Source organism: Kitasatospora sp. NBC_00315, from assembly GCF_041435095.1.
In the GTDB taxonomy this organism is placed as follows: Bacteria; Actinomycetota; Actinomycetes; order Streptomycetales; family Streptomycetaceae; genus Kitasatospora.
In genome coordinates, this window is sequence record NZ_CP108025.1 from 3,043,235 (window position 1) to 3,100,546 (window position 57,312).

51 protein-coding genes (2 of these 51 only partly in view) are annotated in these 57,312 nt (G+C 72.8%); 16 read left to right on the top strand and 35 right to left on the bottom strand.

Annotated features, from left to right (window positions below):
• From OG823_RS12105 to OG823_RS12125, 5 genes are all read left to right on the top strand, one after another.
• Positions 1 to 168 carry the 3' portion of a DUF2127 domain-containing protein gene (locus OG823_RS12105; RefSeq protein WP_371479489.1) on the top strand. It extends 627 nt beyond the left edge of the window, so only the last 168 of its 795 coding nucleotides appear in the window; its start codon lies beyond the left edge, outside the window; the stop codon is at positions 166 to 168.
• Between the two features lie 82 nt (positions 169 to 250).
• Positions 251 to 889, top strand: a complete 639-nt coding sequence (locus tag OG823_RS12110; protein WP_371479490.1) for an AIM24 family protein — start codon at positions 251 to 253, stop codon at positions 887 to 889.
• Complete coding sequence (locus tag OG823_RS12115; protein ID WP_371479491.1) at positions 889 to 1,539, top strand: AIM24 family protein; 651 nt, start codon at positions 889 to 891, stop codon at positions 1,537 to 1,539. The genes OG823_RS12110 and OG823_RS12115 overlap by 1 nt, the downstream gene beginning before the upstream one ends.
• Before the next feature lie 263 nt (positions 1,540 to 1,802).
• A complete protein-coding gene (locus tag OG823_RS12120; protein WP_371484440.1) occupies positions 1,803 to 2,615 on the top strand; it encodes an AIM24 family protein in 813 nt (270 codons plus the stop codon).
• A gap of 39 nt (positions 2,616 to 2,654) precedes the next feature.
• Positions 2,655 to 3,179: a MarR family winged helix-turn-helix transcriptional regulator gene (locus tag OG823_RS12125; RefSeq protein ID WP_371479492.1), complete on the top strand. Its 525-nt coding sequence runs from the start codon at positions 2,655 to 2,657 to the stop codon at positions 3,177 to 3,179.
• Positions 3,180 to 3,245: 66 nt separating this feature from the next.
• Here the strand turns inward: OG823_RS12125 and meaB are convergent, their stop codons facing one another.
• Positions 3,246 to 4,202, bottom strand: a complete 957-nt coding sequence (meaB, locus tag OG823_RS12130) for a methylmalonyl Co-A mutase-associated GTPase MeaB (protein WP_371479493.1) — start codon at positions 4,200 to 4,202, stop codon at positions 3,246 to 3,248.
• Between the two features lie 110 nt (positions 4,203 to 4,312).
• Positions 4,313 to 5,524 carry an acetyl-CoA C-acetyltransferase gene (locus OG823_RS12135; RefSeq protein ID WP_371479494.1) on the bottom strand — a complete coding sequence of 404 codons (1,212 nt, stop codon included), beginning with the start codon at positions 5,522 to 5,524 and terminating at the stop codon, positions 4,313 to 4,315.
• Between the two features lie 302 nt (positions 5,525 to 5,826).
• On the opposite strand from OG823_RS12135, the gene mce reads away from it, so the two are divergent.
• The 4 genes from mce to OG823_RS12155 all read left to right on the top strand — a co-directional run bounded on the left by mce (position 5,827) and on the right by OG823_RS12155 (position 13,770).
• Positions 5,827 to 6,258: a methylmalonyl-CoA epimerase gene (mce, locus tag OG823_RS12140; protein ID WP_371479495.1), complete on the top strand. Its 432-nt coding sequence runs from the start codon at positions 5,827 to 5,829 to the stop codon at positions 6,256 to 6,258.
• 504 nt (positions 6,259 to 6,762) lie between these two features.
• A complete protein-coding gene (locus OG823_RS12145) occupies positions 6,763 to 11,196 on the top strand; it encodes a hypothetical protein (protein WP_371479496.1) in 4,434 nt (1,477 codons plus the stop codon).
• Between the two features lie 107 nt (positions 11,197 to 11,303).
• Complete coding sequence (locus tag OG823_RS12150; RefSeq protein WP_371479497.1) at positions 11,304 to 12,233, top strand: cellulose-binding protein; 930 nt, start codon at positions 11,304 to 11,306, stop codon at positions 12,231 to 12,233.
• A gap of 235 nt (positions 12,234 to 12,468) precedes the next feature.
• Positions 12,469 to 13,770, top strand: coding sequence for an esterase-like activity of phytase family protein (locus OG823_RS12155; RefSeq protein WP_371479498.1), 1,302 nt, complete (start codon positions 12,469 to 12,471; stop codon positions 13,768 to 13,770).
• A gap of 80 nt (positions 13,771 to 13,850) precedes the next feature.
• On the opposite strand, the gene OG823_RS12160 is transcribed toward OG823_RS12155, so the two are convergent.
• Positions 13,851 to 14,246 (bottom strand): hypothetical protein, encoded by a 396-nt coding sequence (locus OG823_RS12160; protein ID WP_371479500.1) that lies wholly within the window; start codon positions 14,244 to 14,246, stop codon positions 13,851 to 13,853.
• A complete protein-coding gene (locus OG823_RS12165) occupies positions 14,243 to 15,046 on the bottom strand; it encodes an alpha/beta fold hydrolase (RefSeq protein ID WP_371479501.1) in 804 nt (267 codons plus the stop codon). Before OG823_RS12165 ends, OG823_RS12160 begins: the two co-directional genes overlap by 4 nt.
• 91 nt (positions 15,047 to 15,137) lie before the next feature.
• On the opposite strand from OG823_RS12165, the gene OG823_RS12170 reads away from it, so the two are divergent.
• Both OG823_RS12170 and OG823_RS12175 read left to right on the top strand, forming a co-directional pair.
• Positions 15,138 to 16,178 (top strand): ABC transporter ATP-binding protein, encoded by a 1,041-nt coding sequence (locus OG823_RS12170; RefSeq protein ID WP_371479502.1) that lies wholly within the window; start codon positions 15,138 to 15,140, stop codon positions 16,176 to 16,178.
• 1 nt (position 16,179) lies between these two features.
• On the top strand, positions 16,180 to 16,947 hold the full coding sequence (locus OG823_RS12175) for an ABC transporter permease subunit (protein WP_371479503.1): 768 nt from the start codon (positions 16,180 to 16,182) through the stop codon (positions 16,945 to 16,947).
• 28 nt (positions 16,948 to 16,975) lie between these two features.
• Here the strand turns inward: OG823_RS12175 and OG823_RS12180 are convergent, their stop codons facing one another.
• A complete protein-coding gene (locus OG823_RS12180) occupies positions 16,976 to 17,293 on the bottom strand; it encodes an ATP/GTP-binding protein (RefSeq protein WP_371479504.1) in 318 nt (105 codons plus the stop codon).
• A 393-nt stretch (positions 17,294 to 17,686) separates the two neighbouring features.
• Here OG823_RS12180 and OG823_RS12185 point away from each other — a divergent pair, with 393 nt between their 5' ends.
• Positions 17,687 to 18,817 carry an LLM class flavin-dependent oxidoreductase gene (locus OG823_RS12185; protein WP_371484441.1) on the top strand — a complete coding sequence of 377 codons (1,131 nt, stop codon included), beginning with the start codon at positions 17,687 to 17,689 and terminating at the stop codon, positions 18,815 to 18,817.
• A 126-nt stretch (positions 18,818 to 18,943) separates the two neighbouring features.
• Here OG823_RS12185 and OG823_RS12190 read toward each other — a convergent pair whose 3' ends face one another.
• A complete protein-coding gene (locus OG823_RS12190) occupies positions 18,944 to 19,336 on the bottom strand; it encodes an SCO5389 family protein (RefSeq protein ID WP_371479505.1) in 393 nt (130 codons plus the stop codon).
• Between the two features lie 984 nt (positions 19,337 to 20,320).
• On the opposite strand from OG823_RS12190, the gene OG823_RS12195 reads away from it, so the two are divergent.
• The 3 genes from OG823_RS12195 (at position 20,321) to nucS (ending at position 23,884) form a co-directional block, all read left to right on the top strand.
• The gene (locus OG823_RS12195; protein ID WP_371479506.1) at positions 20,321 to 21,520 is read left to right on the top strand and encodes a glycosyltransferase 87 family protein; all 1,200 of its coding nucleotides are present in this window, start codon (positions 20,321 to 20,323) and stop codon (positions 21,518 to 21,520) included.
• A 1-nt stretch (position 21,521) separates the two neighbouring features.
• Positions 21,522 to 23,141 (top strand): DUF2079 domain-containing protein, encoded by a 1,620-nt coding sequence (locus tag OG823_RS12200; RefSeq protein ID WP_371479507.1) that lies wholly within the window; start codon positions 21,522 to 21,524, stop codon positions 23,139 to 23,141.
• Between the two features lie 83 nt (positions 23,142 to 23,224).
• Positions 23,225 to 23,884 carry an endonuclease NucS gene (gene nucS / locus OG823_RS12205; RefSeq protein ID WP_371479508.1) on the top strand — a complete coding sequence of 220 codons (660 nt, stop codon included), beginning with the start codon at positions 23,225 to 23,227 and terminating at the stop codon, positions 23,882 to 23,884.
• A gap of 66 nt (positions 23,885 to 23,950) precedes the next feature.
• On the opposite strand, the gene OG823_RS12210 is transcribed toward nucS, so the two are convergent.
• From OG823_RS12210 to OG823_RS12220, 3 genes are all read right to left on the bottom strand, one after another.
• Entirely contained in the window at positions 23,951 to 26,176 is a 2,226-nt protein-coding gene (locus tag OG823_RS12210; RefSeq protein WP_371479509.1) for an ATP-binding protein, read from the bottom strand.
• A gap of 385 nt (positions 26,177 to 26,561) precedes the next feature.
• Complete coding sequence (locus OG823_RS12215; RefSeq protein WP_371479510.1) at positions 26,562 to 26,933, bottom strand: STAS domain-containing protein; 372 nt, start codon at positions 26,931 to 26,933, stop codon at positions 26,562 to 26,564.
• A gap of 443 nt (positions 26,934 to 27,376) precedes the next feature.
• Entirely contained in the window at positions 27,377 to 28,246 is an 870-nt protein-coding gene (locus OG823_RS12220; RefSeq protein ID WP_371479511.1) for a 3-hydroxyacyl-CoA dehydrogenase family protein, read from the bottom strand.
• A gap of 213 nt (positions 28,247 to 28,459) precedes the next feature.
• Here OG823_RS12220 and OG823_RS12225 point away from each other — a divergent pair, with 213 nt between their 5' ends.
• Positions 28,460 to 28,777, top strand: a complete 318-nt coding sequence (locus OG823_RS12225; protein WP_371479512.1) for a hypothetical protein — start codon at positions 28,460 to 28,462, stop codon at positions 28,775 to 28,777.
• Positions 28,778 to 28,947: 170 nt separating this feature from the next.
• On the opposite strand, the gene OG823_RS12230 is transcribed toward OG823_RS12225, so the two are convergent.
• From OG823_RS12230 to lysA, 26 genes are all read right to left on the bottom strand, one after another.
• On the bottom strand, positions 28,948 to 29,601 hold the full coding sequence (locus OG823_RS12230; protein ID WP_371479513.1) for a response regulator: 654 nt from the start codon (positions 29,599 to 29,601) through the stop codon (positions 28,948 to 28,950).
• Positions 29,598 to 30,821 carry a sensor histidine kinase gene (locus tag OG823_RS12235; protein ID WP_371479514.1) on the bottom strand — a complete coding sequence of 408 codons (1,224 nt, stop codon included), beginning with the start codon at positions 30,819 to 30,821 and terminating at the stop codon, positions 29,598 to 29,600. Before OG823_RS12235 ends, OG823_RS12230 begins: the two co-directional genes overlap by 4 nt.
• 214 nt (positions 30,822 to 31,035) lie before the next feature.
• Entirely contained in the window at positions 31,036 to 31,608 is a 573-nt protein-coding gene (locus OG823_RS12240; RefSeq protein ID WP_371479515.1) for a cob(I)yrinic acid a,c-diamide adenosyltransferase, read from the bottom strand.
• 191 nt (positions 31,609 to 31,799) lie between these two features.
• Positions 31,800 to 32,300 (bottom strand): DUF2550 domain-containing protein, encoded by a 501-nt coding sequence (locus OG823_RS12245; protein ID WP_371479516.1) that lies wholly within the window; start codon positions 32,298 to 32,300, stop codon positions 31,800 to 31,802.
• A gap of 131 nt (positions 32,301 to 32,431) precedes the next feature.
• Positions 32,432 to 32,812: a F0F1 ATP synthase subunit epsilon gene (locus tag OG823_RS12250; protein WP_371479517.1), complete on the bottom strand. Its 381-nt coding sequence runs from the start codon at positions 32,810 to 32,812 to the stop codon at positions 32,432 to 32,434.
• Positions 32,813 to 33,001: 189 nt separating this feature from the next.
• Positions 33,002 to 34,444 (bottom strand): F0F1 ATP synthase subunit beta, encoded by a 1,443-nt coding sequence (gene atpD, locus OG823_RS12255; RefSeq protein WP_371479518.1) that lies wholly within the window; start codon positions 34,442 to 34,444, stop codon positions 33,002 to 33,004.
• 3 nt (positions 34,445 to 34,447) lie between these two features.
• Entirely contained in the window at positions 34,448 to 35,362 is a 915-nt protein-coding gene (locus OG823_RS12260; protein ID WP_371479519.1) for a F0F1 ATP synthase subunit gamma, read from the bottom strand.
• A 32-nt stretch (positions 35,363 to 35,394) separates the two neighbouring features.
• On the bottom strand, positions 35,395 to 36,972 hold the full coding sequence (atpA, locus tag OG823_RS12265; protein WP_371479520.1) for a F0F1 ATP synthase subunit alpha: 1,578 nt from the start codon (positions 36,970 to 36,972) through the stop codon (positions 35,395 to 35,397).
• A gap of 224 nt (positions 36,973 to 37,196) precedes the next feature.
• Positions 37,197 to 38,012, bottom strand: a complete 816-nt coding sequence (locus tag OG823_RS12270; protein WP_371479521.1) for a F0F1 ATP synthase subunit delta — start codon at positions 38,010 to 38,012, stop codon at positions 37,197 to 37,199.
• Positions 38,009 to 38,566: a F0F1 ATP synthase subunit B gene (locus tag OG823_RS12275; RefSeq protein WP_371479522.1), complete on the bottom strand. Its 558-nt coding sequence runs from the start codon at positions 38,564 to 38,566 to the stop codon at positions 38,009 to 38,011. The genes OG823_RS12270 and OG823_RS12275 overlap by 4 nt, the downstream gene beginning before the upstream one ends.
• Positions 38,567 to 38,603: 37 nt before the next feature.
• Positions 38,604 to 38,840 (bottom strand): ATP synthase F0 subunit C, encoded by a 237-nt coding sequence (atpE, locus tag OG823_RS12280; protein ID WP_371479523.1) that lies wholly within the window; start codon positions 38,838 to 38,840, stop codon positions 38,604 to 38,606.
• A gap of 85 nt (positions 38,841 to 38,925) precedes the next feature.
• Positions 38,926 to 39,753, bottom strand: a complete 828-nt coding sequence (gene atpB, locus OG823_RS12285) for a F0F1 ATP synthase subunit A (RefSeq protein WP_371479524.1) — start codon at positions 39,751 to 39,753, stop codon at positions 38,926 to 38,928.
• A gap of 267 nt (positions 39,754 to 40,020) precedes the next feature.
• Positions 40,021 to 40,464, bottom strand: a complete 444-nt coding sequence (locus tag OG823_RS12290; RefSeq protein ID WP_371479525.1) for a hypothetical protein — start codon at positions 40,462 to 40,464, stop codon at positions 40,021 to 40,023.
• 319 nt (positions 40,465 to 40,783) lie between these two features.
• Complete coding sequence (locus OG823_RS12295) at positions 40,784 to 42,112, bottom strand: glycosyltransferase family 4 protein (protein ID WP_371484442.1); 1,329 nt, start codon at positions 42,110 to 42,112, stop codon at positions 40,784 to 40,786.
• A gap of 298 nt (positions 42,113 to 42,410) precedes the next feature.
• Entirely contained in the window at positions 42,411 to 43,700 is a 1,290-nt protein-coding gene (glyA, locus tag OG823_RS12300; protein ID WP_371479526.1) for a serine hydroxymethyltransferase, read from the bottom strand.
• Positions 43,701 to 43,842: 142 nt separating this feature from the next.
• Positions 43,843 to 44,484, bottom strand: a complete 642-nt coding sequence (locus tag OG823_RS12305; protein WP_371484443.1) for a protein-tyrosine-phosphatase — start codon at positions 44,482 to 44,484, stop codon at positions 43,843 to 43,845.
• A gap of 29 nt (positions 44,485 to 44,513) precedes the next feature.
• The gene (locus OG823_RS12310) at positions 44,514 to 45,161 is read right to left on the bottom strand and encodes an L-threonylcarbamoyladenylate synthase (RefSeq protein WP_371479527.1); all 648 of its coding nucleotides are present in this window, start codon (positions 45,159 to 45,161) and stop codon (positions 44,514 to 44,516) included.
• A gap of 165 nt (positions 45,162 to 45,326) precedes the next feature.
• Positions 45,327 to 46,193: a peptide chain release factor N(5)-glutamine methyltransferase gene (gene prmC / locus OG823_RS12315; RefSeq protein WP_371479528.1), complete on the bottom strand. Its 867-nt coding sequence runs from the start codon at positions 46,191 to 46,193 to the stop codon at positions 45,327 to 45,329.
• Positions 46,194 to 46,244: 51 nt separating this feature from the next.
• A complete protein-coding gene (prfA, locus tag OG823_RS12320) occupies positions 46,245 to 47,321 on the bottom strand; it encodes a peptide chain release factor 1 (protein ID WP_371479529.1) in 1,077 nt (358 codons plus the stop codon).
• 183 nt (positions 47,322 to 47,504) lie between these two features.
• Positions 47,505 to 47,741, bottom strand: a complete 237-nt coding sequence (gene rpmE / locus OG823_RS12325; protein ID WP_371479530.1) for a 50S ribosomal protein L31 — start codon at positions 47,739 to 47,741, stop codon at positions 47,505 to 47,507.
• 137 nt (positions 47,742 to 47,878) lie between these two features.
• Positions 47,879 to 49,000: an LCP family protein gene (locus tag OG823_RS12330; protein WP_371479531.1), complete on the bottom strand. Its 1,122-nt coding sequence runs from the start codon at positions 48,998 to 49,000 to the stop codon at positions 47,879 to 47,881.
• A gap of 319 nt (positions 49,001 to 49,319) precedes the next feature.
• A complete protein-coding gene (gene rho, locus OG823_RS12335) occupies positions 49,320 to 51,485 on the bottom strand; it encodes a transcription termination factor Rho (RefSeq protein WP_371479532.1) in 2,166 nt (721 codons plus the stop codon).
• Positions 51,486 to 52,059: 574 nt separating this feature from the next.
• Positions 52,060 to 52,977 carry a homoserine kinase gene (gene thrB / locus OG823_RS12340; protein WP_371479533.1) on the bottom strand — a complete coding sequence of 306 codons (918 nt, stop codon included), beginning with the start codon at positions 52,975 to 52,977 and terminating at the stop codon, positions 52,060 to 52,062.
• 462 nt (positions 52,978 to 53,439) lie between these two features.
• Positions 53,440 to 54,528 (bottom strand): threonine synthase, encoded by a 1,089-nt coding sequence (thrC, locus tag OG823_RS12345; RefSeq protein ID WP_371479534.1) that lies wholly within the window; start codon positions 54,526 to 54,528, stop codon positions 53,440 to 53,442.
• 8 nt (positions 54,529 to 54,536) lie between these two features.
• Positions 54,537 to 55,829: a homoserine dehydrogenase gene (locus OG823_RS12350; protein WP_371479535.1), complete on the bottom strand. Its 1,293-nt coding sequence runs from the start codon at positions 55,827 to 55,829 to the stop codon at positions 54,537 to 54,539.
• A 131-nt stretch (positions 55,830 to 55,960) separates the two neighbouring features.
• Positions 55,961 to 57,312, bottom strand: the 3' portion of a protein-coding gene (lysA, locus tag OG823_RS12355; RefSeq protein WP_371479536.1) for a diaminopimelate decarboxylase. The gene runs 40 nt beyond the window's last position; only the last 1,352 of its 1,392 coding nucleotides appear in the window; its start codon lies off the right edge, out of view; its stop codon occupies positions 55,961 to 55,963.

The following is a 57,312-nucleotide window of genomic DNA, read 5'->3' on the forward strand; positions in this document are numbered from 1 at the left end:
CTGCTGAACGTCGTCGCGGTGCTGTGGATCCTGCTCTCCAAGCGACTGTTCGGCCTGCGCGGCGGCGTGGTGGCCTTCGAGGCGGAGCGGCACTCGGCCTCCCTGCTGGAGGTGGAGCAGGCGGCCGGCACCGCGACGCGTCCGGCGCACACCCCGGCGTCCGCCTGACGCCCCGTCGTTTGTCCCATCTGGGTACCAGAAACGTCCGGCCCTCTCCCGCGAAGTCACCCGGGCCCGCTACATTCAGCCGGTGGCACAGTTTCGACTTCAAGGATCCAAGGTGCTCGCCGTCGACATGACGGGCGACGCCGTCAAGGCCAAGAACGGCTCGATGGTCGCTTACACCGGCCAGATCGCCTTCAAAAAACTGTCCGGTGGCGGTGACGGCCTACGCGGCATGGTCACCCGCAGGCTGACCGGTGAGCAGATGGTGGTCATGGAGGCGAAGGGGCAGGGCACCTGCTACTTCGCCGACCGTGCCACCGAGATAAACCTGGTGCGGTTGAACGGCGAGACGCTCTACGTCGAGTCGGACAACCTGCTCTGCACCGAGGCGACGCTGCACACCGGCACCAGCTTCACCGGCCTCAACGGCATCTCGTCCGGCAACGGCCTGTTCACCACCAAGGTCGAGGGGCACGGCTGGGCCGCGCTCACCTCCAAGGGCCCGGCGATCATCCTGCGGGTCTCCCAGGGGATGCCGCTACGGGTCGACCCGGGTGCGTACGTCGCGCACACCGGCAATCTCAACCGCAGCCTCAAGTCGGGCGCGGGCTGGACCACGCTGATGGGCGAGGGCGGTGGTGAGGCCGTCCAGGTGGAGTTCGCCGGTGAGGGCCTGGTCTACGTCCAGCCTTCGGAGAAGCTGACGCTCGGGGGTGACGTCTGATGCCGTTCGCGAAGATCAACAACAAGATGATCGAGGCCCAGGTCGTTCCCGGCCAGCGGGTCTTCAGCCAGCGCGGCGCGATGCTGGCCTACCGGGGCGAGGTCACCTTCACCCCGAACCTCACGGGCGGCCAGGGCGGCGTCATGTCGATGATCGGCCGGCGGGTGGCCAACGAGGACACCCCGCTGATGACGGTCGAGGGCCACGGCAGCGTGATGTTCGGCCACGGCGGCCACCACGTCCAGGTGATCGACATGACCGGCGACTCGCTCTACGTCGAGGCGGACCGCCTGCTCGCCTTCGAGGGCTCGCTCCAGCAGTCCACCATGTTCATGGGCCAGCAGGGCGGGGTGATGGGCATGGTCCGCGGCCAGGTCACCGGCCAGGGCCTGTTCACCACCAAGCTGGACGGCCACGGCTCCGTCGCGGTGATGGCGCACGGCGGAGTGATCGAACTGCCGATCACCCCGAACCAGCCGGTCCACGTCGACCCGCAGGCGTACGTGGCGCACCGCGGCGACGTCCGCAACAAGCTTTCCACCGCGCTGGGCTGGCGCGACATGATCGGGCGCGGCTCGGGCGAGGCGTTCCAGCTGGAGCTGTCCGGGCACGGCGTGGTGTACGTGCAGGCGAGCGAGGAGAAGCTCTGATGTCCTACCCGCCGCAGCAGCCGCCGTACGGCCAGCCCGACCCGTACGGGCAGCAGTCCCCGTACGGCCAGCCCACCCAGCCGGGGTACCCGGCGCCGCCCGGCGGCTACGGCCAGCCGCAGCAGGGCTACCCGCCGCCGCCCCCGCAGGGCTACCCCCCGCCGCCGCCCCAGGGCTACCCGCAGCAGCAGCCGCAGCAGGGCTACCCGCCCCAGCAGCAGCAGCAGTACGCGCAGGAGCAGTTCGGCGGTGCGCAGGCCCCGCTGCCGAAGGCGCAGGACGGCTCGGGCCCGGTGGTGCACGACGTGCACAGCCTGCCCGTCAACGACAACGTCAACCCGTACACCTTCTCGGTCGACCTCAACGGGTCGTACTTCCTGCAGAAGGGCAAGATGATCGCCTACTACGGCGACGTCTCCTTCAAGGGCGTCGGCGCGGGCGCGCTCGACCGGATGCTCGGACGGCACTTCAACTCACCGCTGCACGCCTCGGACTGGGTGGTGGCCGAGGGCCGCGGCAAGATGCTGCTGGCCGACCGGGCCTTCGACCTCAACTCCTACGACCTGGAGGCCGGCAACCTGACGGTGCGCTCCGGCAACCTGCTGGCGTTCGAGCCGACCCTGCAGCTGAAGCAGTCGATCATCCCGGGGTTCCTGACCCTGATCGGCACCGGCAAGTTCGTGGCGGCCTCCAACGGCCCGGTGCACTTCGTCGAGCCGCCGATCCGGGTCGACCCGCAGGCGCTGGTCGGCTGGGCGGACTGCCCCGCACCCTGCCACCACTACGACGAGGCGTACATGCACGGCCTGATCGGCGGCCTGCGCAGGCTGACCGGCGTGGGCGGCGCCTCCGGCGAGGAGCACCAGTTCGAGTTCATCGGCGCCGGCCAGGTGCTGCTGCAGTCGACCGAGGTGCTGATGGCGGACCGCTCGGTGGGCCAGGTGCACGCCGAGGCGGGCGTGCCCGGCTCCGGTGTGCCGCACCAGCAGGCCGCCGGCGGGGCGCAGCAGCTTCCGAACGTGAACATCCCGGGTCTGGGTAATCTGGGTGATCTCGGACGGCGGTTCGGCCTCTAGCTTTGTACAACATTTAACAATGGGGGATATGCTGTCCGCATGGACACGCACACTCCCCCTGCCGCAGACGTCTCCTCCTCCCAGCCCGCCCGGCCGGAGGAGGAGACGCCCTGGCTCACCGCCCGGGAGCAGCAGCTCTGGCGTGCCCACCTCGAGGTCAGCAAGCTGCTCGACTACCAGCTCGGGCGCGAGCTCCAGCCGCACGGCCTGGCCATCAACGACTACGAGATCCTGGTCGTGCTCTCCGAGGCTCCCGAACGGCGGATGCGGATGACCGACCTCGCCACCGCCACCCTGCAGTCCAAGAGCCGCCTCTCGCACCAGATCACCCGGATGGAGAGCGCCGGCCTGGTCCTGCGCCAGGACTGTCCGGGCGACCGCCGCGGCCTCTACGCCCACCTCACCGACCAGGGCTGGGAGACCATGCAGAAGGTCGCCCCCGACCACGTCCGCAGCGTCCGCTCCCACTTCATCGACCGCCTCACCCCGGACCAGATCGACGCCCTGTACGCGGCGCTGGGCCCTGTCGCGGAACACCTGCGCGACCTGCGCGGACGCGCCTGAGCCCCCGGCCGACCGGGCTGCGGGCACCGACGGGGGCGACGTTCCCCGACGAACCGCGAGCCCCCGTCAGGCGCCGGTGAGCCCGGTGACCAGCTGGTCGGCGGCGCCGTACGGGTCGAGCTCGCCTGCCACCACCCGCTGGGCCAGCGCGTCCAGCCGGCTGTCGCCGTGCAGGTCGCCGATCCGGGCCCGCAGCGCGGCCAGGGCGATGGCCTCGATCTCGTCGGCGGCCCGGCGGCGGCGGCGGACGGCGAGTTCGCCGTGTTCGGCCAGCCAGGCGCGGTGCTTCTCCAGGGTCTCGACCAGTTCGTCGATCCCCTCGCCGCGGGCCGCGACGGTCTTGACGATCGGCGGGCGCCAGGCACCGGCGTCCCGGGCCTCGCCGAGACCCAGCATGTGGTTGAGCTCCCGGGCGGTCGCGTCGGCGCCGTCCCGGTCGGCCTTGTTGACCACGAAGACGTCGCCGATCTCCAGGATCCCGGCCTTCGCCGCCTGGATGCCGTCGCCCATGCCGGGGGCCAGCAGGACGACGGTGGTGTCCGCCTGCGCCGCGATCTCCACCTCGGACTGCCCGACCCCGACCGTCTCGACCAGGATCACCTCGCACCCGGCCGCGTCCAGCACGCGCAGCGCCTGCGGGGCGGTCCAGGAGAGCCCGCCGAGGTGGCCGCGGGTGGCCATCGAGCGGATGAAGACCTCCGGGTCGGTGGCGTGCTCCTGCATCCGGACCCGGTCGCCGAGCAGCGCGCCGCCCGAGAACGGCGAGGACGGGTCCACGGCCAGCACCCCGACCCGCCTGCCGAGCCGGCGGTAGGCCGAGACGAGCGCCGAGGTCGAGGTGGACTTGCCGACACCGGGCGAACCCGTCAGCCCCACGGTGTACGCCTGCCCGGTGTACGGGGCGAGCGCGGCCATCGCCTCGCGCAGCTGCGGGGCGGCGTTCTCGACCAGCGAGATCAGCCGGGCCACCGCGCGCGGGCGGCCTGCCCGGGCCTGCTCGACCAGCGTCGGGACATCGACCATCAGGGCACTCCTCGATCGGGCTGCGGGTCTCGCCGCCGAAGACGGGTGGGCTGCGGACCGGTGGGTGTCCGGTCCGCAGCCCAGAGGCTACGTCAGGCTCTCGCGCCCGGTCAGGCGCCGCCGGAGCCCTGCTCGCGGGGGACTCGGACGATCAGCGCGTCGCCCTGCCCGCCGCCGCCGCACAGCGCGGCCGCGCCGGTGCCGCCGCCGCGCCGCTGCAGCTCCAGCGCGAGGTGCAGCACCACGCGGGCGCCGGACATCCCGATCGGGTGGCCGAGCGCGATGGCGCCGCCGTTGACGTTGACCTTCTCCTCGGTGACCCCGAGGTCCTTCATCGACTGGTACGCGACGGCGGCGAAGGCCTCGTTGATCTCGATCAGGTCGAGGTCGCCGACGGCGATGCCCTCCTTGGCGACCGCGTGCAGGATCGCGTTGGACGGCTGCGACTGCAGCGAGTTGTCCGGGCCCGCCACGTTGCCGTGGGCGCCGATCTCGGCGATCCAGCTCAGGCCCAGCTCCTCGGCCTTGGCCCGGCTCATCACGACCACCGCGGCGGCGCCGTCGGAGATCTGCGAGGAGGTGCCGGCGGTGATCGTGCCGTCGCGGGTGAAGGCGGGGCGCAGCTTGCCCAGGGTCTCGGCGGTGGTCTCGGCCCGGATGCCCTCGTCCTGGCTGAGAACGACCGGCTCGCCCCTGCGCTGGGGGATCTCGACCGGGACGATCTCGGCGTCGAAGACGCCGTTCTTCTGGGCGGCGGCGGCCCGCTGGTGGGACCGGGCCGCGATCTCGTCCTGGACGTCGCGCGGGATGCCGAGGCGGGTGTTGTGCTTCTCGGTCGACTCGCCCATCGGGATGTTCTCGAAGGCGTCGGTGAGGCCGTCGTACGCCATCGCGTCGAGCATCTCGATCGCGCCGTACTTGTACCCCTCGCGGGACTTGGGCAGCAGGTGCGGGGCGTTGGTCATCGACTCCTGGCCGCCGGCCACCACGATGTCGAACTCGCCGGCGCGGATCAGCTGGTCGGCGAGCGCGATGGCGTCCAGACCGGAGAGACAGACCTTGTTGATGGTCAGCGCCGGGACGTTCATCGGGATGCCGGCCTTGACCGCGGCCTGACGGGCGGGGATCTGGCCGGCGCCGGCCTGCAGCACCTGGCCCATGATCACGTACTGGACCTGCTCGCCCGTGATGCCGGCCCGCTCGACGGCCGCCTTGATCGCGAACCCGCCGAGGTCGGCGCCGGAGAAGCCCTTGAGCGAGCCGAGCAGCCGGCCCATCGGGGTACGGGCACCTGCAACGATCACAGAGGTGGTGTTGGTCATGGGACGGGCCCCTTCGCACGTCGTGGCCAGGTCTGAGGATTGCGCTCAATGTACTGACCCGTAAGCCCTCCGTCACCGGACCGAAGGTGTGATCAGGGGCACTGGCACTGTCCGGTCGACACCGTGTCGGCCCGGCCCGGCCGGACCACCGCCGACCGACCGTCCCGGCCGGGCACGGCGAGGTGCCGAACCGGACTGTGAGCAGGCTCGCACGCGCCACCCTGGCGCCGGTGGGGCGGATGCGCTGCACTGTGGGAGCTGACCCGTCCCACCACCCTTCCGCCCCGCCCTGGAGGCCCGCAGTGCTGACCCGCATCGACCACATCGGCATCGCCTGCTTCGACCTCGACAAGACGGTCGAGTTCTACCGCGCCACGTACGGCTTCGAGGTGTTCCACAGTGAGGTCAACGAGGAGCAGGGGGTGCGCGAGGCGATGCTGAAGATCAACGACACCGGCGACGGCGGCGCGTCCTACCTGCAGCTGCTGGAGCCCACCCGGGAGGACTCGACGGTCGCCAAGTGGCTGGCCAAGAACGGCGAGGGCGTGCACCACATCGCCTTCGGCACCGCGGACGTCGACGCGGACTCCGCCGACATCCGGGACAAGGGCGTCCGGGTGCTGTACGAGGAGCCGCGGATCGGCTCGATGGGCTCGCGGATCACCTTTCTGCACCCGAAGGACTGCGGCGGCGTGCTGACCGAGCTGGTCACCTCGGCCGCCACCGGGCACTGAGCCGGGCCCTCGGCGGCGCCCGCCACGGCGCCGCCGGACCGTCCCCGGACACCGGGGTGACCGGCCGGTAACGTGGCCGGTCGGCCGGAAAAGGCGGACGTGGCCATTCCCCCGACGTGCGCGACCACTACAATGCCCAGGTGCGCGAAGACTTCGGGGAGGACGAGGTCTGCCGGGCACGGCCGAAAGCGGGTCAGGCCGGTCGACCACCGGTCTGTCGCGTGGCCGGGGGAGTCCACGACGCGGGCGCGACCGGACGGTCGCGGCCCGGATCTGTCACCATTCCCCACAGGCAGGAGTTCGCCCAGGAGTCCACCCGGACGGCGGAGCGCGGAAGCACCGCGCGCCATCGGCCAGGACTCCGACCGTGGCGGACGACCCCAGCACGACAGGGGGCGTCCACCGGCCGCGGATGCAAGGACCAGTCGGACCGGACCCCGGACACCATCGGGCAACCGGACGGCCGGGTCGAGGACGCGACCAGGAGATGGATGGGACCGCGGAGTGCGGGGCTACGACCGCTACGAGGCTGACGATCACCTCTCCCAGTTCGAGGCCGACATGGATCGGACTCGCAAGGAGCGGGACAAGGCCGTCGAGCATGCCGAGGACCTCGCCTACCAGGTGGAGGTGCTCCGGGCCAAGCTGCACGAATCCCGTCGGCAGCTCTCTCAGCCGCGCGCCTTCGACTCCGCCTCCGGCCAGGCCGAGCAGCTCCTGCGCAACGCCGAGATGCAGGCCCAGCAGCTGCGCGCGGACGCCGAACGCCAGCTGCGCGAGTCCCAGGCGGCCACCCAGCGGCTGATGGCCGAGGCCGCCGACCGCACCGCGCGGCTGGAGGCCGAGCTCGCCGACCGCCGCCGCCAGCTCGACGCCGAGCTCACCGAGCTGCGCCGCAGCGCCGAGCGGCACGTCAACGAGAACGTCTCCTGGGCCGAGCAGACCAGGGCGGGCACCGAGCAGGAGGCCCAGCGCCTGTTGCAGGAGTCGCGCGCCGAGGCCGACCGGCTGATCGCCGCCGCCCGCGCCGAGGCCGTCGCGCTCTCCGACCACGCCCGGGCGCAGACCGCCGCCGATGTGGACGCCGCCCGCGGTGAGGCCCAGGCCGCCGCCGAGGCCGCGCTGCACCGCGCGCAGACCGACGCCGAACGCCTGCTGCGCGCCGCCTCCGAGCATGCCCAGCAGGCCAGCGCGCAGGCCGAGGAGATGCGCGGCACCGCCGCCAACGAGGCTCAGCAGCAGCTCGCCGGCGCCCAGGCCGCCGCCGAGCAGCAGCTGGCCGCCGCGCAGGCCGAGATCGGCCGGCTCAAGCAGCAGGTCGTCGCCGACCAGGCCCGCGCGGCCGAGGCGCTGGCCCAGGCCCAGGCCGAGATAGAGCGGCTGCGTGCCGAGGCCCTGGCCGAGGCCGAGCGGGCCCGCCAGGAGGCGGTCGAGCTGCGCGCCCGGGCCGAGCAGGCCGCCGAGCAGCTCCAGGCCGACGCCGAGGCGGCCGCCGAGCGGCTGGTCGCCGGTGGTGAGGCCGCCAGCGAGCAGCGCTCGCAGACCGCCCGGGCCGAGATCGCCCGGATGGTCGCCAACGCCACCAGGGAGACCGAGCGGATCAAGGCCGAGGCGGCCACCGCCAAGGCCGAGGCGGAGGCGGCCAGGGCCGCCGCCGCCGAGGAGAGCGAGCGGCTGCGCGGCGCCGCCCAGAGTGTGGCGACCCAGCTCCGCGAGGAGGCCGAGGCCGCCATCGCCGAGCTGCGGGCCGGCGCCGAGCGCGAGGCCGCCGACCTGCGGGCCCAGGCCGAGACCGGGGCCGAGCAGCTGCGCCGCGAGGCGCAGGAGGCGGGCCGGGCCGAGGGCGCCAAGGACGCCACCGTGCACCTCGCCAAGGCCGCCAAGACCGCCGAGGAGGTCCTCGGCCGCGCCGACCAGGACGCCGAGACCGCCCGGGGCGAGGCCGCCGCCGAGGCCGAGCGGATTCTGTCCTCGGCCGCCGCCGAGGCCGAGCTGCTCCGCGAGCAGGCCCGGGCCGCTGTCGAGCAGGCCCAGAACGCCGCCCTCGACGACGCCGCCGGCATCCGCGAGCGGGTCCAGCAGATGCAGGACGAGGCCGCCCGGATGCGCGCGGAGGCCGAGGAGCTGCGCGCCCACGCCGCGGCCGAGGCCGAGCGGGTCCGCGGCGAGGCCCGCCGCCAGGCCGTACTGCAGATCGAGGAGTCGGCGAAGAACGCCGAGGAGCTCCTCACCCGTGCCAAGACCGACGCGGACGAGCTGCGCGCCGGCGCGGCCGGCGAGGTCGAACGGCTGCGGACGCAGGCCAAGGAGCAGGCCGCCGAGACGCAGGGCCGCGCCGAGCAGACGCTCACCCGGGCCCGCGCCGAGGCCGAGAAGCTCAACGCCGCCGCCGAGCAGCAGCACCGGGACGCGGTGGCCGCCGCCAAGGCCGCCGCCGCGGAGAACCGGGCGGCCGCCGAGCGTGAGACCGGCGAACTGCGGCGCGAGGCCACCGAGTTCGACCAGCGGGTGCGGGCCGAGGCCGAGGCCGCCGCGAGCGCGCTCCGGGCCGAGGCACAGGCCACCGCGCAGGCCGTCCGGGAGAACGCGGACGCCGACGCCGGGCGACTGCGGGCCGAGACCGACGCCGAACTGGCCCGCCTGCGCGGGGAGGCCGAGGCGGCCGCCGACGCCCTGCGCGAGGAGAGCCGCCGGGCGTACGAGGAGGCCGCCGTCGGCCTGCGGCTCGAACAGGAGCGGACCGCCGAGGAGCTGGCCGCCGCCCAGGCCGCCCACGAGCGGGCGGAGGCCGTCGCCGCCGAACTGGCCGAGCGCACCGCCGCCGAGGCCGCCGCCCTCCGGGAGGCCGCCGAGGCCGAGGCCGGCCGGCTGCGCACCGAGGCCGCCGAGCAGTCGGCGGCCGCCGAGGCCGCCGCCCAGGAGCAGCTGGCCGCCGCGCGGAACGCCGCTCAGACCCTCCGGCAGGAGGCCGCGCAGGCACTGGCCGCCGCGAAGGAGCAGGCCGCCGAGATCGCGGCCGCGGCCGTGGCGGACGCCGAGGCCGCCCGGAGCGCCGCCGAGCAGGAGCTCGGGGAGGCACAGGAACGTGCCGCCGCGCTCGCCGCCGAGTCGTCGGCAGCCGCCGAGGCCACCAGGACCGAGGCCGCCGGCCGGCTGGACCGCGCCACGGCCGAGGCCGAGGAGCTGACCGCGGACGCCGCCCGCCGGGCCGCCGCCCTGGTCTCCGAGGCGGAGGACCAGGCCGCCGAGGTCCGCCAGTCCGTCGCGGGCATGCACGAGTCGGCCTCCCAGCAGGTCGCCGAGCTGCTGTCGACCGCCGAGCGCGAGGCCGCCGAGGTCAGGGAACTGGCCGCGCTGGAGAGCACCGAACTGCGCGACGTCGCCGGGCGCGAGAGCGCCGAACTGCGGGCCATCGCCGAGCGCGAGAGCGCCGCGCTGCGGGCCGCCGCCACCGCCGAGGCCGAGGAGCTGCGCGAGCGCACCGGGCTGGAGACGAGCGCCGAGCGCGAGGCCACCGAGGCCGAGCTCGGCCGGCTGCGCGCCGAGGCGCAGGCGTACGACGGGCGGCTTCGCGCCGAGGCCGAGGCCGAACTGCGGGGGGCCCGGGAGGCCGCCGAGCGGCAGCGCTCCGAGAGCGACGCGCTCGCCCGGCGCACGCTGGTGGACGCCGAGGAGCGGGCCGCCGCCACGATCGCCGAGGTGGAGGAGCTCGCGGCCGGTCTGCGCTCCGAGGCCGAGGAGTACGCCCTGGCGACCCGGTCGCTGGCGGACGACTACGACGGCGCCACCCGGGCCCGTGCCGAGGGGTACGACCGGGACGTGCGCGAGCAGGCCGAGCAGTTCGACCGGGCGACCCGCGAGCGGGCGAAGTCCGTTCTGGAGAAGGCCTTCGCGGACGCCGAGTCGCTCGGCGAGGACGCCCGGGCGACGGCGCTGGCCACCACCGCCGCGGCCGAGGAGCAGGCCGACGCGATGGTCGCGGCGGCGCGCAAGGAGTCCGACCGGCTGGTCGCGGTGGGCGAGGCGGCCGGACAGGCCGAGGTCGAGCGGGCCCGCGCCGACGCGGACGCGCTGCTCTCCGAGGCCCGCCGGGACGCCACCGCCGTCCGCGAGCGCGCCGAGGAACTGCGCGAGCGCACCGACTCCGAGGTCGAGGCACTGCACGAGCGGGCCCGCAAGGAGAACGCGCAGGCCATGAAGTCGGCCGGCGAGCGGGTGGACGCACTGGTGACGGCGGCCCAGGAGCAGCTGACCGAGGCCGAGGAGCTGGCCCTGGCGGCCGTCACCGAGGCCGAGGAGCGGGCCGCGGCGCTGGTCGCCGCCGCCGAGGAGCGGGCGGCCGAGCTGTCGTCGGAGGCTTCCGCGGAGGCCAGCAAGGTCCGGATCTCGGCGGTCCGCAAGGCCGAGGGGCTGCTGAAGGGCGCCGAGCAGAAGCTCGCCGACTCCACCGACCGCGCCGAGGCCCTGATCGCCAAGGCCGAGGCCAAGCTCGCCGCCGCCCAGGAGGAGGCCGAGGAGCAGATCGAGGCCGCCTCGGCGGAGGCCGAGAAGCGCCTGCGGGCGGCCGGCGAGAGCGCGGACGAGCAGATCGCGCTGGCCGCCGAGGAGGCGGAGCGCCTGCTCGACGACGCCCGGACCGAGGCGAAGCGGGTCACCGACGAGGGCCGCCGCGAACTGGACGAGCTGGTCCGGCGTCGCAAGGACATCAACACCGAGATCTCCAGGGTGCAGGACGTGCTGTCCGCCCTGGAGGCCTTCGAGGCGCCGTCACCGGTCGCGCAGGCGAGCGGCGGCGGGGCCGGCGGGGGTACGGCCAACGGGGGACCGGGCAAGCAGAACAGCGGCTCCGGAGGCCGCGAAGGGGCGCCCAAGGCCGGTGCCGGAGTGGGCGCTCCCCGTTCGGGTGGCAATCGCTCCGGTGGCGCGCCACCCGATTGAGCGGTCATTGTCCGCGAAGCATCGGCATTTCACCGATGACACTCCGGTAACGTGTCAGGATTCCCTCAACCACCTCAGCGGTCTGACGACAGGAAGCCCAGAAACCCATGAGCGACAGTCACTCCCCTCACGGCTTCGACCTGGTGCGCCGTGGGTACGAGCGTGCCCAGGTCGACGAGCGGATCACCAAGCTGGTGGCCGACCGTGACAGCGCCCTGACCCGCATCGGTGCGCTGGAGAAGCGCATCGAGGAGCTCCACCTGGAGACCCAGAGCGCGCAGGCCGCGGTCACCGAGTCCGAGCCCTCGTACGCCGGGCTCGGCGCGCGGGTGGAGAAGATCCTCCGCCTCGCCGAGGAGGAGGCCGCCGACCTGCGCAACGAGGCGCACCGTGCGGCCGAGCAGCACCGCGAGCTGGCCGAGGCCGCCTCCCAGCAGGTGCGCACCGAGGCGGAGAACTACGCCAAGGACCGCAAGGCCAAGGCCGAGGACGAGGGTCTGCGGATCGTCGATAAGGCCAAGAGCGACAGCGCCCAGCTGCGCGCCGAGGCGAACAAGGACGCGCAGACCAAGCGCGAGGAGGCGGACGCCCTCTTCGAGGACACCCGCACCAAGGCCGCCCAGGCCGCGCTGGAGTTCGAGACCAACCTGGCCAAGCGCCGCGAGCAGTCCGAGCGCGACCTGGCCGCCCGTCAGGCCAAGGCCGAGAAGCGCCTCGCCGAGATCGAGCACCGGGCGGAGCAGCTGCGCCTGGAGGCCGAGAAGCTCCGCACCGACGCCGAGCGCCGCGCCCGCCAGACGGTCGAGACGGCCCAGCGCCAGTCCGAGGACATCGTGGCCGACGCGAACGCCAAGGCCGACCGGATCCGCAGCGAGTCCGAGCGCGAGCTGGCGGCGCTCACCAACCGCCGCGACAGCATCAACGCGCAGCTGACCAACGTGCGCGAGATGCTCGCCACGCTGACCGGCGCGGCCGTGGCCGCCGCCACGCTGCCGGCCGACGACGCCCTGGGCGTGCCGGCCCAGCAGTCGCGCTGACACGCCGCCGGCGGGCCCCCACCCCTTCCGGGGCGGGGGCCCGCCGCGCTGTTCCCGGGTCTCCGGCGACCAGGTGTCCGGCGACCGGGCGCCGCGGGGCCGGCGCCGCGGTGGCGGGAGTGTCCTGTCAGCGGGCCTGCCCGTACGCGGACGGGCGTTCCGTTCACCCAGTGGCCATCGGGCCGACGGTCCGGCGCCCCCTGGTGCACCGTCGCCGGGCAGAGGATCTGTGCTCATGCGAATCTCGCGCCTCCTCCCCCTCGCCGCCGCCGCGGCCGTCGCACTGGCCCCGACCGCGGCCGGCGCGGCCACCGCCGCCCCCGTCCACGACGGCACCTGGACGTACCGCGACCCGGCCCCGCTCGGCGGCGGCACCGGCCTCTCGCTCGGCGGCTTCAGCGACCTCTTCCCGGCCGACGACTCCGGCAACGTGTTCTGGACGGTCACCGACCGCGGTCCGAACGCCGACGCGCCCGCCGACACCGACAAGATCTTCCTGAAGCCCGACTACACGCCGCAGATCATGAAGATCAAGCTGCGCAAGGACGGCTCGGTCGACATCCTCAAGCAGATCCCGCTGCAGGTCCCCCAGGGCCGCAGGGACCCGGTCACCGGGACCCGCTTCCTGACCGGCCTGCCGCCCGCCGCGCTGACCGCCGAACGCCCGGTGGACACCGCCGGCAACGTGCTCCCCAACGATCCCTACGGTCTGGACAGCGAGGGCCTCGTACGGGCCCACGACGGCTCGTTCTGGGTCAGCAGCGAGTACGGCTCCTCGATCCTGCACTTCTCCGCGCGCGGTGTGCTGCAGAGCGTCCTGGTGCCGGCCGGCTCGGCCTTCGAGGCGCCGGGCGCCGAGGTGCTGAAGATCCTTCCGGCCGTCGAGGCCAGGCAGAAGAACAACAAGGGCCTGGAGGGCCTGACCGTCTCGGCCGACGGCCGGACGCTCTACGCCGCCCAGCAGACCGCGCTCGCCAACCCGGACTCCAAGACCGCGAAGAAGTCCCGGGTGCAGCGGATCTTCCGGATCGACATCGGCCACCGCACCCCGGCCGTCACCGGCGAGTTCGCCAACGTCCGGGAGGCCGACAGCGCCACCGACGGTGGCTGGAGCACCTCGGCGATCACCTGGCTGGGTCCGGACCGCCTGCTGGTGGAGGAGCGCGACGCCAACCGCCCGACCGCCTTCACCAAGCTGTTCGAGGTCGACCTGCGGGGAGCCACCGACCTGCTCGGCGGTGTCTGGGACGACCCGGCGACGACGCCCTCGCTGGAGCTCGCCCCGGCGGACACCGACGGCGTGGTGCCGGGTGCCAAGCGGCTGGTCTTCGACGCCGCCGCGGCGGGCCTGGCCAACGGCAAGGTGGAGGGTGTGGCACTGCGCCCGGCCGGTCACGGCGCCGCCGAGCTGTTCCTGGTGAACGACAACGACTTCGGCGTCGACGGCTACGCGAACGGCGCGGTCGTCCCCAACAACGCCGCCACCCGGGTCGACCGGTACACGCTGCCGGCCGGCACGGTGTCGTTCGGCCGCTGATCACCTGTCCGACCGCACGACGAGGGGGAGCCGGGAGGACTCCGGCTCCCCCTCGTCGTGCCCGGCCCGGGCGGCCGCCGTCAGATCGGGTAGGCGCCGTCCGGCCGCTGGTGGCCGCTGCTCAGCTGGTTGCCCTCGTCGTCGGAGACGGTCCCGAACCACGAGGTGCACCAGACGGAGATCGAGTCGGGCCAGTACTGCACCTCGAAGGGGTGGCCGAGCCCGTGGTCGCCGTAGGAGGTGACGATGAAGGTCTCACCGGGTTTCAGCCAGTAGTCCTCGCCGAGCGGTTCGAGGACCAGTTCGGTGAGCTTCTCGCCGCAGTTGGTGACCGGCATCCGTCCGGAGACCTCCAGCGCGGAGAAATCCCACACGGCGGCCTCGCCGTCGGCGGGGCGGGGGTGCGGCGGCTCGTCCGCCCCGGCTCTGCCGTCGCTCCCGCGGCCGCTCTCGCCGCCCTGGACGCCCTCACTCATCGGGCCGCCCCGTCCACCCGGGCCAGCAGCGCGCGCACCGCGGCGTTGAAGGCCCCCGGAGCCTCGATCGCACTGAGGTGGCCCGCGCCCGGGATGACGGTCAGTTCGGCGTCCCGCAGGGCGCCGGCCATCAGCTCGGCCTCGGCGAGCGGGGTGACGCGGTCCTGCGCGCCGACCACGACGGCCGCCGGGACGGCCAGGCCGGGCAGCACGTCGAGGGTGTCGCCGCGGGCCGCCATCGCCCGCTGGGCCCAGGCGACGGCCTTCGGCGCGGACTCGGCGATCATCCCCCTGACCCGCTCGGCGAGGTGGCCCGAGTCCGGGCCGAGCAGTGAGTCCTCCATCCGTTCGTCGGCCAGCAGCCTGACGCTGTCGCGGGCCAGCACGACGGTGGCGATCCGCTCGCGGTTGGCGCGGGCGGCGTCGGTGTCGGCGGTGGCCTTGGTGTCGGCCAGCAGCAGCCCGGCGAGCCGCTCCGGGTGGCGCCGGGCGAAGGCCAGCGCCACGTACCCGCCCATGGAGAGGCCGCCGACCACGGCCCGGTCGATCCCGGCGGCGTCGAGCAGCAGCGCGACGTCGTCCGCGACGAGGTCCAGCGAGGGATCGTCGTCGCCCAGCCCGGTCCCGCCGAAGCCGCGCTGATCGGGTGCCAGCACGCGGGCGTCGCCGCCGCCGGATCCGGGTAGGCCGTCCAATTGGGCGCTCCACATCGAGGCGGCCAGCGGGAAGGCGTGCAGCAGGACGAGCGGGGTGCCGGTGCCGCTCTCACGGACGGCCGGGGCGGTGGGAAGCCGGTTCATGGGGCCCACCGTAGTGGCATCCGGGCCCTGCGCGGCCGATGCATCCTTATGTCTGATTTGCCATAATCTGACCGAAAGCAAGGGAGCGCGAATGATCGAGCTGCACGAGCTGACAAAACGCTACGGCGACACCCTCGCCGTCGACCGGCTGAGCTTCCGGGTACCCGAGGGCGTGGTGACCGGCTTCCTCGGCCCCAACGGCGCCGGCAAGTCCACCACCATGCGGATGATCCTCGACCTCGACCGGCCCACCAGCGGCACGGTCACCCTCGACGGCAAGCGGTACGGCCAGCTCAGCGAACCGCTGAAGTACATCGGCGCGCTGCTGGAGGCCAAGGCCGTCCACCCCGGGCGCACCGCCCGCGACCACCTGCTCTGGCTGGCCCAGAGCAACCGCATCCCGACGTCCCGGGTCGGCGAGGTGCTGGACCTGGTCGGCCTCACCTCGGTCGCCCGCAAGCGCTCGCGCGGCTTCTCGCTCGGGATGGGCCAGCGTCTGGGCATCGCCTGCGCACTGCTCGGCGACCCCGAGATCGTGATGTTCGACGAACCCGTCAACGGGCTGGACCCGGAGGGCATCCTCTGGATCCGCAACCTGATGAAGCGCCTCGCCTCCGAGGGCCGCACGGTCTTCGTCTCCTCGCACCTGATGAGCGAGATGGCGGTGACCGCCGACCACCTGGTGGTGATCGGCCGGGGCCGGCTGCTGGCCAACCTCTCGATGCCCGAGTTCATCAGGCAGAACTCCCGTACCGCCGTACGCCTGCGCACCCCGCACCCCGAGCGGCTGCTGGACGCGCTCGCCGGCGCCGGACTGCGCGCCGAGGGCGGGCCCGAGGGCTCCTACGAAGTGGTGGACGGCGACCTCGCCGAGCTCGGCGAGCTGGCCGCCGCGGCCGGCGTCACGCTGCACGAACTGAGCCCCCAGCAGGCCTCGCTGGAGACCGCGTTCATGCAGATGACCGCCGACTCGGTGGAGTACCACGCGGGCGGCACCGGGCCCGCCCGGGCGGTGGGCCCGACCGACGCGGCCGGCGCGGCGGGCAGCTGGGGCGCCGGCTGGCAGGGAGCACAGCAGTCACCGGCGGCCGGGGCGGGACGCCCGGCCGCGGCGCCGAAGGAGAGGAACTGAGATGGCGTCCTTCCCCGCGATCCTGAACTCCGAGTGGACGAAGATCCGCAGTGTCCGCTCCACGGTCTGGACACTGGCCCTGACCTTCGTGGTGACCGTCGGCCTCGGCGCCCTGCTGTCGCTGCTGACCAACAACAACTTCCAGGACTTCACCCGCAACGACAGCACACCCTTCGACGCCACCGGGACCGCCTTCTCCGGCATCATGCTCGGCGAACTGGCCATCATCGTCTTCGGGGTGCTGGCGGTCGGCAACGAGTACAGCACCGGCATGATCCGGGTCACCCTGGCCGCCGTGCCGCAGCGCGGGACGCTGCTCGCCGGCAAGGCCGTGGTGCTCGGCGCACTGGCGTTCCTGGTGGCGCTCGTCACCGCCTTCGTCACGTTCTTCCTCGGCCAGGCGCTGCTCGGCGACCACTCCACCGACCTGGGCCAGCCGCACGTGCTGCGCGCGGTGTTCGGCGCCGCGCTCTACCTGACGATGATCTGTCTCTTCTCGGCCGGCGTCACGGCGATGCTGCACAACCAGACGCTGGCGCTCGGCGTGCTGGTGCCGTTCTTCTTCCTGCTCTCGCCGATCCTCTCGGCGGTGCCGAAGGTCAAGACGCTGGCGCACTACTTCCCCGACTACGCGGGCTCCCGGATGCTGCTGGTGTACGAGCAGAGCGGCCAGCCGTACGGGCCGTGGGCGGGGCTGCTCATCTGCCTGGGCTGGACGCTGGCCGCGCTGGCCGGCGGAGCACTGGTGCTCAAGAGCCGGGACGCCTGACCGGACGGTGCGCGGCGCCCCGGACCGCTCAGTGGCGGGGGGCGCCGCGCCCGCGCTGGATGTTGGAGGTGCGCCGTTCGCGCGCTCCCCAGCAGGCGCGGTGCCAGTGCCGCCGGTCGTCCACCCCGGCGCCGAACTCCGGCCAGGCCACCACGTGGCCGACGCCGGGCGGGATCTCCTGGTCGCACCCCGGGCAGCGGTAGTGGCGCCCGGCCGTGCCCGCCACGGTCTGCACCACCCACTCCTCGCCCCGGTAGGTCTCGGTGCGCCGCAGCGAGCCGCCGAACGGCGACGGGCCGGGCTCCTCGCGGTCGGGGTTGCTGATCCGGTTGCGGCGGGGAGACACGGCGGGCTACCTCTCTACGGGGGCTCGGAAACCCTTCCAGGGTACGGGCCGTACCCGACCTGTCGCGGCCTTACCACGGCATCCCCCGCGACCCGGGTGAATCCGGGGAGATCCACCCGATCTTCGGGGAAATTGGTCGATCCGCGTGCCATTGGCACATGACATGGGTTACTCACAAGAGGAGAAGGCGGGGCCCGCAGACCCTGCGCGCACCCGAGGAGGCTGCCCATGACCAAGACCAGCGCCCGTACCGAGGCCCATCCGCCGATCGGTGTCCGGCCGCCCGGGCCGGCCGGCCCGGCCCTTGCCGGCCTGCCGCACCCGGCCGGGCTGCCCTACGGCCCGGCCCCCGTGACCGAGCGCGGCGGGAGCCACCCGTCGGCCACCGAGGCGATCCGGGTCGGCGCCTTCCTGCTGTCCGCGCAGTTCCCCGGCCAGACCCACGCCGAGGTACTGGATCGCACCGTCGGCGCCACCACGGCGGCCGAACGGGCCGGGCTGGACAGCGTCTGGCTGGCGGAGCACCACTTCGTGCCGTACGGGGTCTGCCCCGACGCCGCGACGCTCGCCGCCCTGCTGCTCGGCCGGACCCGGCGGATCGGCGTCGGGACGGCGGTGAGCGTGCTGTCGACGGCCCACCCGGTGGCCCTCGGGGAGCAGGCCGCGCTGCTGCACCTCACCTCCGGCGGGCGCTTCACGCTGGGGGTCGGGCGCGGCGGCCCCTGGATCGACCTCACCGTCTTCGGCAGCGGCCTGCCGGCCTACGAGCAGGGCTTCGCCGAGCGGCTGGACCTGCTGCTGCGCTGGCTGCGCGACGCCCGGGTGGGTGCGAACGGACCGCAGTTCGCCTTTCCCGAGGTGGCCGTGGTGCCGCGGGCGGGCGAGCCGGCCCGGCCGCCCGAGCTCTCCTCCTGGCTGGGCCTGGAGCCCGGCGCGCCCCGGCCCCCGCACCGGCTCCCCCGCCAGCGGGGTGACGCCCCGGCCGGCCGGGGCCCGGCCGGCCCGCCGGTCGTGGTCGCCTGCACCTCGCCGGGCGGCGTGCGGCTGGCCGCCGAGCGCGGCCTGCCGATGCTGCTCGGCATGCACTCCGGGGACGAGGACAAGCAGCAGATGCTGGAGCTCTACCGCACCGCCTGGCGCGCCGGCGGCCGCGGCGAGGAGCAGCTCGCCCGGGTCGAGGCGGAGCACGTCGCGGCGGGCGTCGCCCAGGTCGAGGACGGTACGGCGACGGCGCGGGCGACGCTGCTGCGCTCGATGCCCGGCTGGTTCGAGTACGGGCTCGGCGCGCACCGTACGGTGGACGGCCGCGAGCGCCGGATGCGCGACCCGCACGAGTACACGGCGCTGCTCTGCGACCTCCACGCGGTGGGCACACCCCGCCAATGCGCCGACAAGCTGCTCGCCACGGCCGAGCGCACCGGCATCCGCCGCTTCGCGCTGCTGGCCGAGGGCAGCGGCGACCGGGAGGCGACCCTGCACAACATCGCCCGGCTGGGCTCCGAGGTGCTGCCGCAGCTGTCCTGAGCGGGCGCGCGCGGACGGCCCGGGCCGCCCCGCAGCCGTTCCGGGCGCCGGTGGGCGATCGGAGCGGATGCGTGGGCGGCCCGGGCCGTCCGCGCGCACTGCTGCGGCGTACCGCCTGACGGCGGATCAGCAGTCGCGCAGTTCCTCGGACTGGTTGAGCAGCTGCTCCCGGACGGACGTGAAGCGCTGGTAGCGGGCCACGTTGTTGTCCGACGGCGCGAACACCGCGACCCGGTGGCAGTTCTGGAAGGCCAGCTGGACGCCGAAGTGCCGCTGCAGGGCCCCCCGGATCGCGTCACTGGCCAGGGCGCGCAGCAGCTGGCCGCGGGCCTGCTCGCTGGGCGGCGGAACGTGGTTGTCGGCGAAGTCGGTGCCGTCGACCTTCAACTGGGCGACCAGCGAGCTGATCAGCTCCCAGGCGTACGGCAGGGAGACGCGGACGCAGTCGACGAATTCCCGCTCGTCGACCTCGCCCCGCTCGGCCTTCTCCAGGAGGGCCGGTGAGACGTCGAGCGACATGGGTTCTCCTCTCGCGGTCCGCCCGTGCGCTGCGCACGGGCGGTGGTGCGGTGGTGCGGATGGCGCCGTGGTGCGGATGGTGCCGTGCCGAGATGGTTCTCGATCGTTGGGCGGAGAGTGCGGTGACCGTTGCGCGAACGGGCCGGTGAGGGGTGCCGGCCGGAGTGGGACGGACGCGTCCGGCCGTGCCGTTCGAGCGGGGTCGGTCCTGCGGTGTCCCGATGCGCCTGGCCGGTGCACCGGCGGACCATCGGACGAGCGGTACCGGCCCATCCCGGAAGGAGCCGCCGATGGGGGCGGCAACCGCTCACATCAGCCTGGCAGCCATTGCGGGGCAAGGCAGGCGAATCATCTGATTCCCCCAGGATTCGTGTGCCGACGGCGCAGATTGGCCGGATCCCACCGGGCTTGCCGTTCTACGTCGCCATCCCACGCCTCCGTCCCCCGCCGGCCGCCCGAGCGCAAGCACTCCGTCACACACCGTAGCCGCACGGGAGAGTGTGCGCCAGAGTGCGGAGCGCAACCGCTCAGGGGGGCCGGACCTCCATGGTGGACGTCCTGCCGCCTTCTTCACCCGCTCCGGACGGAATCGCTTCAACTGGCCCCGGCGGACGGGTGCGGGCGGCCGTGCGTCTCACGATCGCCCGCTTCCCGGGTCACTCGGGGCGGCGCTCCCCGGCGCGTCCGCCCTCCCGGCCCCCGGCGCCCGGACCGGCGGACGCGCCGGGAACCCGTGCCGGGCTCCCCTCCGGGGCCCGGCACGGCCAAGCGGCCCAGCCCGCCCGTGGGGGTCCGAGGCGCTCAGAAGAGGTCGGTTATCGTGTTCGGATCCGGATGTCGAGAATCGGTTCGGCCTGGCTCACGGGGGTTGCGATAACGGTGCGCGTGTTGAATCGAAGGCGGCGGATGCGATCGGACGGCCCGGACGGGCGTCCCGGCGCGTCACCGGCCCCCCGAGAACAGGCGACCGCCCTGGCCGGCTGCGTGGCGTTGATCTCCCTGGTGGTCTTCGCGGTCCTGCGGCACTTCCAGCAGGTCTCGATGGTCGACATGCTGGTCTACCGGGCCGAGGGTGCGGCCGTGGTGACCGGCGGCGACCTGTACGCCATGCGGCTCCCCGGCTGGGACCTGCCCGCCACCTACCCGCCGTTCGCCGCGATGCTCTTCGTCCCCAGCACCTGGTTCGAGATCAGCACGCTGCGGATGCTGGTGATGCTCGTCAACATCGCGCTGCTCGCCCTGCTGGCCCATCTCTCCTTCCGGCTGGCCGGCTGGCCGGAGCGGCGGCTGCGACCGGCCGCAGTCCTGCTGGTCACCGGTTTCGGGGTCTGGCTGGAGCCCGTCTACACCACCCTCCAGTACGGGCAGGTCAACCTCGGCATCGCCTGCCTGGTGCTGTGGGACCTCACCCGCCCGGACAGCAGCCGGGCCAAGGGCATGGGTATCGGCCTGGCCGCCGCCATCAAGATCACACCGGGCCTGTTCGCGGTGTACCTGCTGCTCACCGGCCGGATCAGAGCGGCCGTGGTCTCCGGCGCGGCCTTCCTCGCCGCCACCCTGATCGGCGCGCTGGCGCTGCCCGGGGCCTCCTACGACTTCTGGACCAGGTACCTCTGGGACTCCCGCCGGGTCGGTGTGGTCGAACTCGTCGACAACCAGTCGGTGCGCGGAGCGGTCGCCCGACTGCTCAGCACCAACAACCCGGGGGCGGCCGGACTGGCCGCCGGCGCGGTGGTGGGACTGCTCGGTCTCACGGTGGCGGTCGCGGCCGGACGCTCCGAGCGGGTGCTGCGCCGGGCCGAGGCCTGGGGCACCGTGTGCACCGCGCTGACCGCGCTGCTCATCTCGCCGATCAGCTGGACCCACCACTGGGTGTGGTGCGTGCCGCTGCTGGTCCTGCTCGCCGCGGAGGCCCAGGACCGGCCCCGGCGGCTGCTCCTCGGGCTGTCGCTGGCCGTGTTCCTCTCGTACGCCATGTGGCTGGTGCCGCACAGCTGGGGCCAGGGCATCGTCTGGTACTGGCAGCTGCCCTCCTCCCTGTACGCGCCGCTGGGGATCGTCGTCCTGCTGGTGACGGGCGTCCGTCTGCTCCGCCGCTCGCGCCGGGCCGCCGACGACGAGATGGACCGGATGCTCCGGCTCGCCGAGCTGGAGCGCGACGCCTCCCTGATGGAACAGGCCTGACGTGACGACTCCCACCGCTGCCGGGCCCGCCCTCGCCGGAGCCCCCGCCGACGTCCGCGGACGCACGGCGGCGGCGCTCGGCACCCGGGCGCGGACGCTGCTGCTGAGCGCGCTGTGCTTCGCCGTCGCCTGCGCCATCGGCCTGCAGGGCTGGTACTCGGTCTCGCTGGGCGGCTTCGACCTCGGCATCTTCGACCAGGGCGTGCGCGGGTACGCGCACTTCGGGCTGCCGCTCTCTTCGCTGAAGAGCTATCACCACGAGTTCCCGCCCGGCTTCTCGCTGCTCGGCGACCACTTCTCGCCCGTGCTGGCCCTGCTCGCCCCGCTGTACTGGATCCGGGACGACCCCCGGTCGCTGATCGTCGGCCAGGCGCTGCTGTTCGCGGCCGGTGTCCCGCTGATCCGGCGGATCACCGCGCGCTGCTTCGCCGAGGCCGACCCGCGGACCGCCCGGCGCGCCGCCGACCTCGCCGGCCTGGCCCACGCCCTCGGCTGGCCGCTGCTGGTCGCCGCCAGGGTGGGCTTCCACGAGGTCGCCTTCGCGGTGCCGCTCACCCTGCTGATGCTGGAACGCGGCATGGCCCGCAGGTACACCGCCGCGGTGCTCGCCGCGCTCCTCCTCAGCTGCACCAAGGAGGACCTCGGGCTGATGGTGGGCGCGTACGGGCTGGTCCTGCTGCTGCGCTCCCGGCGGTCCGGGGACCGCGCCGGCCGTCTGACCGGCGCCGCACTGCTGGTCGGCGGGCCGCTCGTCTCGGCGGTGGCCATCACCTGGCTGATCCCGGCGATGGGCGGCGTGCCCGGCTACTACTGGAACTACCAGTCGCTCGGTCCGGACGCCGGCGGCGCCCTGCACCGTCTGCTCGGGGACCCGCTGCTGCTGGTCGGCGCCGCCTTCGACCAGCCGCTCAAGCCGCTGCTGCTGCTCTGGCTGTTCGGCACCCTGTTCCTGCTGCCGCTGCGGTCGGCCACCGTGCTGTGCGCGGTGCCGCTGCTGGCCGAGCGGATCCTGTCGACCAACCCCAACCACTGGTCGATCGCCCGCCACTACGACGCCTTCCTGTGGCCGGTCCTGCTGACCGCCGTGATCGAGGTCGTCGGGCGGCACAGCGCGGCCGGCCGCACCGACCGCGGGGCCCGGCGGACCCGCGCCCTGGGTCTCGCCGCCGCCGGCGTCACCCTGGCGGCCGCCCTCCCGCTCGGCCTGGCCTCGCTGGCGGTACCGGCCCACTGGCAGCCCAGGGTGAGCGAGGCGGCGCTGGTCCGGGCGGCCGCGCTGATTCCGGACGGCGCCTCGGTCGAGGCGGACAACCAGATCGCGCCCCGGCTGACGGCCAGAACCGACGTCGTCCTGGTGGACGGGACCCCGCGCGGCCGCGAGTACGTGCTCACCCGGGCGGACAAGCGGTCCTTCCCGTTCGCCACCGACCGGGAGCAGGCCGAGCGGATCCAGCTGCTGCTGGCCAACGGGTACCGGCAGATCTGGGCCGAGGACGGCGTCGTCCTGCTCCACCGTGAGAGCACCCGGCCCGTCCCCGGGGAGCACGTGCCCGGACCGGACAGCACGCCGACGCAGGACACGGTCCCGTCCGACGTGGGCCACAACCTGTTCCGCGGCTGACCCCGCCTGCCGGCCCGCCCCGCCCGCACGGCCGCTCCGGCGCGCGGGCGGGGCGGCCTCTCCGGGGCCGTAGGCTAGTGCCCATGCGTCTCGTCATCGCCAAGTGCACCGTGGACTACGCGGGCCGGCTCGCTGCTCATCTGCCCTCCGCCGTGCGTCTGTTGATCCTCAAGGCCGACGGGAGCGTCAGCATCCACGCCGACGACCGCGCCTACAAGCCGCTCAACTGGATGTCACCGCCGTGCTCCCTCAAGGAGACCGACGGCATCTGGACGGTCATGAACAAGGCCGGCGAGAAGCTGATCATCACGCTGGAGGAGGTGCTCCACGACTCCTCGCACGAGCTCGGGGTGGATCCCGGACTCATCAAGGACGGCGTCGAGGCGCACCTGCAGGAGCTGCTGGCCGACCGGATGGAGGTGCTCGGCAGCGGCTGGTCCCTGATCCGCCGCGAGTACCCGACCGCGATCGGCCCCGTCGACATCCTCTGCCGCGACTCCGACGGCGCCACGGTCGCCGTGGAGATCAAGCGGCGCGGCGAGATCGACGGTGTCGAGCAGCTCACCCGCTACCTGGAACTCCTCAACCGCGACCCGCTGCTCGCCCCGGTCAAGGGCGTCTTCGCCGCGCAGGAGATCAAGCCCCAGGCCCGCGTGCTGGCCACCGACCGGGGCATCGGCTGCGTGGTGCTGGACTACAACGAGCTGCGCGGCATCGACGACGACAAGCTGAAGCTGTTCTGACCCGTCGGCACCGACCGGCGCTGCCGACGGTGATCCTCGGCTGCTGCCGACGGTGGTCCTCGGACGCTAGGGGGTGCCGCTCGCGCTGGCCGTGGCCGAAGGGCTGGCCGACGCGCTCGGCGACGGCGAGGCCGAGGGGGACGGCGACGGCGGGGGCGGACTGCTCGGCGACGGCACGACCGGCGGCCGGGAGGCGGACCCCGACGACGGGGCGACCGGGCTCGCGCTCGGCGACTTCGTCGCCTTCTTCGGTGAGGCGGAGGCCGACGGCGAGCCCGAAGGGGCCGTGACCGCGCTGCTGCTGCCCGACGGTGACGGCGAGGCGGCGGCGCTGTCGCCGGCCGAGGCGCTGTCGGTGTCCGAGGGCTCGCCGCTCGGGCTCGGCAGGACGAGATCGCCGCTGACGCCGCTGTCGCCGTCCATGGTGCCGTTGTGGGTCGGCGTCCCGCTCGCGTCCTGCCCGGCCACGCTCAGTCCGACCGCCGTACCCAGCACGCCGAGCGCGAGCACGGCGGCCGACGCGGCGAGCACGGCCCGGCTGCGGCGGCCGCGCGCGCCCGGGAGCACCCCGAACCGCCAGGGCACGTGGGTGGCGATGGCCCGGATGACGGGCCGGCGTCCGCTGGTGGGAACGGCCTTGTCGAGCATCGGGAGCTGACGGGTCTCGTCACGCAGGAGGTCCAGCATCCGGCGGACGGGCGCACTGCCGCGCGGCTCGCCGAGCGCGGTCCGCAGGGCGAGCGCCGCCTCCAGCTCCGCGACGGCCCGCTGGGAGGCGCCGACGCACAGCGCGTGCACGCCCAACTCGTGGTGGAACCATGCCTCGTCCGTACCGGAGGCCAGCGCGCGGGCGGCCTCCAGCCCGAGCTGCAGGGCACGCTCCCAGGCCCCCCAGCGCAGGGCCAGCGCGAGGGCCGGCGCGGCCGCCCGGGCGAGCCGCAGGACGGCCTCGGGCCGGCCGGCCTCGCGGTCGGCGAGCATCGCACCGATCACCACCTCGGCCTCGGCGGCGATCTGTTCGGTGCCGACCGAGGAGTGACCGACCCACCAGGCGAAGTGGGTGGCCGCGCCGTTGGTGCTGCCGGCCGTCGGCCAGTGCGGCTCCAGGAGCTCCAACGCACCTGCGGTGAGCCGGTGGTGGCCGCCGATGGAGACCGCGAGGCCGCAGTCGGCCAGCTCGTGCAGGGCGCTCTCGCCCTGGCCCACGTCGATCAGCGCGGGCAGGTGGGGCGCGGTGGGGCACTCGCCGCCCAGGGCCACCGCGAGGCGTAGCACGGCCTGCGCCGGTTCGCTGAGACCCTCCGCCAGCCGCAGCGCGGGAGCGGCGCTCTCGGCGACCGTCGGCAACGGGACGGTACGCCGCAGTTCGGCCTCGCGGACCATCGGGTCCTCGTCCACGACGGGGTGCTCGACCGCTCCGAAGACGCCCCGGCGGTCCTCCTCCGCGGCGACCAGGGCGTCCACCGCGACGTCCCGCTGGCGCAGCAGCGCGGCCGCCTGGACGAAGCGCAGCGGCAGCCCCTCGGACTCGAACCAGAGGTCCACCGCCCAGGCCCGCTCGGTGTCGTCCAGCACCCGGCCGGCCAGCCGGGAGGTCAGCGCCAGGCAGGCGGCCCGGGACAGGCCCGCCACCAGGTGGTCCTCCAGCCGGGAGTCCAGCGCGAGGGCCGGGCTGTCGGGGGCGACCGAGAGCAGGAAGGCGCAGTCCGGGGCGGCCGCCAGCAGGCTCTCCAACTCCTCGCCGGCCGACTCGACCTCGTCGATCACCACGATCGCGCCGACGCTCCCGAGGTGCCGGGCGAGCTGCTGCGGATCCGGCCGGTAGCCGGGGGTGCGGTGGGTGGCGGCGAACAGCGCCTGGAGCAGGTCGGCCGTGGTGCGGCGGTGGCCGCAGAGCTGGACGACACCGTCGGGGGCGAGTGCGCCGGCGGCCTCCGCGACGGCGGAGAGCAGCGCGCTGCGGCCCGACCCGGCCTGGCCGACCAGGCGAACCGAACGGCCCGCGCCCAGCTTGCCGAGCAGTTGGGCGACATCGGCCTCGCGGTCCAGCAGCGGCAGGTCGGCGCGGGCCGAACCGAGGGCCAGCGGGCCGACGGCGGGGCTGGGGCCGAGCGGTCCACGGGTCTGGTCGCGCCGTTCGGCGCGGCGCGGGCGGGGCTTCCACTCCTCGGGGCACGGCCGGGCCTCGGAGCCCTCGGCGGCACCGATGGTCACCAGCAGGGTGCCGGAGACCAGTTCGCCGGTACGCGGGCGTGCGCCCTCCTGCCTGAACTCACCGGATGGCTGTCCCACGTTGTGCTCCGCCCATGCTCGGCCACCCGCCGACGGGCCGGGGCGCTGACGTCATCGAGAGGCCGTACGGGCGCGGACCGGGGCCCCGTGGCCGTCTCCTGACCGCAGACTCTCGCACATTCGTGCCCCACTGTGCAGCGCGGCCCCTCACCGGAGCGCACCGCGGCGGTCCGACGGGCCCGTACGCACCCGATGCGCACCCGATCGGCACGCGATGGGCACCGATCGGGGTCACCGGACCCGACCGGACGTGACCGGTGGGACGGGCGGGGCGGGGCGGGCCCTGTGGGGCGGGGATCGGGGTCGGGCGCGGGGCGGGCGGGCCGACGGGGCAGATGCGACGGGAGCGGGCCGGCCGGGGGAGGACGGAGACCGGCGGCCGGACCTAGAGCAGCGGGGCCGCGAGCGGCTGGGGCGTCACCGCGCCGAGGCCGGGCAGGGTGGCGCCGCGGGCATCCGAGACGGCGCCCTCGACCGCCAGGATGCGGTGCAGCCGGGTGGCCACCAGCAGGCGCTGCAGCTGAGCGGGCACCGCCCGCAGGACGATCCGGCGGCCGAGCCGGCCGGCCCGGCGGTGGGTCCCCATGATCACTCCGAGCCCGGTGGCGTCCCAGGACTCCAGACGGCCGAGGTCCAGCACGAGGTCGCCCTGGCCGCCGTCGACGGCCTGGTGGAGGCGGACCCTGGCATCGGCGGCACTGCGCACGTCGAGGTGGCCTTCGAGGGCCAGGGCCGTGTGGTCACCGATGATGCGCATGCTCTCCTCCTCCGCTCGCAGGCCTGCCCACGGGCTTCGTCCTGACACCGGCCGCACGCCGGGTGTCCGGCCGTCGGCCGGACCGGCTGCTCCGATGTCCGACCCGTGCCGCCGCGGCGGTCCGGTCGGGTGGAGGCGGGCGGGCGTCCTCCCCGCACACCGGCACCCGGCGGTCGCACCGGGGCTCCCCCTCATCTGACGGTGAAGCAGCTCCGCAGGTTGCTGTTACCGCGCAGATCTGAAGCAACTTCACTCGTCCGAGGGAATATACGCAGGAAGTCCCCATACCTACGCTCGATTACCGCCCAAATCACCCGTCTGCGGCAGCTGCGTGAGGAAACTCACCCGTCCAGGGCCGGGCAGGCCGTACGATGTGCGGCCGGCCCGACCCACGTGACCCACGTGACCCACCCGACCCACCGGCCCGGACGGGGCGCGGTCACTCAGTTGCCCTCGTACGGGTAGAAGCCGCGGCCGCTCTTGCGGCCGAGATCCCCCGCCGTGACCATCCGCGCCATGATCTCCGGCGCGGCGAACTTCTCGTCCTGGGTCTCGGCGTAGATGTTGCGGGCGGCGTGCAGCAGGATGTCGACGCCGGTGAGGTCGGCGGTCTGCAGCGGTCCCATCGGGTGACCGAAGCCGAGCCGGCAGGCGGTGTCGATGTCCTCGGCGGAGGCCACACCCGACTCGAAGAGCTTCGCCGCCTCGACGACCAGGGCGGTGATCAGGCGGGTGGTGACGAAGCCGGCGACGTCGCGGTTGACCACGACCACCTCCTTGCCCACCCCCTCGGCGAACTCCCGGGCCACCGCGAGCGCGTGGTCGCCCGTCTTGTAACCGCGCACCAGCTCGACCAGCTTCATCATCGGCACCGGCGAGAAGAAGTGCACCCCGACCACGGATTCGGGCCGCTCGGTCGCGGCGGCGATCCGGGTGATCGGGATCGCCGAGGTGTTGGAGGCCAGTACCGCGCCGTCCTTGGCGATCTTGTCGAGCTCCCGGAAGACGCCCTCCTTGACGTCCAGACGCTCGAACACGGCCTCGACCACGATGTCGGCCTCGGACACGGCGCCGAGGTCGGTGGTGGTGGTGATCCGGCCGAGCGCCGCCTCGGCGGCCTCGGGGGTGAGCCTCCCCTTCGAGACGAACCTGTCGAACGAGGCGCGGATGCCGTCCAGGCCGCGCCGCAGGGCCTCGTCGGTGACGTCGCGCAGCACCACCGGGTGCCCGGCCTGCGCGGAGACCTGCGCGATGCCCGCGCCCATCAGTCCGGCACCGATCACGGCGATCTGCTTGCTGGGTACGTTGCTCATGGCTGCTCTCCCGGGTGCTGTCCGTCCGCCCGTCCCCACCGGGAACTCGTGGATCCCGTGGGCTCCGGGCAGTGCCTGAAGGCGGCCCAGGGCAGGGGTGACCCTCCGGAGCCGCGCCGCTCATCGCCGGACTCTAACGCCCCCGCAGGCTCCGTGGTGAGATTGGCCGGTGTGATCTGCGCCCGGCGAGGCGCACTACCCGGAGGGCCGATCGTGCGGACGCTGGCGTTCCTGCTGCTGAGTTTCGGCGTGCTCGCGGTACTCGTCCTGCTGCTGCGCTGGACGTACGGCAGCGGCACCTCCCTGGTGGCCCGGCGCCCGCGCACCGGCCGACCGGACGAGTACGGACTGCTGGTCGCCGTCTGCGACCCGGCCGACGCCGCCGAGGCACGGCGGTCGGCCGCCCTGCTCGCCGCGGCCGGCCTGCGCCACACCCTGGTGCGGACCGCCGACGGACTGCGGCTGATGGTCTGGCCCGCCGACGAGGCGGCCGCCAGGGCCGTTCTGCGGCGGGACGGACGACGGGACTGACGACCGCGCCGACGACCGGGCCGGGACGGGCCGGTGACGGAGCCGGTGACAGCGCCGGTGACGGGGCCGGACAGCGACGGTGACGGGGCCGGACAGCGAGAGGCGGCACTCCGGGCGACGTCCGGCGGCAGCCCCTGCGGCGCCCACCGCGCCCACCGCGCCTACCGCGCCTACCGCGCGACGAGTCCCAAGTCCTGCGCCAGGATGGCCGCCTGGACCCGGCTGCGCAGACCGAGCTTGGCCAGGATCCGGCTGACGTGCGTCTTGGTGGTGGCCTCCGCCATCTCCAGCCGGGCCGCGATCTCGCCGTTCGACAGGCCCGCGCCGATGCAGCGCAGCACCTCCCGCTCGCGCGGCGTCAGCCCGCCCACCGCCTCGCGGGCCTCGGCGCCCACCGGCCGCCCCGGGCGGGCGAAGGTGCCGATCAGCCGCCTGGTCACCGAGGGCGCCAGCATGCCGTCCCCGCGCGCCACCGTGCGGACGCCCTCGACCAGGGCGTCCGCCTCCAGGTCCTTGAGCAGGAAGCCGGCCGCGCCGGCCCGCAGCGCCCCGTAGACGTACTCGTCGAGGTCGAAGGTCGTGAGCACCAGCACCTGGGCCGCTCCCGCCTCCACCACCCGGCGGGTCGCCGACACCCCGTCGAGGCGGGGCATCTGGACGTCCATCAGCACCACGTCGGGCCGCAGCTCCAGCGCCAGGCGCACCGCCTCCTCGCCGTCGGCGGCCTGCCCCACCACCTCGATGTCCGGTTCGGCCCGCAGGATCATCACCAGGGCGGCCCGCACCGCCGCCTGGTCCTCGGCCACCAGGATCCGCACCGTCATGGCCTCTCCTTCCCCTTCGCCACCGACGCCGACTCGCGCGGCAGCACCGCGCGCACGCTCCATACGCCGTCCCGCTCCCCCGCCTCGAAGCTCCCGCCGAGCAGCGCGGCCCGCTCCCGCATGCCCACCAGTCCGGCCCGGGCGCCGGGCAGCTCCCGGCCGCCGTCCGCCCGGTAGGGGCTCTCCACCAGGATCTCCAGCCGCTCCGGCCGGTAGCTGAGCCGCAGCCGGACCGTCCCCGGGGCCGCGTGCTTCAGCGCGTTGGTCAGCGACTCCTGGACGATCCGGTACGCGGCCAGCTCGACCGGCACGGCCAGCTCCCCGCGCTCACCGTCCTCGGACGCCTCGAAGGCCAGCCCGGCGTCCGTGCCCGCCGCCCGGACCGCCTCCAGCAGCGCGTCCACCGCGTCCAGCTCCGGCGCGGCGTACGACTCCTCGGCCTCGGCGTCGCCGGTGGAGCGCAGCAGGCCGATCATCCGCCGCATCTCGGTCAGGCCCTGCACGCTGTTCTCGCGGATGACCGCGAGCACCGCGACCAGCGGGTCTTCCTCGGAGCGCTGCTGACGGCGGGCCACGGACTGCGCGCCGGTCGCGTGGATGGCGATGGCCGACAGGTGGTTGGCGATCACGTCGTGCAGCTCCCGGGCCATCCGGGCGCGCTCGGCGACCACGGCGCCCCGCCGGTCCATCTCGGAGAGCAGCGCCGTCTGCTGCGCGCGCAGCCGCTCGGTGTCGGCCTCGTCGCGGTGCCGGCGCAGCAGGTCGGCCGTCCAGACCGGCGCGATGAACACCAGCGCGGCGAACACGGCCACCAGCAGCGCCGAGGACACCGATCCGTACAGCACCGTCAGGCTGCTCAGCACGATGGTGGAGCCCGCGCCGGTGAGGTGCAGGATCAGCGACATCCGCTTGGACCCGTAGAGCACGGCGGCGTACAGCAGGTCGGTGTACAGGATGACGGTCGCCACCACCGAGCCCGCGAAGATGTTTCCGGCGAAGACCAGGCCGCCCAGGCAGACCGTCCAGACGGGGTGGGTGCGCCGCAGCAGTTCCAGGCCCGCCATGGCGCAGAGCGGCAGGACCGCGACCCAGACCGGGACCCGGCCCGCGTTGTCGTACGCGCCGGTGGCGATCAGCACCAGGCCGCCGAGCAGGCCGGCCAGGGCGATCGCGCGGTCCTCCTGGCGCGGGGTGAGTCTGAGTCCGGTCACAGGCTCCATCCCACCATCCGCCGGGCCCCCGCACGTGCGCCCGAGGGACGATCCGGCGTACATCGAAGGGTGCAGGCCCGATTCGGCACCGCGGAGGACGCACCGGCGGGCGGGCGGCCGGGCCCCAGTGGCCGGGCCCTCGCGACGGGGCCGGGCCGGCCGGGGCCGGACCGGTGGCCGCGACCGGTCGCCCGGCATCCCCCGGCGGCCCCGCCGGCTGCCGTCAGCGGTTCTCGCCGGGCACCCACAGCACGTCGCCCTGCTCCTTGTTGGCGGCCCGGGCCAGGATGAACAACAGGTCGGAGAGCCGGTTGAGGTACTTGGCGGTCAGCGGATTGACGCTCTCCCCGTGCACCTCGATCGCCGCCCAGGTGGCCCGCTCGGCCCGCCGGACCACCGTGCAGGCCAGGTGCAGGTACGCCGCCCCGGCGGTGCCGCCGGGGAGGATGAAGCTGCGCAGCTTCTCCAGCGACTCCAGGAAGTGGTCGCAGTCCGACTCCAGCCGGTCGATGTACGTCTGGAGCACCCGCAGCGGCGGGTACTTCGGGTCCTCGACCACCGGGGTCGCGAGGTCCGCGCCGACGTCGAACAGGTCGTTCTGGACCCGGGTCAGCACCGCCGAGACGTCCTCGGGCAGCGCGCCCGCCGCGACGGCCACGCCGATGGCGGCGTTCGCCTCGTTGGTGTCCGCGTAGGCGATCAGCCGGGGGTCGGTCTTGGTGGTCCGGCTCATGTCGCCGAGCGCCGTGGTGCCGTCGTCGCCGGTGCGGGTGTAGATACGCGTCAGGTTGACCATGGACAGCAGACTACTCAGGCCCGGCCGGGCCCACCCGTGATTGCGACGCCGATCACAGCGCCCTCGGCCGGGCCCTCGGGAACGGAGGCCCGAGACGCTCGGGAACAGTGGCCCGGGGCCCTCGGGAACGGTGGCCCGGGTGCTGCACGGAGCACGCGACGCGGCCCCGGCCGCCGGCGGGGCGCCGCCGGCTACGCGACGTTGACTCTCTGCCCCGGGGGGGCCGCCTCCAGCCAGGCGAGGAACCCGGTGAGGGCGTCGTCGCTCATGGCGAGTTCCAGCGGGGCGCCGTCGTGCAGGCAGCGCAGGACCACGGAGCCGGAGAGCAGGGCGAGCTCCTCCTGACCCTCGGGGTAGCGGCGGCCGAGGACCTCGATCTCACGGCGCGGCAGGACCCGGCGGGGGCGGGGGGCGTAGGAGAAGACCCGGAACCACTCGATGGAGTCGCCGCTGTAGCGGCCGATACCAAAAACCCACCCCTTGCCATCGGTCTGCGGAACCGGGGCTGAGGTGGGTTTGCCGTTCTCGTCGAGGTCGGGCTGCGTGGAGGCGTCGGCCGGCATTTTGAGCCGGTAGCTGCAGTCGAACGTTCCGCCGACGCGCTGGATCACCCGCCGCCGTACGGCGAAGGCGACCAGTCCCGCCACACCGAGCGCCACGACCGCCGCGCACACCACAAGGGCGAGGACCATGCTCACCGACCTCCTCGCTGCCTGCGTTCCCCGAATCGGCCCTGCCCGAGCGGCCGCACTGTCCTACCCAACTGATACGACAGTCCCGGGGTCACGCTCGCGCGTCCCCGGGACCGTCGGTCCTGCTACGTTCAGGCGGCCTTGCGGCGGCCTGCCGCGACGAGGCGGACCTCGGCGCGTCGCTCGGCGTGCGCGTCGCTCTCGCCCTGGGCGAGTTCGAGCGCGCGCTCCGCGCGGTTGACATCGATCTCGTCGGCCAGCTCGGCGATCTCCGCGAGCAGAGACAGCTTGTTGTCGGCGAACGAGATGAAACCGCCGTGCACGGCCGCGATGACCGTGCCGCCGTCGGTGGTCCGGATGGTGACCGGGCCGGACTCCAGCACGCTCAGCACCGGGGTGTGGCCCGGCATGATACCGGTGTCACCGGAGGCCGTACGGGCGACAACGATGGTGGCCGCACCGGACCACACCTTGCGGTCGGCTGCGACCAGCTCGACGTGCAGCTCAGCCAACGTGGGCTCCTAGGCTCTTGCAACGCCCGATTGCTCGGGAGTTTCGGTAAGAATAACGGGCCCGCGCCCCGGAGATGAAACCGGCGGCACGGAGATGACCGGAATCACAGTGAGTGTGACGTGAGGGGTGGTCCCCAGGGCTCTGGGGCCACCCCTCACGCTCACTCTGCTGCCACCTCGCGGTCGCGGTTACTTCTTCGCCAGCTCCGCGGCGTTCTTCTCGAGGTCCTCGATGCCACCGCACATGAAGAAGGCCTGCTCGGGGACGGAGTCGTACTTGCCGTCCGCGATCGCGTTGAAGGCCTCGATGGTCTCCGACAGCGGCACGGTCGAACCCTCGACACCGGTGAACTGCTTCGCCACGTAGGTGTTCTGCGAGAGGAAGCGCTCGATCCGGCGGGCACGGTGGACGGTGAGCTTGTCCTCCTCGCCCAGCTCGTCGATACCGAGGATCGCGATGATGTCCTGGAGGTCCTTGTACTTCTGCAGGATCCCCTTGACGCGGATGGCCGTGTCGTAGTGGTCCAGCGCGATGTAGCGCGGGTCCAGGATGCGGGACGTGGAGTCCAGCGGGTCGACGGCCGGGTAGATGCCCTTCTCGGAGATCGGACGGGAGAGAACCGTCGTCGCGTCGAGGTGGGCGAAGGTGGTGGCCGGCGCCGGGTCGGTCAGGTCGTCCGCGGGGACGTAGATCGCCTGCATCGAGGTGATCGAGTGACCGCGGGTCGAGGTGATGCGCTCCTGGAGGAGGCCCATCTCGTCGGCCAGGTTCGGCTGGTAGCCCACCGCGGAGGGCATCCGGCCGAGCAGGGTCGACACCTCGGAACCGGCCTGGGTGAACCGGAAGATGTTGTCGATGAAGAGCAGAACGTCCTGCTGCTCGACGTCGCGGAAGTACTCCGCCATCGTCAGGGCGGACAGGGCGACGCGCAGGCGGGTGCCCGGCGGCTCGTCCATCTGGCCGAAGACCAGCGCGGTCTTGTCCAGAACGCCCGAGTCGACCATCTCTTCGATGAGGTCGTTGCCCTCACGGGTGCGCTCGCCGACACCGGCGAACACGGAGACACCACCGAAGTTCTCGGCGACGCGGTAGATCATCTCCTGGATCAGAACGGTCTTGCCGACACCGGCACCACCGAACAGACCGATCTTGCCACCCTGAACGTACGGGGTGAGCAGGTCGATGACCTTGATGCCGGTCTCGAACATCTCGGTCTTCGACTCGAGCTCGGAGAAGTTCGGGGCCTTGCGGTGGATCGGCCAGCGGACCTCCACCTGGGACTCGAACTCGGCCGCGTCGACGTTCAGGACCTCGCCGAGGGCGTTGAAGACCTTGCCCTTGGTGATCTGGCCGACCGGGACCTCGATGGCACGGCCGGTGTTCCGGACCTCGGTGCCGCGCACGACGCCGTCGGTCTGCTGCATCGAGATGCCGCGGACCAGACCGTCGCCGAGGTGCTGCGCGACCTCCAGCGTCAGGGTCTTGACGGTGCCGTCGGTCCCGGCGACGTCCAGCTTCAGCGCGTTGTACATGTTCGGAATCGCGTCGACGGGGAACTCCACGTCGACGACCGGGCCGATGACCCGCGCGACGCGGCCCGTCGCCGTGGTCGGCTCAACAGTGGTGGTCATGTCTTATTCACTCCCCGCGTTAGCGTCGGCGAGGGCATTGGCGCCGCCGATGATCTCGCTGATTTCCTGGGTGATCTCGGCCTGTCGGGCCGAGTTGGCAAGCCGCGTGAGCGCCTTGATGAGGTCTTCCGCGTTGTCGGTCGCCGACTTCATCGCACGACGCCGGGCGGCGTGCTCCGAAGCGGCGGACTGCAGCAGCGCGTTGTAGATCCGGCTCTCGACGTACCGCGGCAGCAGGGCGTCGAGGACGCCTTCGGCCGACGGCTCGAAGTCGTACAGCGGGAAGATCTCCGCCTTGGCCGGACGGTTGTCACTGAGCTGGACGTCGTCCAGCTTCAGCGGCAGCAGCCGGGCGTCGACGGCGGTCTGCGTCAGCATCGACTCGAACTCGGTGGAGACCAGGTGGAGCTCGTCCACCCCGCCGGTCTCCGCCGTGAACGCCTCGATGAGCTCGCTCGCGACCGTCTTGGCATCGCCGTACGTCGGCTTGTCCGAGAAGCCCGTCCACGACGCCGCGACCTCACGGTGGCGGAAGTTGTAGTACGAGACGCCCTTGCGGCCGACGATGTACGTCACCACGTCCTTGCCCTCGGCACGCAGCCGCTCGGAGAGAGCGGTCGCCTGCTTGATGGCGTTGGTCGAGTAGCCGCCGGCCAGACCGCGGTCCGCCGTGATCAGCAGGACCGCGGCGCGGGACGCCGACGGGTTCTCGGTGGTGAGCGGGTGCTTGGCGTTGGACCGGGTGGCCACCGCCGTCACCGCCCGGGTGAGTTCATCGGCGTACGGAGTGGAGGCGGCCACCGCGCGCTGCGCCTTGACGATGCGCGACGCGGAGATCATCTCCATCGCCTTGGTGATCTTCTTCGTCGCGGTGACAGAGCGGATCCGGCGCTTGTAGACCCGAAGCTGTGCTCCCATGGGTCGTTACGTCCTTTCCCTCGCTACCGGACTCAGGCCTGCTCGCCGAGGAGCTTGCCGTCGGCGGTGGTGAAACCCTGCTTGAAGGCGGTGATGGCAGCGGTCAGAGCGTCGAGCGTGCCGTCGCCCATCTTGCTGTCGTTCTCCACGATGCCGAGCAGCAGGTCCTTGTGCTGCAGGCGCAGGAAGTCCAGGAACTCGCGCTCGAAGCGGCGGATGTCCGCCACCGGGACGTCGTCCATCTTGCCGGTGGTGCCGGCCCAGATGGAGACGACCTGCTCCTCGACCGGGAACGGCTGGTACTGGCCCTGCTTCAGCAGCTCGACCATGCGCGCACCGCGCTCCAGCTGGGCCTTGGAGGCCGGGTCCAGGTCGGAACCGAAGGCGGCGAACGCCTCCAGCTCGCGGTACTGGGCCAGGTCCAGACGCAGGCGGCCGGCCACCTGGCGCATCGGCTTGATCTGCGCGGAGCCACCGACACGGGAGACCGAGATACCGACGTTCACGGCCGGGCGGATGCCGGCGTTGAACAGGTCGGACTCCAGGAAGCACTGGCCGTCGGTGATCGAGATGACGTTGGTCGGGATGTACGCCGACACGTCGTTGGCCTTGGTCTCGATGATCGGCAGACCGGTCATCGAGCCCGCGCCCAGCTCGTCCGAGAGCTTCGCGCAACGCTCCAGCAGGCGGGAGTGCAGGTAGAAGACGTCGCCCGGGTACGCCTCGCGGCCCGGCGGGCGGCGCAGCAGCAGGGAAACGGAACGGTAGGCCTCGGCCTGCTTCGACAGGTCGTCGAAGATGATCAGGACGTGCTTGCCGTCGTACATCCACTCCTGGCCGATGGCGGAGCCGGTGTACGGGGCGAGGTACTTGAAGCCCGCGGGGTCGGAGGCGGGAGCGGCCACGATGGTGGTGTACTCCAGCGCGCCGGCCTCCTCCAGGGCGCCGCGAACGGACGCGATGGTGGAGCCCTTCTGGCCGATCGCCACGTAGACGCAGCGGACCTGCTTCTGCGGGTCGCCGGAGCGCCAGTTGTCGCGCTGGTTGATGATCGCGTCGATCGCCACCGCGGTCTTGCCGGTCTGGCGGTCGCCGATGATCAGCTGGCGCTGGCCGCGGCCGATCGGGGTCATCGCGTCGATGGCCTTGATGCCGGTCTGCAGCGGCTCGTGCACCGACTTGCGGGCCATGACGCCCGGGGCCTGCAGCTCCAGGGCGCGACGGCCGGTGGAGACGATGTCGCCCAGGCCGTCGATCGGGTTGCCCAGCGGGTCCACGACGCGGCCGAGGTAACCCTCGCCGACCGGGACGGAGAGGACCTCGCCGGTGCGGTGCACCGTCTGACCCTCCTCGATGCCGCTGAACTCGCCGAGGATGACGACACCGATCTCGCGGGTGTCGAGGTTCAGCGCGAGACCGAGGGTCCCGTCCTCGAACCGAAGCAGCTCGTTCGCCATCACCGAGGGCAGGCCCTCGACGTGGGCGATGCCGTCCGCCGTGTCAGTGACCGTTCCGACCTCTTCACGCGAGGCGGCGTCCGGCTGGTACGACTGGACAAAGTCGGCCAGCGCGTCCCGGATTTCCTCCGGACGGATCGTAAGCTCCGCCATCAGGCTTCCCTGCTCTCCTAGTTTGCGATCCTCGGCCCGCCATTGAGGGCCGCAAGTGTGGTACGCGTCACGACCCCGGTCGGGTTCACCGGCCGGGGGCCGGGGGTCTCCCCCCGGATGACGCAGTCGACTCTCGGCCGGGACGTAGTCGAACCGGCCGTACGTTGTACCGGCTCCCGCACGCGGGGCCGGCGCCCGACCGAGGGTCGGATGTTGCTCGGTGCTCAGCCTTCGAGCGCCTGGCGAGCGCCTTCGAGGCGGCTCGCCACGGTGCCGTCGATGATCTCGTCACCGATCTGCACCCGGACACCACCGCGGACCTCGGGGTCCACGTCGATGTTCAGGTGGACCTGGCGCCCGTACAGCCGGCCCAGGGCGCCCGAGAGGCGCTCCTTCTGGCTGTCCGACAGCGGCACCGCGCTGGTGACCAGGGCCACCACACGACCGCGCCGGGCCGCGGCGAGCTTGGAGTAGGACTCCAGGCCCTGTTCCAGGCTACGACCACGCGGGTTGGTGACCAGGCCGGAGACCAGGCGCACGGTGCCCGCGTTGGCCCGGCCGCCGAGCAGCTTGGTGACCAGCTCGCCCTTGGCGGCGGGGCCGGCCTTGGGCTCGGTCAGGGCACTGCGCAGCTCGTGCGAGCCACTGACGATCCGGCCGAACCGGAAGACCTCGTCCTCGACGTCGTCCAGGGCACCGGCCTTGTCGGCGGCGATGACCTCGGCGTACGCGGCGAGCTCCTCGATGGCGTCCACCAGGTCACGGGCACCCGACCAGCGGGAGCGGACCAGGCCGGAGACCAGGTCGAGCGTCTCGCCCGAGACCTGGCCGGCCAGCAGCGCGCCGACCAGCTGGGCCTTGTCCTGACCGGACCGCGAAGGGTCGGTCAGCACCCGGCGAAGCGAAACCTCGCGGTCCAGCAGGACCGTGACGGCGGCGAGCTCCTCGGCGACCTCGGACGAGTCCACCGAGGTGGAGTCGGTCAGGCTGTCGAGGTTCTTCCGCCCTGCGGCGAGGGCCTCACGGCTTGCGCCGATCACTTGGCAGCCGCCGTGGACGCGGCGGCCTTGGCCTCCAGGTCCTCCAGGAAACGGTCGATCACGCCGCTCTGCCGGGCGGAGTCCTCCAGGGACTCGCCGACGATGCGGGAGGCCAGCTGCGACGCGAGCGAGCCCACGTCGTGACGCAGAGCGGTGGTCGCCTGCTTCTTGTCGGCCTCGATCTGGGCGTGGCCCGCGGCGACGATGGCCTCGCGCTGACGCTGGCCCTCCTCGCGCATCTCCGCAACCAGGGCAGCGCCCTGCTCACGGGCCTGCTCGGTGATCCGAGCGGCCTCGTGACGCGCCTCGGCGAGCTCGGCGCGGTACTGCTCGAGCAGGGCCTGCGCCTCTGCCTGAGCGGTCTGGGCCCGCTCCATGCCGCCCTCGATGGCGTCCCGGCGGTCCGCCAGCACCTTCTCGATGCTGGGCAGGAGCTTCTTGCCGAGAAGACCGAAGACGATGAAGAAGCAGAGCAGGCCGATGATGACCTCGGGCCATGCGGGGAGGAGCGGGTTCATCTGCTCCTCAGCCGCGAGGAAGACCTCGGGGTTCATATCAGAACCTTTCGTCGAAAAGGGCTTGCGACAGGAATTACTTGCCGGTGCCGTAGACGAACGGCATGACGATGCCGATGAGGGCGAGCGCCTCGGTCAGCGCGAAGCCGATGAACATGTTGGAGCGGATCAGGCCGGCGGCCTCGGGCTGACGGGCCATGGCCTGCACGCCGTTGCCGAAGATCAGACCGACACCGACGCCGGGGCCGATCGCGGCGAGGCCGTAGCCGATGGAAGCGACGGAACCGGTGACGCCAGCGGCGAGGATGCTCATTTCAGCTGTCCTTTGCGGGGTGGAGAACCGGTGGTGGTTGGCCACCGGGAGTACGAGGGGGGTTGCAGCCGTGGGGCCGCAGGGCTCAGTGCGCCTCTTCGAGGGCACCGGCGATGTAGCTGCTGGCGAGCATCACGAAGATGTAGGCCTGCAGGAACTGGACCAGCAGCTCGAAGCCGGTCAGCGCGACGGCGACCACGAACGAGACCGACCCGTAGAGGGCGCCGATGCTCGGGCTGAGCAGGTACCAGGAGGCGACCGAGAAGACCACGATCAGCAGGTGGCCGGCGAACATGTTCGCGAAGGCTCGAACCGCGAGCGTGAACGGGCGCACGAAGATGTTCGAGAAGAACTCGATGGGCACCAGGATGAACATGACCCAGCCCGGGATGCCCGACGGCCAGCAGAGGTTCTTCATTCCGCCGACGAAGCCGTGCTTCTTGAAGGTCAGCGTCATGTACGTGACCCAGACGATCGCCGCGAGGCCGATCGGGTACGCGATCCGCGACATCACCGGGAACTGGGCGAACGGGATCACGGACATGATGTTCATGATCCACACGAAGAAGAACATCGAGACCAGCATCGGGACGTACTTCTCGCCCTTTTTGCCGATGGTCTCCAGCACGATGCTGCGCTTGACGAAGTCGTACCCGATCTCGCCGACCAGCTGGAGCTTGCCCGGAAGCAGCTTCGGCTTGGCGAACGCGGCCCAGAAGAGGGCGATCACCAGCAGCGCGCAGATGATCGCCAGCAGCATCGGCTTGGTGAAGTCGAAGCTGCCGATCGAGAAGATCGGCTTGAAGTCGAACTCGTTCAGGCCAGGGGCGGGGAAGCCGCAACCGGAGAACAGGTGGCACCCGGCCTCAGAGGCGAGCTGTACGTCAGCACCCACCACAGACTCCTTCGTCATGACGCATGGTTACGGCAACCTCTGTGTGTCGGCGTGGCCTGCGGCCACGGTGCGGCACTGGAACTAGTCGGGAATCTCGGGGACCCTGCGCGGCCGTGCCAGGCACTGCCGCGGGATCATCGAAGACTGCGCGGGTCCGGGGGGCGATCCGTCCGTCGAGCGGATGGACCTGGCCTCTTCCCGTACTCCGTTGTCGCGACGGACGATAGCAGTCCGTCGGCACCGCATGAACACCGCCCCCCTCGATGGGGGGACAGTCGGACCTCGTCACTGTTGACGCCCCGAGTCCGAGGGCTTGTCGCCCTTGCTTTCGGAGGTGTCGGGCTGAACGTAGAACATCTTCGCCTTCAGTGCACCGCGCACCTGGAAGCCCGTCCAGATCAGAGCGCAGCCGAGCAGCGTGAAGCCGAAGACCTTGGTGTCGAAGAGCGTCGTGTTCTTGAACACTCCGAGAACAACACCCACCAGCAAGATCTGAGTGGTGTAGACCAGAAGGGCCGCAGCCATCATGATGTGCGGATTGTTCCTGGTCAGCCGGTCGAGGGCGATCTGCCCGGAGCTGAAGAAGGCCATCACGAGCAGGGTCGCGAAGAGGGCGCCGAGCAATCCCTTGCCACCCACGACGGCGGTCGAGATCGCCATGGCGATGACTCCGGCGACCGCAGTGGGGATTGCGGCGCCGCGGATGATCCGGGCGTCGGGGGACGGCATGTCGGCAACTCCGGCGGCATGTCGGGAAACGGGGGGACGGGCGCACTGAGCGGTGGATGGCTCCTACCGGGAAGGTCGCCGCGGGCCGGCCGCTTGGCGGCGAGCCCGTCGAGGGAGACCCGACCAGGGACGGAAGTCCTCCACCTGTCAGGTCTTTCGGCGCGTTCTCGGTACTCGTGAACGGTATCACAAACTATTTGATGAGAGCTTTACCATGAACGTGTGGTACCTGTCACACTGACGGCCCAGCAGTGCCGCCATACGGGTGAAGCAGATTGACGGACCATCAGACGCGCCCGTCAACCCGCGCGCACGCCCGTTACTCCTCGCGTGCGCCCCGGCCGCGCTCGTGGCCGCCGACCGCCGAGGCGCCGGTCCCCAGCCTGCCGAGCAGCTCCTTGTCCTTGGCCGAGAGCTCGGCCATCGCCGGCGTCCGCGGCTGCTGCGACCGCTCCTCCTCGGCGACCGCCCCGGCGCCCCGCCCCTTGCGGTAGCGCGGCGGTACGAAGGACTGCACCGACTGCGGGGCGTGCGGGCGAAAGCGCGGGATCAGCAGCACGACGATGCCCAGCAGGCAGAGCCCCGCGATGGTCAGCACCACGGTGCGGCCGGTGTTGGTGACCGAGAAGGCGACCGTCCCGAAGGCGATCAGCGCGGCCCAGAAGTACATGATCAGCACGGCCCGGCTGTGCGAGTGCCCGACCTCCAGCAGCCGGTGGTGCAGGTGCTGCTTGTCGGCCGCGAACGGCGACTTTCCGGCCCAGGTCCGGCGGACCACCGCGAGCAGCAGGTCGGCCAGCGGCAGGGCGATCACGGTGAGCGGCAGCAGCAGCGGGAGGTAGACCGGCACCAGGGCGTGCACGGTGGCCGTCTGCGACTCCGTCCGGTCGGTCATCAGGTCGGGGTCGACCCGGCCGGTGATGGAGATCGCCGAGACGGCCAGCATCAGGCCGAGCATCATCGAGCCGGAGTCGCCCATGAAGATCCGGGCCGGGTGCAGGTTGTGCGGCAGGAAGCCCAGGCACATCCCGATCAGCAGCGCGCTGAAGAGCACGGCGGGCGCGGCGGCGCTGATCGAGTACCCGTACCAGAGCCGGTACGAGTAGAGGAAGAAGGCGATCGCCGCGATGCAGACCATGCCGGCGGCCAGGCCGTCCAGGCCGTCGATGAAGTTCACCGCGTTGACCATGATCACCACGAGGGCGACCGAGATGACCATGCCCTGCGTCGGACCGACCGCCACCGCGCCGACACCGGGCAGCGGCAGCGAGATGACCGTGACGCCCTGCCAGACCATCACACCGGCGGCGATCATCTGACCGCCCAGCTTGACCAGGGCGTCGACGCCCCACTTGTCGTCCAGCACGCCGAGGATCCACATGATCCCGGCGCCGGAGAGCAGTGCCTTGATGTCCGAACCCTCGACGAACGCCTTGCTCAGGTTGTCGAGTTGGGAGGCGACCAGGACGCCGGCGCAGAGTCCGCCGAACATCGCGATGCCGCCGAGCCGGGGGGTCGGCTCGCGGTGCACGTCACGGGCGCGCACCGGCGGCATGGCGCCGGCCAGGATCGCGAACTTCCGAACGGGACCGGTCAGCAGGTAGGTCACGGCCGCCGTGCAGAACAGGACCAGCAGATACTCACGCACCACGGGCCTCCAGCGTCACAGTCCGACGGGTGAATACCGAAGGTACTCCCGTGCTCTTCCGGGGTTCGAGGTGCGTCGCCACGGCACATACCTTATTGAGTTGGACGCCGTCCGTGTGCATCGCGGTTCGCCCCGGCGGGTACGGATCCCCGTTCGACCCTCGTACGGGGCTCTCCCCCGGGCCGCCCGCGGCCGTCTCGCGGCCCCCGCAAGCGTGTGCCCAGGCCGTCCCCGAACAGCCTCCGAACCGCCTCCCGGCCGCCCGGCGGCGGGCGGCCGGGAGGTTCAGCCGCTCGGTTCAGCCGCCCGCGAAGGCCCGGGCGAGCTCCCTGACCCGGGCGCCGATCGCGGCCTGCGGTCCGCCCGCGAGGAGCCGGCCGATCAGCGCCGCGATCTCGCCGAGCTCGCCCGGCCCCATGCCCTGCGTGGTGACCGTCCCGGTGCCCAGCCGGATGCCGGAGGTCTCGGTGGCCGGCGCCGGATCGTAGGGCAGGGCGCACCTGCCGAGCATCAGGCCGGCCGCCGCGCACCGGCGCTCGGCCTCGGCGCCGCTGAGGCCCAGCGGGGAGACGTCGGCCGTCACCAGGTGGGTGTCGGTGCCCCCGGTCATCGGGCGCAGCCCCGCCCCGGCCAGCCCGGCGGCCAGCGTCCGGGCGCCCTCCACGGTGCGCAGCACGTACTGGCGGTACTCGGGGGTGGCCGCCTCGGCGAACGCCACCGCCTTCCCGGCCACCTCGTTCATCGCGGCGCCGCCCTGGGTGAACGGGAACACCGCCCGGTCGACCCGGTCCGCCAGGTCGGCCGTGCAGAGCAACAGGCCGCCGCGCGGTCCGCGCAGCAGTTTGTGGGTGGCCGCCACGGTGACGTCCGCGTACGGGACGGGCGAGGGGGCCGCTCCGCCGGCCACCAGGCCGGTGGTCTGCGCGACGGAGGCGATCAGGTAGGCGTCGACCTCGTCGGCGATCGCCCGGAAGGCGGCCCAGTCCAGGTGGCGGGGGTGGGAGATGCCGCCCGCGACGATCGCCTTCGGGCGGTGCCGGCGGGCCAGCTCCCGCACCTGGTCGAGATCGACCAGGCCGTCGTCCTCGCGGACGCCGTAGCCGACGAACTCGAACCAGCGGCCGGAGAAGTTGGCGCGCGAGCCGCAGCTGAGGTGGCCGCCGTGCTCCAGCGACATCGACAGCACCACGTCCCCCGGCCGCAGCAGCGCCGCGTACGCCGCCAGCATCGCGGAAGTGGCGGAACGGGGCTGGACGTTGGCGTGCGGCGCGGCGAACAGCGCGCGGGCCCGGTCGACGGCGATCAGCTCGGCCGCGTCGGCGAGGGCGCAACCGGTGTGGTGGCGCCTGCCCGGGTAGCCCTCGGCGTACTTGTCGATCAGCGGCCCGCCCAGCGCGGACAGCACCGCCTGGCTGGTCAGGTTCTCCCCGGCCAGCAGCTGGAGGCTCTCGGCCCGCCGCTCGGCCTCGGCGGCCAGCAGGTCGGCGAGCTGCGGATCTGCCTCGTGGAGGGCCTGCGCGGGGTGCCAGTGGCCCGCTGCCGGACGTCCGGTGCGGAGGTGGCCGGTCGGGGCGTCGGTGACGGTCATGGCGGAACTCCCGGGCAGCGTCGGGTGAGGTTCCTCCAGCGTAGGACCGCCCCGCACGGCCGTCCTGTCGGCGCGGGCCGGGTGCACCCGTCAGGGCTCGGGAGCCGACGGTTCGTCAGGTGGGGGCGGCTCGGCGGACCGGTCAGCGCGGCGGCTGGACCCCGGTCAGCGCCGTCACCACCGGGTCCAGGGCGTGGAATATCTCCTCGCCGCAGTTGCGGAACATCCCGATCGGCGCGCCGTAGGGGTCGTCCACCTCGTCGGACTCCGGGGTCGCCGCGAGAAGCCAGCCGCGCAGTGCGGCGGCCGACCGGACCAGCGCCCGGGCCCGCTCGGTGACGTCCGCGCCCCGGCGCGGGTCGGGCAGCGTGCCCGGGTCGATCCGGCGGACCAGCCGGGTGAACTCCTTCAGGGTGAAGGTGCGCAGCCCCGCCGCATGGCCCATCGAGATCACCTGGGCGCGGTGGTCCAGGGTCGCGGTGAGCACCAGGTCGGCCTCGACCACGTGCTCGTCGAGCAGCTCGCGGCCGGTGAATCCACCGCTGTCCGCACCGTACTCGTCGAGCACCGTGGCGGCGTGCGCCTCCATCGGGGCGCCCTCGTGGCCCCAGGTGCCGGCGCTCTCCACCAGGATCCGGCCGGCCACCAGCGGGCTGAGCCGGGTGTCCAGCTCACGCCGGGTGAGCCGCTCGGCGATCGGCGAGCGGCAGATGTTGCCGGTGCAGACGAAGAGGATCCGGAAGTGGTCCAGTGGGCGGGGCGCCACGCTCAGGTAGGGCGATATACCGGGCCCCGCGTGCAGCGAGGTGGCCGTCAACTGCCGGCCTCCAGGTCGGGGACGACCTCCCTCAGCTGCTCGGCGCTGATCGCGCCGGCCCGCAGCAGGACCGGGACCTTGCCCGTGACGTCGACGATGGTGGAGGCGGTCGCGTGGTCGGCCCGGCCGCCGTCCAGGTACACCGAGATGGAGTCGCCGAGCTGCTCCAGGGCCTCGTCGCAGGTGGCCGGCGACGGCCCGCCCGTGCGGTTGGCGCTGGAGACGGCCAGCGGCCCGGTGGTGTTCAGCAGCTCGATCGCGACGGGGTGCAGCGGCATCCGCACGGCGACGGTGCCGCGGGTCTCACCGAGGTCCCAGCGCAGCGAGGGCTGGTGCTTGGCGACCAGGGTCAGGCCACCGGGCCAGAACGCGTCGACCAGCTCCCAGGCCTGCTCGGAGAAGTCGGTGACCAGGCCGTGCAGCGTGGTCGGCGAGCCCACCAGGACGGGGGACGGCATGTTCCGGCCACGGCCCTTGGCGGCCAGCAGGGCGGCGACGGCCTCCGGCGAGAAGGCGTCGGCGCCGACACCGTAGAGGGTGTCGGTGGGAAGCACGACGATCTCGCCGCGGCGGATCGCCGCGGCGGCCTCGCGCAGTCCGGTGGCGCGGTCCCCTGCGTCGGCACAGTCGTAGCGGCGGCTCATCGGTGCGGTCCCCTTCCGAGATGACTCATGGCGTTGGCGCTCACACGCACGACGACACCGCGCGGGCGGCGCTCGTGCCCTCTCCGTGTCGTACGGCCCTGCGGTGCGGGGCCGTACGGTGTGCGGAGCCCTGCGGGCCGGCTCCGCGCGGCCGGGTTTCCCGGATCACAGCGACGCCTTGCGGGCCGTGGTGAAGCGGGGGCGGTTGTTCAGGTCCCGGTGGTCGGCGGCGTCGGTCCAGCCGCCCTCCTCGTTGAAGATCCACGGGACCTGGCCGCCCTGGGTGTCGGCGTGCTCGATCACGACCGCGCCGCCGGGCCGCAGCAGGCGGGCGGCGACCCGCTCGATGCCGCGGATGGTGTCCAGGCCGTCCTCGCCGGAGAACAGCGACATCTGCGGGTCGTGGTCGCGCGCCTCGGGCGCGACGTACTCCCACTCGGTGAGCGGGATGTACGGCGGGTTGCTGATCACCAGGTCGAAGCGGCCGTCCCAGGAGCGGTCGTCCTCGAAGGCACGGGTGGCGTCCCCGGAGTGCAGGGTGACCCTGGCCCGGTCGGAGCTGGCGGCGATGTTGCGCCGGGTGTAGCGCATGGCGCCCTCGTCCAGCTCGAAGGCGTGCACCTGGGAGCGCGGCAGCTCCTGGGCCAGGGCCAGCGCGATGGCGCCGGAGCCGGTGCACAGGTCGACCACCAGCGGCTCGGCCACGTCCATGTCCCGGACGGCGTCTATGGCCCACTCGACGACCGTCTCGGTCTCCGGCCGGGGCACGAACACCCCGGGGCCGACCTCCAGCTCCAGGTAGCGGAAGAAGGCGCGGCCGGTGATGTGCTGGAGCGGCTCACGTGCCTCGCGGCGCGAGATCGCCTCCCAGTAGCGGGCGTCGAAGTCGGCGTCCCCGACCGTGTGCAGCTGGCTGCGCTTGACGTTGTGGATGTGCGCGGCGAGTTCCTCCGCGTCGAAGCGCGGCGACGGCACGCCGGCCGCGGCCAACCGCTGGGTGGCCTGGGCCACCTCGGCGAGCAGCAGGTTCATCCGTACGTACCCCTTCCGGCGCAGCCCGACGTCGTTCCCGGGCCGGTTTGCTCAGTTCTGGTTTGCCGCGGCGAGCTTGGCGGCCGCGTCGGCGTCCACACAGGACTGGATCACCGCGTTCAGTTCGCCGTCCAGGACCTGGTCCAGGTTGTACGACTTGAAGCCCGTGCGGTGGTCCGAGATGCGGTTCTCCGGGTAGTTGTACGTCCGGATGCGCTCGGAGCGGTCCACGGTGCGGACCTGGCTGCGGCGCGCGTCCGAGGCCTCCTGTTCGGCGGCCTCCTGCGCGGCGGCCAGCAGCCGCGAGCGCAGGATACGCATGGCCGACTCCTTGTTCTGGAGCTGGCTCTTCTCGTTCTGGCAGGAGGCCACGATACCGGTCGGCAGGTGGGTGATCCGGACGGCCGAGTCGGTGGTGTTGACGGACTGGCCGCCGGGGCCGGACGAGCGGTAGACGTCGATCCGCAGATCGTTGGCGTGCACCTCGACCTCGACCTCCTCGGCCTCGGGGGTGACCAGCACGCCCGCCGCCGAGGTGTGGATGCGGCCCTGCGACTCGGTGGCCGGCACCCGCTGCACGCGGTGCACGCCGCCCTCGTACTTCAGGCGCGCCCAGACGCCCTGGCCGGGCGCGATCGTGCCGCGGGTCTTGACCGCGACCGAGACGTCCTTGTAGCCGCCGAGGTCGGACTCGTTGGAGTCGATGAGCTCGGTCTTCCAGCCGATCCGCTCCGCGAAGCGCAGGTACATCCGGAGCAGGTCGGCGGCGAACAGCGCGGACTCCTCGCCGCCCTCACCCGCCTTGATCTCCAGGATGACGTCCTTCTCGTCGCTCGGGTCGCGGGGGACGAGCAGCAGTCGCAGGTCCTCGGTCAGCTCCGCCCGGCGGGCCTCCGCGGACTTGATCTCGGCGATGAAGTCCGGGTCCTCGGCCGCGAACTCACGGGCCGCCTCGACGTCCTCGCCGGCCTGGCGCCAGGCGCGGTAGGCGACGGTGATCGGCGTCAGCTCCGCGTAGCGCTTGGAGAGTTTGCGGGCGTTCGCCTGGTCGGCGTGGACGGAGGGGTCGGCCAGCCTCTCCTCGAGGGCGGCGTGCTCTACGAGGAGCTCTTCGACTGCCTCGAACATGGGGTGGGCCTACTTCCCGTGAGCTGTGTCTGCGGTCTGGCGGTACTGCCGGGCGGTGCGGTGGCCGCGGGGTGCGGTGCGCGGCGCTGCGGTGCGGCGTGCGGCGGCGCAAAGACGCGAACGGCGCCGGCCCCCGTGCCCCCGTGGTACGCGGGGGCGCAGGAGACCGGCGCCGAAAGGACGCTAGGCCTGCTCGTCGGCCTGCTTCGTGCTGTGGGTCTTGCCGAAGCGCGCCTCGAAGCGGGCGACACGGCCACCGGTGTCCATGATCTTCTGCTTGCCGGTGTAGAACGGGTGGCACTGCGAGCAGACCTCGGCGCGGATGACGCCGCTGGTCTCGGTCGAGCGGGTGGTGAACTCGTTGCCGCAGGTGCAGGTCACGTTGGTGACCACGTACTGGGGGTGAACGTTGGGCTTCAAGGGATCTCCTAGGTTCGGGAGGGCACCGGGTCGGCAGCTCTGGCAGCAGCACGTGAACCGGGACCGACGGACCAGTCTGCCAGGACTGGTCGCTTCTTCCCAAACCGAGCACCGGCCGGGGATATTCCGGGTACGTCCTAGCGCTCGGCGGCAGGAGTCGTCGGGCTGGCCGACGGCGCCTGGGCGCGGGCCGTGGCGGCGCCCGAGGGCGTGGTGGCCGGGTTGGCGGGCTGGACGTTCAGCGCGGACTGCGGCACCGCCCGGTCGGCCTTCAGGGCGCCCCACAGCTGGTCCGCCACGGGCTGCTGGGCGACCACCCTGTTCGGGTCGGAGGGAGCCGTCACCACCGGCAGGGTGACCATGGTGAGCTGGTCGGGTCCGATGCCCTTGAGCGACTGCGCGAGACCGACCAGCGAGTTCACCGAGGCCAGGTCGGAGTCGGTGGTGATGCTGCTGGTGAGGGTGTCGCCGACGGACCAGAGCTTGACCGGGTTGGACAGCAGCCCGATCGAGCCGACCTGCTGCAGGACGGACTTCATCATCTGCTTCTGCAACTCGATCCGGCCCAGGTCGCTGCCGTCGCCGACGCCGTGCCGGGTACGGACGAACGCCAGGGCCTGCGTCCCGTTGAGGTGGTGGGTCCCGGCGGCCAGCTTCAGGCCGCTGTCCTTGTCGTCGATGGCCACCGAGGTCGTGACGGTGGCCCCGCCTATCGCGTCGACGACGCGGGCGAAGCCGGAGAAGTCGATCTCGACGTAGTGGTCCATCCGCAGCCCGGTGAACTGCTCCGCGGTCTTCACCGCGCACGCGGCGCCACCGGCCTCGTACGCACTGTTGAACATCGCCCGCTGGACGGCCGGTGTGGCCTTGCCGGCGGCGTCGGTGCAGGCCGGGCGGCTGACCAGGGTGTCACGTGGGATCGAGACCACCTCGGCCCGGGAGTGGTCCTGGTTGACGTGGACCACCATCGCGGTGTCCGACCGCGCGGTGTCACCGGTGGCCCCGCCCGCCAGCGAGCCGTTGGCGCCGGCCCGCGAGTCGGAGCCGAGGACGAGCAGGTTGAACGAGCCGTCGGTGGCGGCCGGGGGCCGGGAGGTGCCCAGGCGGGCGTTGATGTCGACGCTCTTGATGTTCGCGTTGAGCTTCCAGTACGCGTAGCCCGCCGCGGCGCCGCCGAGGACCAGGACGGCGACGAGGCCGCACACGGCGATCCGCAGAGCGCGGCTGCGCGGCCTGCGGCCCTTCTGGTGCTCGCCCATCCGGTCCCGTCCTCGCGTCTGCGGCAGGCACCCGGTGCGACCAGGGCTTTTGCCGGTTCTACGACGTATGGCCGATATGCCACTCTTTCGAGGATAGCGAAGCCGGTGGGGATGGGCGCCCGCTGAGCGGCCGGGCCCCCGCGGGCCCGGCACCTCGCCCGTCGTCGCCGGTACGGCGCCCCCGCGCGGGCCCGGCCGGGCCCCCGCGGGCCGGGCCACTCAGCGGGCCCCGGGGCGGACGCCGGAAACCCGGGAGCCCCGGGCCGCGTGTGCGGCCCGGGGCTCCCGGGTTCGTTCCGATCCGTCTCCCGACGGAGCGTCAGTCGCCCGACCCGGGGGTCGTCTTGGCGATCTGCATCAGGAACTCGGCGTTGCTCTTGGTCTTCTTCATCTTGTCCAGCAGCAGCTCGATCGCCTGCTGCGAGTCGAGCGCGTGCAGCACCCGGCGGAGCTTCCAGGTGATGGCCAACTCCTCGCTGCCCAGCAGGATCTCCTCCTTGCGGGTGCTGGAGGCGTCGACGTCGACGGCCGGGAAGATGCGCTTGTCCGAGAGCTTGCGGTCGAGCTTGAGCTCCATGTTGCCGGTGCCCTTGAACTCCTCGAAGACGACCTCGTCGGCCCGGGAGCCGGTCTCCACCAGCGCGGTGGCGAGGATGGTCAGCGAGCCGCCGTTCTCGATGTTGCGCGCGGCGCCGAAGAACTTCTTCGGCGGGTAGAGCGCGGTCGAGTCGACACCACCGGACAGGATGCGGCCGGAGGCCGGCGCCGCCAGGTTGTAGGCACGGCCGAGGCGGGTGATCGAGTCCAGCAGGATCACCACGTCGTGGCCCAGCTCCACCAGGCGCTTGGCGCGCTCGATGGCCAGCTCCGCGACCACGGTGTGGTCCTCGGCCGGGCGGTCGAAGGTCGAGGAGATGACCTCGCCCTTCACCGACCGCTGCATGTCGGTGACCTCCTCCGGACGCTCGTCCACCAGGACGACCATCAGGTGGCACTCGGGGTTGTTGGTGGTGATCGCGTTGGCGATCGCCTGCATGATCATCGTCTTGCCGGTCTTCGGCGGGGCGACGATCAGGCCGCGCTGGCCCTTGCCGATCGGGGCGACCAGGTCGATGATCCGGGTCGTCAGCACGCCCGGGTCGGTCTCCAGGCGCAGCCGCTCCTGCGGGTACAGCGGGGTCAGCTTGCCGAACTCGGGGCGGCCGCGGCCGCTCTCCGGGTCCATGCCGTTGACGGAGTCCAGCCGCACCATGGCGTTGAACTTCTCGCGGCGCTCGCCGTCCTTGGGCTGGCGCACGGCGCCGGTGATCGCGTCACCCTTGCGCAGGCCGTTCTTGCGGACCTGGGCGAGCGAGACGTAGACGTCGTTGCTGCCCGGCAGGTAGCCCGAGGTCCGCACGAACGCGTAGTTGTCCAGGATGTCCAGGATGCCGGCGACGGGGATGAGCACGTCGTCGTCGTTGACCTGCACCTCCGGCTGGCCCACGTCGAAGCCGTCCCGGCGGGTGCCGCGGCCCCGGCGGTCACGGTAGCGACCACGCCGGCCACGGCGGCCGTCGCCGAACTCGTCGTCGTCGTAGCCGCCCTGCTGGGGCTGCGACTGACCGCCCTGCTGGCTCTGGCTCTGGCCCTGGTTCTGGCTCTGGCCCTGGTTCTGGCTCTGGCGGTTCTGCTGGCCCTCGCCCTGGCCGGCGGACTGCTGGCCGGACTGGGGCTGGCCGCCCTGGCGCTCGGCACGGTCCCGGCGGTTGCGGCGGTCGCGGCGCGACTCACGGCTGTCGCCGTCCTGGCCGGCCTGCGCCTCGGCGCCGTCCTGGCGCTCGCTGCCGTCCCGGCGGTCGCGGCGGTCGCGACGGTCGCGACGGCTCTCGCTGCGGCCGTCCTCGGTGCGAGCCTCGAACGGGCGGGTGTCGGCCTGGCGGGTGTCGGCCTGCTTGGCCTCCGCCTGCTTCGCCTCGGTGGCGACCGCGGCGGCGGCCTCCTCGGCGGTCGGTGCGCCGGCGGCCGAGGTGGCGCGGCGGCGGGTGCGCTCGGCACGGGCCGGAGCGGCGGTCTCGGCGGCGGCCTGGACCGGGATGTCGATCTGGGACTGCGCGTCGGCCGCGGGGGCCTCGGCCTGGGCGGCGCGGGTGCGGCGGGCCGGCTTCTCGGCCGGCTCGGCGGCGGCCGGCTCAGCGGCGGCCGGGGCCTCGGCGGGGGCGGCCTTGGCGGCGCGCTTGGCCGCCGGAGCGGCCGGGGCGGAGCCGGCCAGCAGCGGGTCGCCGCCGCTCTTCTCCTTGATGGCGTCGATGAGCTGGCTCTTGCGCAGGCGGCCGGTGCCGCTGATGCCCAGCGTCGAGGCGAGCTTCTGGAGCTCGGCCAGGACGAGACCGTCCAGGCCCGCAGCGGCGGCGCGACGGCGTCGGGCCGGAGCCGCCGGAGCGGCGGCTGCGTCCGTCGCCTCGGCGTCCGGGCGCGCGCCCATCAGATCGGTGGTGTCGCTCACTAAGGGTCCTTCCCTGGAGCGGACGTCGGCCTGTCTGGCTCGGCGACCGGTTGTGCTGTCCTGGCCGACGCTCGTCTGCGTCGGCCCGAGGCTGTGGTCCCCCGAATGAAGGTGCCAGTCGGGAGAGAGCTGCGAGGTGCGGTGCGTGAAGCACTGGGTGGTGCTCAGTCGGCGCGGTGGGCCGGTCTCGTGCCGGCCTTGCTGCCTGCGAATCCCGGGCCCCCGTTGCGAGACGGCCCGTGCTCCGCCCGGGCGGGCCTCTAGGTAGGAGGCCGCGGGTGGGAGTCAGGTGCCGTCACGGCTTCGGGATGCGGCCGCAATCGCGCAGGCAGGCTGCGTACGCGCTGTGGTGGGCTCCCGGAGAATCGTGGTCCCGTGCATCGCCCGGACTCCGCGGAAACGGAGTACTGGGACAGGGACGCGGCGCACCGAGCCCCGGAGGGCACCTGGTGCAGCAATGAGGTTAACACTACCGACCCCCTCAGACATTCCCCAGCCTTGCGCTTGCCAATCGTGTCCGTACGTCCCTTCCGCACCGCACGGGCGAAAGCGACGACGGGACGAATCCGGCCGCTCAGACGTCGAGCGGGAGTACCGCCGCGCCGACGCGGTCGAGTTCGAGCCGGTGCGCGGCGAACCCGGGGCCCGCGAAGCCGAGCAGCTTCTCGGCGCTCTCCTCCGAGGCCAGCGCGAGCACCGTCGGACCGGCGCCGGAGATCACCGCGGGCACGCCCTCGGCGCGCAGCGCGCCCACCAGCCCGGCACTGTCGGGCATCGCGGAGGCCCGGTAGTCCTGGTGGAGACGGTCCTCGGTGGCGGCGAGCAGCAGCTCGGGCCGCCGGGTGAGCGCCTCGACCAGCAGGGCGGCGCGGCCGGCGTTCGCGGCGGCGTCGGACAGCGGGACGTTCTTCGGCAGCAGGCCGCGGGCGGTCTCGGTGAGCACCTCGGTGGACGGGATGAAGACCACCGGCACGACCTGCGCGGACGGTTCCAGCGTCACGGCCTTGGCGCGGTCCTCGTCCGTCCAGGCGATGGTGAAACCGCCGCGCAGACAGGCGGCGACGTTGTCGGGGTGGCCCTCCAGCTCGGAGGCGAGGGCGAGCAGCGCCTCATCGTCCAGCGCGGAGGGGCCGCCGATGGTGACGGCGCGGGCGGCGACGATGCCGGCGCAGATCGCGGCGGAGGAGGAGCCGAGGCCGCGGCCGTGCGGTATCCGGTTGGCGCAGACCACCTCGAGGCCGCGCGGCTGGCCGCCGAGGCGGTCGAAGGCGGCCCGCATGGAGCGGACGACCAGGTGGCGCTCGTCCCGGGCGAGGGAGTCGGCGCCCTGGCCGGCGATGTCGACGGCGAGCCCGGCGTCGGCGACGCGGACCACCACGTCGTCGTAGAGGCCCAGGGCGAGTCCGAAGGCGTCGAAGCCGGGACCCAGGTTGGCGCTGGTCGCGGGGACCCGGACCCGGACGGCGGCGGCACGGAACGCAGGACCGGCCATGGGCTGGACCCTCCTGGGGAGCTAGGCGCTGCCGCTCCCCGGACGAGGTCCGGCGAGCGTCGTTGCGAGGTGGTGGCGGGGGCGGTGGGGTGGCGGGCAACCCGGCCTGGCGCGGGCGGCGGCGGGTCGGGGGGCGGGGTCTGCTCGGCAGGGCCCCGGCGGGGGCGGGCGGTCACAGTCGACGGCGCGGCCCTGGGGTCGGGTCGGGCCCGGGGCATGTGCCACACGGCCGAACCCAGAGTATCGAAGAGAAGTTCCACAGCGGTACACCCCACCGCCGATCGGTCCGGTGTGTTGCCGGTTCTGGCCGGAATGCACGCCGCAATTGCGGGGAAAAGGGCCGGGAAATTGACACAAAAGTGTCATCCGAAGACGCCGGTGGGCCAACCCCCGAAAGGGTCGGCCCACCGGCGTCGCAGGTCCGGACGGGTGGCCCCGGCCGTTCGGAGCGTCCGTTTCCGGTCAGTCCAGCAGGCCCAGCCGACGGGCGGCGGCCTCCGCCTCGATCGGGACGACGGGGGGCTGCGGCGCACCGGCCACCGCCCAGTCCGGGTCCTTCAGACCGTTGCCGGTGACGGTGCAGACGATCCGCTGGCCCGGGTCGACCAGGCCGGCCTCCGCCTTCGCCAGCAGGCCGGCCACGCTGGCCGCCGAGGCGGGCTCCACGAAGACGCCCTCCTGCGAGGCCAACAGCCGGTAGGCGGACAGGATCTGACGATCCGTCACCTTGTCGATGAGGCCGCCCGAGTCGTCCCGCGCGGCGATCGCGTAGTCCCAGGAGGCCGGGTTGCCGATCCGGATCGCGGTCGCGATGGTCTGCGGCTTGAGCACCGGGTGACCGTCCACGATCGGGGCCGAACCGGAGGCCTGGAAGCCCCACATGCGCGGCAGCCGGGAGGACAGACCGTCGGTGGCGTACTCGCGGTAGCCCTTCCAGTACGCGGTGATGTTGCCCGCGTTGCCGACCGGCAGGACGTGGATGTCCGGGGCGTCGCCCAGCATGTCCACGATCTCGAAGGCGGCGGTCTTCTGGCCCTCGATGCGCACCGGGTTCACCGAGTTGACCAGCGCCACCGGGTACTTCTCGGACAGTTCACGCGCAAGGGTGAGGCAGTCGTCGAAGTTGCCGTCCACCTGAAGGATCTTGGCGCCGTGCACCAGCGCCTGGCCCATCTTGCCCAGCGCGATCTTGCCCTGCGGGACCAGCACCGCCGAGACCATGCCGGCGCGCACCGCGTACGCCGCCGCCGAGGCCGAAGTGTTGCCGGTGGAGGCGCAGATGACGGCCTGGGCGCCGTCCTCCTTGGCCTTGGAGATCGCCATCGTCATGCCGCGGTCCTTGAAGGACCCGGTCGGGTTGGCGCCCTCGACCTTGAGGTACACCTCACAACCCGTGCGCTCGGAGAGCACCTGCGCGGGGACGAGCGGCGTGCCGCCCTCCAGCAGGGTGACCACCGGAGTGGAGTCGCTCACCGGCAGCCGGTCGCGGTACTCCTCGATGAGGCCGCGCCACTGGTGGGTGTGCGCAGCTCTGTCGATGACTGCGTTCATGGTGCTTCCTACTCCCCTTCGACCCGCATGATGCTGGCCACGCCCCGCACGCTGTCGAGCGCGCGGAGCTTGTCGACCGTCGCCGAGAGCGCGGCGTCGGTGGCACGGTGGGTGACCACGACGAGCGAGGCGTCGCCGTCGCGTCCCTGCTGGCGCACGGTGTCGATGGAGACGCCGTGCTCGGCGAAGGTGGACGCCACCTGGGCGAGCACCCCCGCACGGTCGTCCACGTCCAGGCTGACGTGGTAGCGCGTGACGACCTCGTCCATCGGCATGGCCGGCAGCCGGGCGTAGACCGAGTCGCCGGGGCCGGTGGAGCCGGCGACCTTGTTGCGGCAGACCGCCACCAGGTCGCCGAGCACCGCGGAGGCGGTCGGCGCGCCGCCGGCGCCCGGGCCGTAGAACATCAGCCGGCCGGCCGCCTCGGCCTCGACGAACACCGCGTTGTAGGCCTCGCGGACGGAGGCGAGCGGGTGGCTCAGCGGGATCATCGCGGGGTGCACCCGGGCGGTGACGGAGCTGCCGTCGGCCGAGCGCTCGCAGATCGCGAGGAGCTTGACCACGCAGCCCATCTGCTTGGCGGAGGCGATGTCGGCGGCGGTCACCTCGGTCAGGCCCTCGCGGTAGACGTCCGCGGCGGTGACCTTGGTGTGGAAGGCGATGCCCGCCAGGATCGCGGCCTTGGCGGCGGCGTCGAAGCCCTCGACGTCGGCCGTCGGGTCCGCCTCGGCGTAGCCGAGCGCGGTGGCCTCCTCCAGCGCCTCCGAGTAACCGGCGCCGGTGGAGTCCATCTTGTCGAGGATGAAGTTGGTGGTGCCGTTGACGATGCCGAGCACCCGGTTGACCCGGTCGCCGGCCAGCGACTCGCGCAGCGGGCGGATCAGCGGGATCGCACCGGCCACCGCGGCCTCGTAGTACAGGTCGACGCCGGCCTCGGCGGCCGCGGCGTGCAGCTCCGTGCCGTCCTTGGCGAGCAGCGCCTTGTTCGCGCTGACCACCGAGGCGCCCTGTTTGAACGCGGACAGGATCAGGTGCTTGGACGGCTCGATACCGCCCACCACCTCGATCACGACATCGATGTCGCCCCGGTTGACCAGGGCCTCGGCATCGGTGGTGAGCAGGTGCTCGGGCACTCCCGGCCGGGCCCGGCCGGCCCGGCGGACGGCGATGCCGGCGAGCTCGACCGGCGCGCCGATGCGCGCGGCGAGGTCGGCGGCGTCCGTCGTCATGATGCGCGCCACCTCGGAGCCCACCACACCACAGCCCAGCAACGCCACCTTCAGCGGCCGCGTACGCATCATCCGACTCCGCTCTGCATTCTTCGTGTAATCCGGCGCCCTTTTCGGACGGGCACCGGACTTCGGTCTGTACCAGTCTCCGGGACTTTCCGTACGGATCTACGGTCGTTCCATGATCTGAGACAAGAATTTCGTCATCCGATATCGAGACGCAGGAGATCCTCCTCCGTCTCGCGCCGGACGATCACCCGGGCCGCCCCGTCCCTGACGGCGACCACGGGCGGCTTCAGCGCGTGGTTGTAGTTGCTCGCCATCGAGCGGCAGTACGCGCCGGTGGCGGGGACGGCGATCAGGTCGCCCGGTGCCAGGTCGGCCGGCAGGAAGGCGTCCCGGACCACGATGTCGCCCGACTCGCAGTGCTTGCCGACCACCCTGACCAGCATCGGCTCCGCGTCGCTGGTCCGCGAGACCAGCGCCACCGAGTACTGCGCGTCGTACAGCGCGGTGCGGATGTTGTCGGACATGCCGCCGTCCACGCTGACGTACGTCCGCAGGCCCTCCAGCGGCTTGATGGTGCCCACCTCGTACAGCGTGAAGGCCGTCGGGCCGACGATCGCCCGGCCCGGCTCCACGCTCAGCCGGGGCGCCCGCAGGCTCGCGGAGGCGCACTCGCGGCGGACGATCTCGGCCAGCGCGGCCGCGATCTCGGCCGGCTCGCGCGGGTCGTCCTCGCTGGTGTAGGCGATGCCGAGGCCACCGCCGAGGTCGATCTCCGGCAGCTCCACGCCGTGTTCGTCGCGCACCTCGGAGAGCAGGCCCACCACCCGGCGGGCCGCGACCTCGAAGCCCGCCATGTCGAAGATCTGCGAGCCGATGTGCGAGTGGATGCCGCGCAGTTCCAGGCTCGGCTCGGCGAGCACCTGGCGGACCGCCTCAGCGGCGGCGCCGCCGGAGAGCGAGAGGCCGAACTTCTGGTCCTCGTGGGCGGTCGCGATGAACTCGTGGGTGTGCGCCTCGACGCCCACCGTGACCCGGATCAGCACCGCCTGGCGCACACCCTGGCCGGCGGCGATCGCGGCCAGCCGGGCGATCTCCGCGTAGGAGTCGACCACGATGTGGCCCACGCCGGTCTTGACCGCGTGCTCCAGTTCGTCCGAGGACTTGTTGTTGCCGTGCAGCGCGATCCGCTCGGCCGGCATCCCGGCGGCGAGCGCCACCGCCAGCTCGCCCTGGCTGCACACGTCGAGGTTGAGCCCCTCCTCGTGCAGCCAGCGCACGACCGCCTTGGAGAGGAACGCCTTGCCCGCGTAGTACACGTCCGCGCCCTCGCCGAAGGCGTCCCGCCAGGCGCGGGCACGGCTGCGGAAGTCGTCCTCGTCCAGCACGTACGCCGGGGTGCCGTACTCGGCGGCCAGCGACTTCACGTCCAGCCCGCCGACGGTGGCCACACCCTCGGCGTCGCGGGCGACCGTACGGGACCACACCTTGGGATCGAGGACGTTCAGGTCGCTCGGCGGGGCCTGGTAGTGGCCCTCGGGCAGCACGT

Excerpts from the sequence above, each read along its gene's own strand:
- OG823_RS12215 (WP_371479510.1), bottom strand. The coding sequence starts at position 26,933 with ATGCGCATCATCGGTGACCACACGGCCCTGGCCCTCGAAGGCCACCTC.
- prfA (WP_371479529.1), bottom strand. The coding sequence starts at position 47,321 with ATGTTCGAGGCAGTCGAAGAGCTCCTCGTAGAGCACGCCGCCCTCGAG.
- atpE (WP_371479523.1), bottom strand. The coding sequence starts at position 38,840 with ATGAGCATCCTCGCCGCTGGCGTCACCGGTTCCGTCGCTTCCATCGGC.
- OG823_RS12310 (WP_371479527.1), bottom strand. The coding sequence starts at position 45,161 with ATGAGCCGCCGCTACGACTGTGCCGACGCAGGGGACCGCGCCACCGGA.
- OG823_RS12135 (WP_371479494.1), bottom strand. The coding sequence starts at position 5,524 with ATGACCAACACCACCTCTGTGATCGTTGCAGGTGCCCGTACCCCGATG.
- OG823_RS12155 (WP_371479498.1), top strand. The coding sequence starts at position 12,469 with ATGCGAATCTCGCGCCTCCTCCCCCTCGCCGCCGCCGCGGCCGTCGCA.
- OG823_RS12290 (WP_371479525.1), bottom strand. The coding sequence starts at position 40,464 with ATGCCGTCCCCCGACGCCCGGATCATCCGCGGCGCCGCAATCCCCACT.
- OG823_RS12230 (WP_371479513.1), bottom strand. The coding sequence starts at position 29,601 with ATGACGGTGCGGATCCTGGTGGCCGAGGACCAGGCGGCGGTGCGGGCC.
- atpA (WP_371479520.1), bottom strand. The coding sequence starts at position 36,972 with ATGGCGGAGCTTACGATCCGTCCGGAGGAAATCCGGGACGCGCTGGCC.
- OG823_RS12235 (WP_371479514.1), bottom strand. The coding sequence starts at position 30,821 with ATGGAGCCTGTGACCGGACTCAGACTCACCCCGCGCCAGGAGGACCGC.
- OG823_RS12350 (WP_371479535.1), bottom strand. The coding sequence starts at position 55,829 with ATGATGCGTACGCGGCCGCTGAAGGTGGCGTTGCTGGGCTGTGGTGTG.
- OG823_RS12160 (WP_371479500.1), bottom strand. The coding sequence starts at position 14,246 with ATGAGTGAGGGCGTCCAGGGCGGCGAGAGCGGCCGCGGGAGCGACGGC.
- meaB (WP_371479493.1), bottom strand. The coding sequence starts at position 4,202 with ATGGTCGATGTCCCGACGCTGGTCGAGCAGGCCCGGGCAGGCCGCCCG.
- thrC (WP_371479534.1), bottom strand. The coding sequence starts at position 54,528 with ATGAACGCAGTCATCGACAGAGCTGCGCACACCCACCAGTGGCGCGGC.
- OG823_RS12115 (WP_371479491.1), top strand. The coding sequence starts at position 889 with ATGCCGTTCGCGAAGATCAACAACAAGATGATCGAGGCCCAGGTCGTT.
- OG823_RS12165 (WP_371479501.1), bottom strand. The coding sequence starts at position 15,046 with ATGAACCGGCTTCCCACCGCCCCGGCCGTCCGTGAGAGCGGCACCGGC.
- atpB (WP_371479524.1), bottom strand. The coding sequence starts at position 39,753 with ATGACGAAGGAGTCTGTGGTGGGTGCTGACGTACAGCTCGCCTCTGAG.
- OG823_RS12150 (WP_371479497.1), top strand. The coding sequence starts at position 11,304 with ATGAGCGACAGTCACTCCCCTCACGGCTTCGACCTGGTGCGCCGTGGG.
- OG823_RS12240 (WP_371479515.1), bottom strand. The coding sequence starts at position 31,608 with ATGGTCAACCTGACGCGTATCTACACCCGCACCGGCGACGACGGCACC.
- OG823_RS12175 (WP_371479503.1), top strand. The coding sequence starts at position 16,180 with ATGGCGTCCTTCCCCGCGATCCTGAACTCCGAGTGGACGAAGATCCGC.
- prmC (WP_371479528.1), bottom strand. The coding sequence starts at position 46,193 with ATGAACCTGCTGCTCGCCGAGGTGGCCCAGGCCACCCAGCGGTTGGCC.
- OG823_RS12220 (WP_371479511.1), bottom strand. The coding sequence starts at position 28,246 with ATGAGCAACGTACCCAGCAAGCAGATCGCCGTGATCGGTGCCGGACTG.
- thrB (WP_371479533.1), bottom strand. The coding sequence starts at position 52,977 with ATGGCCGGTCCTGCGTTCCGTGCCGCCGCCGTCCGGGTCCGGGTCCCC.
- OG823_RS12190 (WP_371479505.1), bottom strand. The coding sequence starts at position 19,336 with ATGTCGCTCGACGTCTCACCGGCCCTCCTGGAGAAGGCCGAGCGGGGC.
- OG823_RS12330 (WP_371479531.1), bottom strand. The coding sequence starts at position 49,000 with ATGGGCGAGCACCAGAAGGGCCGCAGGCCGCGCAGCCGCGCTCTGCGG.
- OG823_RS12275 (WP_371479522.1), bottom strand. The coding sequence starts at position 38,566 with ATGAACCCCGAGGTCTTCCTCGCGGCTGAGGAGCAGATGAACCCGCTC.
- glyA (WP_371479526.1), bottom strand. The coding sequence starts at position 43,700 with ATGACCGTCACCGACGCCCCGACCGGCCACCTCCGCACCGGACGTCCG.
- nucS (WP_371479508.1), top strand. The coding sequence starts at position 23,225 with ATGCGTCTCGTCATCGCCAAGTGCACCGTGGACTACGCGGGCCGGCTC.
- OG823_RS12170 (WP_371479502.1), top strand. The coding sequence starts at position 15,138 with ATGATCGAGCTGCACGAGCTGACAAAACGCTACGGCGACACCCTCGCC.
- OG823_RS12260 (WP_371479519.1), bottom strand. The coding sequence starts at position 35,362 with ATGGGAGCACAGCTTCGGGTCTACAAGCGCCGGATCCGCTCTGTCACC.
- OG823_RS12245 (WP_371479516.1), bottom strand. The coding sequence starts at position 32,300 with ATGGTCCTCGCCCTTGTGGTGTGCGCGGCGGTCGTGGCGCTCGGTGTG.
- atpD (WP_371479518.1), bottom strand. The coding sequence starts at position 34,444 with ATGACCACCACTGTTGAGCCGACCACGGCGACGGGCCGCGTCGCGCGG.
- OG823_RS12125 (WP_371479492.1), top strand. The coding sequence starts at position 2,655 with ATGGACACGCACACTCCCCCTGCCGCAGACGTCTCCTCCTCCCAGCCC.